The sequence below is a fragment of the Bradyrhizobium uaiense genome (assembly GCF_010811875.1).
Lineage (GTDB): Bacteria > Pseudomonadota > Alphaproteobacteria > Rhizobiales > Xanthobacteraceae > Bradyrhizobium > Bradyrhizobium uaiense.
Window position 1 is genome coordinate 1 of sequence record NZ_VKHP01000053.1, and the last position, 42,058, is coordinate 42,058.

Sequence of the window (42,058 nt, forward strand, 5' to 3'; positions counted from 1 at the left end):
TCGTCCAAGCGCCGCGCGTTGGGCCGGCGAGGTGAGCGGCAGGAACTCGTCGTCGATCAGCGCCACATCCGGCCGGCAGTCGATATTGGCGCCACCATCCCATGTGACGATGTCGATCCCGAGACGCCGAGCCGCCTGAAGCTGGTGCTCGACCTCGATCCGGCCTCGTTCCTGGTCAAGCCGCTGCGCTCGGCCGGTATCTATGCTGCGCTCGTGCTGGCCTTCGAACGAAGCGAACGCACCAGCGAGCTGAAGCAGCAGGTGGTGAAGCTCGAACAGCGGCTTCGATCCCGTCGCGTCGTGCTCGCCGCGGTGCTTCAGGTCATGCATACCCATGCACTGGCCGAGCGCAGCGGCTTGACCAGGAACGAGGCCGGATCGAGGTCGAGCACCAGCTTCAGGCGGCTCGGCGTCTCGGTGCCGAGCAGGGCGATGACCGGGCTTCGTCCAAGCGCCGCGCGTTGGGCCGGCGAGGTGAGCGGCAGGAACTCGTCGTCGATCAGCGCCACATCCGGCCGGCAGTCGATATTGGCGCCACCATCCCATGTGACGATGTCGATCCCGAGACGCTCGAACTGCCGCCTGACGATCGTGGCGTCGCGCTCGTCCTTGATGGCAATGAGCGCCTTGCGCCCGCGCAACGAGAATGAAGACGGTTTGCTCATTTCACAACCCGCAAGTGCGGCGCATTCGGCAACGTTCCATCCCTTGCGGGGCCGGCGGCGATGTCGAGCTGCGTCAGATAGGGATCCGGCTTAACAGGAGCTTCAGCTTCCCAGAAGATGTCGAACTGTCCTTCGGCGTTGGAGACCGCGAGCCGCGGCGTCAGGACGCAGTGATTGTTGCTGCCGTCGATCCAGACCGGACCTTGCGGCGAATTGTAGCGATGGCCGGCCGCAGCGCGCCGCACCTCGCCGATGTCGGATGTGCCGGCGCGCTGTAGCGCGCGGGCCAGCAGATAGACCGCGACATAGGCGGATTGCCCGTCCACGGATGGGCTGCTGTGTTCGCCGTAACGCGCCTTCCAGCGCGCGACGAAGGCCCGGTTTTCGGGCAGGCGAATGCTTTCGAAATAGGCCGACGAGGTGATGCAGCCGGCCGATGCCGGGCCTGCGATCTTGAGCTCGGGCTCGCACAGGCTGCAGCTCAGCATCGGGATGTCGAGGCTTGCCGCAGCGGTTGCGGCATGAAAGGCGCGGATGAAGTCATAGCTCGAACTGCCGACCAGCGTGTTGAACACGACCGGCGGCCGGCGCCGCACGATCTCGTCGACGATGTGCGTGACTGCGCTTTCGCCGAGTTCGAGCAGGCGCTCGGCGAGAATACGTCCCCGCGCCGCCGTCACCAGCTCGCGGGTGACGCGATTGGTTTCCCAGGTCCAGACATAGTTTGAGCCGACGCAGAAGATCTCGCGCGACAGATTGTCGAGCACGTAGCGCACCAGCGGCAGCACGTTGTGATTGGGCGAGGCACCGACATAGATGACGTTGTCGGAGCATTCGAAGCCCTCGTAGCGCGCCGGATACCAGAGCAGGCGATCGGTGCGTTCGACGATCGGAAGCACCTGCTTGCGCGAGGCCGAGGTGTAACAGCCGATGATGTGCTCGACCCCGACATTGCGAATGAGGTCGTCGCAGACCGTATGGTATTCCGAAATAATTCCGCGGGGATCGCGGACATGCGCAGATATCGCGAAGTCGAACTCGTCCTGGCCGTTGATTTCGTCGACCGCCATCATGGCGCTCTTGAGGATCTCGCGCCCCATGGCCTGATAAGGCCCGTGCTGCGAGCAGATGATGCCAACGGGAATGGACGGCTTTGTCATCGACGACTTTCAGTGCAACTCTCGAAGGAAACCATCTTCGCAGAGGTCGGTGCAAGAGGTCATGCCGTTTTGCTGCGCATACACGTTGCGAAATTTGTGCAGCCGGCCTCGTTGACAACGCGCTGCACACCTCCTTAGAATTTTCTCCTACAGGGCTTCCTGTCGAACCTTGCGTGCGTCGATTTGGCCGATGACGTCCCGATCGCCGCGCAGAGTGCTCCGTTCGATCCTGGACCCTAGCGATAGATCATAGCCGCGGCATTTGGGCCATTCGTCACCTTCGTTTTGGAGGGGCGGGTGGCTTTTTGCTTTTGCCGCCAAATCAATTGGCGACACACCCGTGTCGCCAAGCCGGAGGCGCATGCGCGGTGGTGGGCAGTGCCTGCGCTTGCGTCGTGCCAAGTGCGGGGATGAGAAACGATGTCGACGACGGATCTTCACTATCTCGGGCTCATCGAGGTCGGGCAGCAAATTCAGGCCAGGAAGCTCTCGCCGGTCGAGGTGACCAAGGCGATGCTCGGGCGGATCGAGCAGCTCGACAGCCGGCTCAAGAGCTACGCTTATGTGATGGGTGATGCAGCGCTTTCCGAAGCCGCCGCAGCCGAGAAGGAGATCGCATCCGGCAAGATCAAGGGGCCGCTGCACGGCGTGCCGATCGCCGTCAAGGATTTGTGCTGGGCCAAGGGCGCGCCGGCCGCTCACGGCATGACCATTCACCAGGACTTCCGTCCGAGCGAGGACGCTACGGTGGTCGCGCGGCTGAAGGAGGCCGGTGCTGTTATCCTCGGCAAGCTGCAGCAGACCGAAGGTGCCTATGCGGATCATCACCCGAAGATCGATCCGCCAAAGAATCCGTGGAATGCCGATCTGTGGTCCGGCGCGTCTTCGAGCGGTTCCGGCGTCGCCACCGCGGCGGGGCTCTGCTTCGGTTCACTGGGAACCGACACGGGCGGTTCGATCCGGTTTCCCTCGGCCGCCAATGGCATCACCGGGCTGAAGCCGACCTGGGGCCGCGTCAGCCGTTACGGCGCTTTTGAACTCGCGGCGACGCTCGATCACATCGGCCCGATGGCGCGCAGTGCCGCCGATTGCGGCGCGATCCTCGCCGTGATCGCGGGCCAGGATCCGAAGGACACCACGTCCGTGCCGTTGCCCGTGCCCGACTATCTTGCTGGTCTAACCGGAGATTTGCGCGGCGTGACGATCGGGGTGGATCGGCGCTGGACCAGCGAGGGCACCGATGAGCCTGCCGGCAAGGTGCTCAGCGAAGGCCTGCGTGTCGCGGCCGATCTCGGCGCGAAGATCAAGGACATCACATTCCCCGATCCGAAGGCCGTGATCGAGGACTGGTTCCCACTGTGCGGCATCGAAGTGGCGGTTGCGCACGAAGCGACCTATCCCGCACGCAAGGACGAATACGGTCCGGCGCTCGCAGGCTTGCTCGATCTCGGTCGGGCGCAGTCCGGCATGGACTATCAGAAGATCGTGCTGCGGCGCGAAGCGTTTCGCGGCGCGGTGCGGCTGCTGTTCGAGACGGTCGATCTGATCGCGGTTCCGGCCCAAGCCTTCGCTGCGCCGACATTGGCCAAGATGGCGGCACTGGGTGAGGACCCGTCCCTGATCACCGGGCTGCTGCGCTTCACCTGTCCGTTCGACATGACGGGGAGCCCGACCGTGACGCTTCCCGGCGGCTTCGCGCCGAACGGCGGTCCCGTCGCCTTCCAGTTCGTCGGACGGCACTTCGACGAAGCAAGCCTCGTCCGCGCGGGCGATGCCTTCCAGCACGTCACCAACTGGCACAAGCGCCATCCCGCGATCTGAGTTGAGGAGCCATTCGCATGACCGAAGATTGGTTGAAGAGTTCCATCATGGCCAAGCGCGCCGTCGCCAAGGGGGCGACCGGCACGACCCACAGTTTGACGATCGAGCAACAGGGCGGTTTCCATTACGTCTATGGACCCTATGCCAAGCCGACCCTGGCGATCGATCCGGGCGGCGTGGTCGTCGTCGAGACCGAAGACGCCTTCGGCGGCGTGCTCACCAGCGAAAGTGACAGCCCCACCGCGAAGCTCAATTTCCCTTACCTGAACCCGCAATGCGGGCCGATCGCAGTGAAGGGCGCCAGGAAGGGCGATTGTCTCGCCGTCTACATCCGCGACGTCGAGACCCGTGGCGCGCAGCCCGCCGGGACCACCTGCATCATTCCGGAGTTCGGCGGCCTGGTCGGGACCGCGTCGACGGCGCTGCTCAATCCGCCGTTGCCCGAACGCGTCAAGAAGCTGCATGTCGACCGCAACGGCGTGCGCTGGAACGACAAGATCACGCTGCCCTATGAACCGTTCATCGGCACTATAGGCGTGTCGCCCGAGATCGAGGCGATCTCCTCGCTGCAGCCCGACTATCACGGCGGCAACATGGATCTGCCTGACGTCGCACCCGGCGCGATCATCTACTTTCCGGTGCACACCGAAGGCGGGCTGCTCTATGTCGGCGACTGCCACGCCACCCAGGGTGATGGCGAACTCTCGGGCGTTGCGCTCGAGCAGCGCGCGACCGTGACGCTGCAGATCGATCTGATCAAGAACTGGAGCTTCGCCTGGCCGCGGCTCGAAACGCGCGACTTCATCATGACGATCGGCAGCGCGCGGCCGCTCGAAGACGCGGCGCGGATCGCCTATCGCGAGCTGGTGCGGTGGATGAGTGCCGATTACGGCTTCGATGAGATCGATGCCTACATGCTGCTCAGTCAGGCCGGCCGCATGCGGCTCGGCAACATGGTCGACCCCAAATACACGATGGGTGCGTCGATCCTGAAGAATTACCTCAAGGCGTGACTTCCAACATCCTCAACGACAGGGAACATTGCGATGAATTCGGGGCGTATATTTGGAATGGCTTTGCTTGCTGCCGTGCTCGGAACGGCGGCAATAGGTAGCGCGCAGGCGGCAGAACCGCCGCTCAAGGTCGGCTTGCTGGAGGACGTCTCCGGCGACCTCGCGTTCATGGGCATGCCGAAGCTGCACGGCTCGCAGCTGGCGGTTGAGGAGATCAACAAGAGCGGCGGCATTCTCGGCCGGCAGATCGAGCTGATCCATCTCGATCCACAAGGCGATAACGCTCGTTATCAGGAATTCGGCCGGCGGTTGCTCAATCGCGACAAGGTCGACGTTCTGATCGGCGGCATCACGTCGGCCTCGCGCGAGGCGTTGCGTCCGATCGTCGATCGCACCACCACGCCGTACTTCTATACGAACCAGTATGAAGGCGGTGTCTGCGACGCCAGCATGATCAGCATGGGCGCGGTGCCGGAGCAGCAGTTCTCGACCCTGATCCCCTGGATGGTCGAGAAGTTCGGCAAGAAAGTCTATGTGATCGCCGCCGATTATAATTTCGGCCAGATCTCCGCAGAGTGGAATCGGAAGATCATGAAGGACCTCGGCGGTGAGGTGGTGGGCGAGGAATTCATCCCGCTCGGTGTGTCGCAGTTCGCGCAGACCATCCAGAACATCCAGAAGGCGAAGCCGGACTGGTTGCTGACGATCAATGTCGGCGCCGCGCAGGATTCGTTCTTCGAGCAGGCGGCAGCCGCCAATCTCAACCTGCCGATGGGGTCGTCGATCAAGGTCATGCTCGGCTTCGAGCACAAGCGGTTCAGGCCGCCGGCACTCAACAACATGCATGCGACTGCGAACTGGTTCGAGGAGATCGACACCCCCGAAGCCAACGACTTCAAGAAGCGCTGGCACGCCAAGTTCCCCGACGAGCTCTACATCAACGATATGGGCTACAACGCCTATAACGCGCTCTACATGTACAAGGCGCTGGTCGAGAAGGCGAAGTCGACCAAGCTCGATGAAATGCGCAAGGTGATCGCGTCAGGCGATGCCTGTATCGACGCTCCCGAAGGCAAGGTCTGCATCGATCCGAAGAGCCAGCATACGTCTCACCGCATGCGCCTGATCTCGGTCGGGCCCAAGCATGAGGTGACCGTCGAGAAGGACTACGGGACGATCCAGCCGTATTGGTTGGGCGAGATCGGCTGCGACCTCACCAAGAAGAACGACAAGGATCAGTACACGCCGAGTCATCTTCCCAGCAAATCGTGACGCACGCGGGCACGAATCTTGCTCGTGTCGTGCGTCATGACTTCCAGGCGAACCGGCGCCGCAATGATGCGGCGCCGTGATCACGGAGAGCGGAATGTCGGCTGAACTCTTCTCGGTATTCTATCAGTTCGCCGACGTGTTCGCGTTCCTGATCCTGTCCGCGGCGGGCCTTGCCATCGTGTTCGGCATGATGGGCGTCATCAACATGGCGCATGGCGAGTTCATCATGTGCGGGGCCTATGTCACCGTGGGCCTCGTCAATCTCGGCGTGCCGCTCCCGATCGCCCAGATCCTGGCCGCAGTGACGGCAGGGATCATCGGCATGATCGTCGAGTTCCTGATCGTGCGGCGGTTCTACAAGCGTCCGCTCGACTCGCTGCTCGCCACCTGGGGCCTCAGCCTGATCGTGACGCAGTCGATGCTGCTGATCGTCGGCTCCGCGGTGCGCGGCATCGGTACGCCGGAAGGAAGTTTTGCGATCGGGGGCTACACGTTCTCGACCTACCGCCTGGTGCTGTTCGGCGCTGCGGTGGCGGTGCTGGCCGGGCTCTACATCATCTTCATGAAGACGCGCTTCGGCGTGGTTGCGCGCGCGACGATGCAGAACGCGGCGATGGCCAAGGCGCTGGGAGCGCGCACCGGGCGGATCTATTCCATCAGCTTCGGGATCGGCACCGCACTGGCGGGCCTCTGCGGCGCGCTCTATGCGCCGACCATGACGCTGATCCCGACCATGGGCGCAACCTTCGTGGTCGAGAGCTTTGTCACCGTGGTGATCGGCGGCGCCAATGTCTTGCTCGGAACCGCGCCGGCTGCCGTGTTCCTGGCGATGATCAGGATGGCGCTGAATGCGAGCTACGGACAGATCATCGGTCAGATCGGCATGCTGTTTGCCGTCATCCTGATCATTCGTGTGCTGCCTGAAGGGCTATCCAGCGTGCTGGTTCGTCGTGGGCGCTAGACGGGAATTTCTGATGTTGAAGCTGCTCGACGGCCCGCAGACGCTCGGACGGGGCAAGATATTCTGGTCGTGCTTCCTGGCCGTGCTGGCGGGCGCGCTGATCTACCCCCTGTTCGCCGATTCCTATGATGTCGGCAATTTCGCTTACTTCCTGATCTGGATCTTCATGGCGCTCGGGCTGTGCCTGATGTGGGGCTACGGCGGCATGCTGTCGTTCGGCCAGACCTTCTTCTTCGGCATCGCCGGCTACGGATATGGCGTGCTTGCGATCAACATGGGCGGGGGAACAGCCACGGTCGCCGCCCTGGTGCTCTCCGTGGTCATTGCGATGATCGCGGCGGGAATCCTCGGCTATTTCATGATCTGGGGCGGCATCAGCGGCATCTTCTTCGGCATCGTGACGCTGTCGGCGACGCTGGTGCTTGCGTTCTTCCTCGGGCAGACCGCCGGACCCGAATGGCATATCGGTCCGGCGCGGCTGAATGGCTTCAACGGCATGAAGGGAATGGACCCGCTCACCGTCGGCAGCTTCGATATCGAGGGATCGGCGCTCTACTATCTCATGATCGCGCTGATCGTGATCGTTTACATCGCGCTGCGCATGCTGGTGAACTCGAGCGTCGGCAACGTGATCGTGGCGACGCGTGAAAATCCGCAACGCGCCGAAATGCTCGGCTATGACGTCCGAAAGTATCAGCTCCTGACATTCGTGATCGGCAGCGGCCTCGCCGGCCTCAGCGGTGCGCTGTACACGTCCTGGGGGCAGTTCATCACGCCGTCGAGCATCGGCCTGCCGGCGGCGGCGATGCCGATCGTGTGGGTCGCGTTCTCCGGACGCAACGACCTGACCGCGACGTTGGTCGGCTCTTTCCTGCTGCTGTTCGGTTTCCAGACCATCACGGTCTACAGCCAGCAGGCGGCGCTGGTGCTGATGGGTGTGCTTCTGCTCGCCACCGTGATGTTGGCGCCGCAAGGGTTTGTGCTCGGAATCGGCAAGCTCGTGGTCGATTGGTGGACCAGGCGCCGGCGGCGCGACGAGGGCCCCGCGCTCGCCGATACCGGCCGTCTGCAATCGGATGAGACCTGATCCATGGCACTGGTCGATGTAAGGGGCGTATCGAAGCGTTTCGGTGGTTTGACCGCGGTCTCCGATGTCGACCTGACGGTGAATGCCGGCGAGGTCCATTGCCTGATCGGGCCCAACGGGGCCGGGAAGAGCACGCTGTTCAAGCTGATCGTCGGCCTCTATCCGCCGACCTCGGGCAGCATCTTGTTCGATTCCACCGATATCACCACGGAGCGGCCGTTTGCGCGGGTCCAGCGGGGCATGAGCATCAAGATGCAGGCGCCGAGCGTGTTCAAGGAACTGCCGGTGCGGCAGAACATCCAGATCGCGTTGCAGGAACGTCTTTCGGGCGCGGAATGCGCTGCCGAAGAAGAACGGCTGCTGACGCTGCTTAATCTGGCGGAGGACAGCGGCAAGCTCGCCGGCGCGCTGTCGCACGGCCAGCAGCAATGGCTGGAGATCGGGATGGCGCTGGCCTTGCAGCCGCAGCTTCTGCTGCTCGACGAGCCGACCGCGGGCATGTCGCCGGAAGAGACCTACAAGACCGGCGAGTTGATCAAGTCGTTCAACGCCGAGGGCATGACGGTGCTGGTCGTCGAGCACGACATGGCGTTCGTCCGTCAGGTCGCGCAGCGCGTCACCGTTCTGCATCTCGGCAAGATCTTTGCGCGCGGCAGCCTCGAGGCGATTCTGGAAGACGAGAAGGTCGCCGAAATCTATCTGGGTAAGACCCATGCCCACTGAGCGCATTCTGGATGTATCGGGACTTTGGGCGGGTTACGGCGCGACGCCGATCCTGCAGGGCGTCAGCATGCAGGTCGCGCGCGGCGAGATCGTCGGCGTAATCGGCCGCAACGGTGTCGGCAAGTCGACCCTGATGCGCTGCCTGATCGGGCTGCTGCAAACCTGGCGTGGCACCATCAGCTTCATGGATCAGGACGTCACCCAGCTCGAGGCCGATGCGCGGGCACGTGCCGGCTTCGGCTACATCCCGCAGGGCCGCGACGTGTTCCCGCAAATGACCGTCGAGGAGAATTTGCAGGTCGGCGAGTTGATCGGCGGGCCCGACGGCAAGAAGCTGCCGGAGCTGGTCTACGCGTATTTTCCGCGCCTGAAGGAGCGCCGGCGGCAGATCGCGGGCACCATGTCGGGCGGCGAGCAGCAGCAGCTGGCGATCGGCCGGGCGCTGATCGGCAATCCGGCGCTGATGATCCTCGACGAGCCGTCCGAAGGCATTCAGCCGTCGATCGTGCAGCACATTTGCGAAGCGCTGAAATCGTTCCGCACCGAGCTCGGGACCACGATCGTGTTCGTCGAGCAGAACCTCGACACCATCCTGGAGATCGCCCAGCGCTGCTACATCATGGAAAAGGGCAAGATCACGCGATCGCTGGCCGGCGAGGAGGTCAACGCCGACAATGTGCGCGCGCAGCTGTTGCTGTGATCGGCCGGCCGCGCGGCAAGGAATTGCGTTCGACAATCGACAATAACGGAGGGAATGAACATGGATCTGGGACTCAAGGGAGCAAAGGTTCTCGTCACCGGTAGCACCAAGGGCATCGGCAGGGCGATCGCCGACACGTTTGCGGCCGAGGGCGCCAATGTCGGCATCTGCGCGCGTAACCAGGGTGACGTCGACGCTGCGGTCACCGCGATCAAGACCAAGGGCGTTGCCGCGTTCGGTAGCGCCGTCGACGTCTCGAACGGACCGGCGCTGAAGGCCTGGGTCGCCGACATGGCGTCGAAGCTCGGCGGCATTGATGTCGTGGTCGCCAATGTCAGCGCGCTCTCGATCGGGCAGGACGAGGAGAGCTGGGAGAAGGAATTCTCCACCGACATGATGGGGACGGTACGGCTCGTCAACGCCGCGATGCCGTATCTGGAGAAGAGCACGGCGGCGGCGATCGTCACCATCTCCAGCGTGTCGGGGCGCGAGGTCGATTTCGCCAGCGGTCCCTACGGGACCTTCAAGGCCGCGATCATCCACTACACTCAGGGCCTTGCCTATCAGCTCGCGGCCAAGGGTATCCGCGCCAACTCGGTGTCGCCGGGCAACACCTATTTCGAGGGCGGCGTCTGGAACATGATCAAGGACGGCAATCCCGAACTGTACAAGACCGCGCTGGCGCTCAACCCGACCGGCCGGATGGGCACGCCGCAGGAGATGGCGAACGCAGCGGTGTTCCTGGCGAGCAAGGCGGCGAGCTTCATCACGGGGACCAACCTCGTCGTCGACGGCGCCTTGACGCGCGGCGTGCAGTTCTAGGCGGGGCCACATCGACATGTCAGCGGATCCATTGCACTACAAGTCGATCACCGAGATCTCCGGGCTCATTCGCCGCGGCGAGGCGAAATCCTCGGAGATCACGGAGGCAATCCTCGGCCGGATCGCGAAGCTGGACGGACAGTTTCACGGCTACGCGCACGTGCTTGCAGAGCGGGCCATGGCCCAGGCGAGGCAGCACGACGCGGAGATCGCCAGGGGCATCTGGCGCGGCCCGCTGCATGGTGTTCCGATCGGGCTGAAGGACCTCTGCTACACCACGTTCGCGCCGACCGCGGGCGGCACCGCGATCCACGCCAGGTTCGTGCCGTCCTTCAACGCCACGATCGTGGACCGGCTCGAACTCGCCGGCGCGGTGACGCTCGGCAAGCTCAAGATGACGGAGGGGGCCTATACCAGCCACCATCCGTCAGTTCAGGCGCCGCTCAATCCGTGGAATGTGAACTATTGGGTCGGCTCGTCGTCGAGCGGGTCGGGCGTCGCGACATCGGCCGGGCTTTGCTACGGGTCGATCGGCAGCGATACCGGCGGCTCGATCCGGTTTCCGTCGGCGACCTGCGGCTTGACCGGCATCAAGCCGACCTGGGGCCGCGTCAGCCGGCACGGCGTCTTCCCATTGGCGGACTCGCTCGATCACGTCGGACCGATGTGCCGCAGTGCTGCGGATGCCGGAGCAATGCTCGGCGTCATCGCGGGCGCCGACGTCAACGATCCGACCGCGTTGCGGGCGCCGGTGCCGAACTATCTGGCCGGCGTGGGTGAGAGCATCCGGGGTTTGAGGATCGGCGTAGATCGCAGATACACCCAGGAGGGTATAGACCGGCAGGTTGTGACCGCCCTGGTGCAAGCCGAGCGCACGCTCGCCGGCCTCGGTGCCGACATCCGCGAGGTGCATTTCCCGCCCTACCAGAAGCTCGTCAGCCAATGGATTGCGATGTGCTCGGTGGAGACGGCGGAGGCGCATCTGGACACTTACCCGTCGCGGAAGTCGGAATACGGACCTGATCTCGCACAGTTGATCGAGCAGGGCAGGGTGACGAGCGGCGTCGACATTGCTGCGATCCATCACGAGCGGCTGAAGTTCAGCGGCAGCCTGGCTGCAATGTTCGAGGATATCGATTTGCTGCTGATTCCGACGATGCCGGTGCCGATCCCAACGCTGACGAAGATGAGCGAATACGGCGCCGACCCCAACGTGCTCTTGAACATCCTGCGCTTCACGGCGGTGTTCGACTTCTCGGGCAGCCCGACCATCACCTTGCCGATGGGCATGGCGCCGGACCAGATGCCGCTCAGCATGCAGCTGGTCGGCCCGCATCTCTCGGAGGACGTGCTGGTCCGTGCCGGGGCCGCGTTCCAGTCGGTGACGGATTGGCACACGCGGCGGCCGCCGATCGAGTGATGCGTCGTCGCTGATGCCCCCGTCGCAAGCCGTCAGGCATTGCCGCTGAGCCTCGCCGCGATCGCGCGGTAGCCGCGCATCCACATGTGATCGAGATCGAGATCCATCGGCAGCGGCTGCGAGGAGACGCGCGCGATCACGGTCTCGCTGGACGGATCGACGTAGATCCACTGGCCATGGATACCGACGGCCGCAAACGGCGTTTCGCGCCGGTCGAGCGTGTACCATTTGTTTCGGTAATTGCCGTTCGGGAACACCTTGGTGAGATCGCCGCGCGACCACGCCTCGGCATTGCCGTTCTGCCTGATGTCGTCGACCCACCAGCTGGGCACGACCTGTCGTCCGTTGCTGATGCCGTGATTGCGCATCATCTCGCCGAACCGGGCGAGATCGCGCAGCGTCGCGCAGATGCCGCCGGCGACGCGGGCCGCGCCGCGCGAGTCGACGGTGATGTAGGCGTCGCGTTCGGCGCCCATCGGCTGCCACAGATAGTGCGAGAGGATCTTCGCATAGGACATGCCGCAGGCGCGCTCGTAGACCCAGCCGAGCACGTCGGTGTTGGTCGAGACGTAGTGGAAAGTCTCGCCGTGCGGCGCGCCGTTTGGCCGCAGCGTCCGCAGATAGTCGCGCAGATTGCTCGGCGGGATGGCCGGATCCGGTAGCTCCCAGCCGGTCGAGCGCCGGTAGTTCATGACGTCGCCGTCGCGCGCCATGTAGTCCTCGTCGAAGCGGATGCCGACACTCATGTCGAGCAGATGCCGCACCGTGCAGCTGCCGCCATAGACCGATCCTTCCATCTCCGGGATATAGCGCGTCACCGGCGCGTCGGGTTCGAGCTTGCCGTGATCGGCAAGGATGCCGCCGAGCGTGCCGGCGACCGATTTGCTGACCGAGAAGATCAGATGCGGCGTGTCCGGGGTCAGGCCGTGGGCATACCATTCGAACGCGACCTCGCCGCGATGCGACACGACGATGCCATCGGTGTGGCTCGTGCGCAGCGCCTCGGCGACATCAACCGTCTCGCCGCGCGGGTCGGCGAAGCTGACGTCGTCGAGATAGCGCGGTGCGAACGACAGCGGCGCAGGTGCGGCCGCGCGTGCGATGTTCGCAGTGGGCAGCAGTTCGCGGACATTGCGGAATGCCCATTCGTTGAAGGGATGCTGACGCCAGTTGGCGAGCGTGACCTGTTCGTCGGCCGCTGACGGGAAGGCGGCCATGATGCGACGCGAATTCATTCTTGTTCCAGCGATGCCATTGGGGGACGTGCAAAAGTTCCGCATGCGCCGTGTCACTCGCAATCAACCGGATGGTGGAGGGGGCCCCCGGGTTACTTCGGCGTAACCGTTTCAGGATGTGCGCTTGGCCCGCAATTTGCTTGACTATGGCCTGCGGCTGCCCCAGCGTGACGGGCATGCGACGCGCAGACGTTCGCCATCGGGAAACATCGGGAGGTAGGTCATGATCGCGCTTCTGGGCCGACCGGATCCGGCAACCACGCAAGCCATTCAGTTCGCGCGAGGAATTCTCGAGGGATCCGCGACCGCGTTCTACGAGGTCGACGGTAATCTGACCCTCAACCGGTTCGTGCTCAGCAGCAACGTCCCACCGAGCTTCCACGACCAGTATCTCGCCGGCATGAACCGGCTCGATCCGCTGCATCCGCGCTCCGCGAGCAACCGGCCGATTGCCCGGCTCAGCATCGCGCTCAATCAATGCGCGACCCAGGAGGCGGCAACCTACCGCGCCTTTGCCGGCCAATGCGGCGTCGCCGACATAATCGAGTTCTTCTTCCGCCGCAATGACCGGATCGTGGCCGGAATGAGCGTGCTGTGGGCGCCGGGCTGCGCGATTCCCGACGGCAGCATGCATATCGCCGAGAAGATCCACGATTATCTCGAATTCAATCTGACCAGCCGCCTCTCCCCGAGCGCCGACGAGCCGGCGCGCTATGGACTGACCTCGCGCGAGATGGAGGTCGTCGAGCTGTTGTGCTGCGGCCGGACCAACCGCGAGATCGGCGAGTGCCTGAGCATCGGTCTCGCGACGGTGAAGACGCATCTGATTCACATCTTCGAGAAGCTCGGCGTCGAGACCCGCTCCGCCGTCGTGGCGCTGATGTCGCGGCCGCATTGAGAGGGGCTCGCGAGGATCGCCGTCTGCGAGCGATAACGGCGCGAGCCACATTCTCGGTGTCATCACCCGCGAAAGCGGGTGATCCAGTATTCCAGAGACAGCAGTGCTTGAGCCGAGGGGCCGCGGCGTACTGGCTCGCCCGGTCGAGCCGGGCGATGACAGATGTGGGTGAGGCCACAGCCTCGCATTCTCGCGACATGACCCGAGCTTTGCTCTTCTCCGTCTCGTCTTGACGGCTTTTTGCTGAGTCGCCCGTCAGGCTGATTTGCAGCAACCGCTCATGGGCGGGACCGTCGCTTCGTGGGCCGAAGCGGCGATCCCTGATCGCGCGATGTGCATGGTCGGGGTTTGGGGTTGACGTCGGCCAATCCGCACGACTGCGGACATCGTAGATCGACAATTGCGCGCGACAATTGCCATTCTGAACTAGCCCCCGAGTGATAGACTTGCTGCCGTACAGACCCGACGACGCAAAAGTAGTAGCGCGGCGCACCAATTGCGTTTCCTGGTGGATGAAGCTCAGGAAAGAGACGTAACGTCATGGGTGGAGGCCGGCCGCTACGGCCTCCCAAGCCGCCGTTAGCCCCAGCTCACCCCCTGAGCTGGGGCGCGCTGCAACGCACATTCGAAGCGCAGGCGAGGGGCCTATCAGAGGCGCGAGCTGACTTTCGTTGTCGCCGGCTTCGCCGCTGCCTTGGACTTTGCGCGCGTCGTCACGCCATGTCTGGAGGAGGCTGCAACCCGGGTGTGTCGCTTGCCGGCCAACTTGGCGTGCATTGATACCGTACGATGAGCCGCGTATTCCTGACCATCGATCGGTGCGAGATGCGCCGGGTCTCCGCCTAAATATGGTCGTCCGACTCCGAACTGCTTTTCATGCTCGTCGATCCACTTCCATAGCTTCCTGGTCTCGGTCGCACGCTCGTCCTTGCTCGTGCCATTCATGCTGACGACGTCCACGGCGAGCCCGTGACCATAGCCTCCACGCGAACTGCCACCGTGATAAGACTTGTCGTTCGCGGCCTTCAGCCCGCTTGCAATGGATTGGCGATAGTCATCCCGGAATCCGCTTGTGATCCCAGGCGCCAGTCCGGCCTGTTCTGCTGCATGGAGCATATAGAACAGCTTTTGCCTGAAGGCTCGATCCATCCCTCCGATCACGTAATCCAGCAAGGGCATGCCGGCCTTGTCTGCTGCTTTGGGGTCCTTCCATCCAAAGTCGTCTTCGACCCGTTTCGCGATGCTGCGGGTGACGGTGACCAGTTTGCGCTTCCGTTTGATCGTCACGTCCTTTTTCTCGTACACGACGATCCAGTCGGTCTTCGGCGCTCGCGTGTAAAGCGCTCCGAGGAACCGGTCGATGCACGCCTCGGCAACAAAGCATTCGTCCAGGATCAGGACTGAATCCATGTTGTCCGGACCGGTCCTGGGCGATTCGACAATGCTCGCCGTATGAGACGACTGTTCGGATTGCTGCGCGCTTGGCAAAGCTTCGGGCGACGCCCGGTCCACGCCTGGCAGCACACTCCCGTTGGCGTCGGCCTGAGCCGACGGTTCGGATGCGGTCACCTGTCGGCTCGGCACCTCCGCGGGCGACGCTGCATGCACATCGTGAACGACGACGCCGTATGACAGCGAGACCAGAGACGCGGCAATGCGTGACCATCCAGCCCCGCAACCGGAACGACTTCGCCTGGCGCCATGAAGCTCTTTGCGAGAGGACAACGGCATTGGAATTCACCGTGAGCCAAATCGATCATGACAGCGTGCCATCGCGCCCCGAGCCTGGCAACCAGTTACCCACCGGGGAAATACGGACGAGCGCGCAACTATCCAGTTAGGCCGCAGCATGCTTCGCGCGGAGGTTTGAGGGGCTTTGTCGGGTTGTCCTTCGGGTTGTTTGCCGCGTCCGGGAAGCACCTCGCGGGACAAGTCTCGATGCCGTTTGGCCGATCCACCGTTAGGTGGATTGCCGCGCAACGCGCCGCCAACCGAGAGTCCGTCAAGGACCGGTGTCGTATTCGACAATGTTGGCGAGCGGCCGCCGCGCGCAATATCAGAGGATTCGACATGCGTGATTTCATGGCCATCGGCCGCTCGGTGGCGGTTGCCGAGCGTGGTATGGCCGCAACCTCGCACCCGCAGGCGACGCTCGCCGCGGTCGAGATGCTGAAGGCCGGTGGCAATGCCGTCGACGCCGCGGTGGCGGCGGTCGCGGTGCAGGGCGTGGTCGAGCCGCAGATGACCGGGATCGGCGGCGACTGCTTTGCGCTGTATTCGCCTCACGCCGGTGAGCCGATCGCGCTGAACGGCTCGGGCCGTACGCCGGCCGCGACCGATACCGAGAAATTTTCAGCCGGCGGCGCGCGCGACATTCCGCCGACCGCGCCGGAGGCGGTGACTGTGCCCGGAGCGATCGACGCGTGGTGCCGGCTGGTCGCCGATCACGGCAGCAGGTCGCTGGAGGAGATTTTCCGACCGGCGATCGCGGCAGCCGAGCAGGGCTTTTGCGTAACGCCGCGCGTCGCCGAGGACTGGCGCCGCTTCCGGGCCCGGATCGAGATCGATCCCAATGCGGCGGCGCAGTTCCTTCCAGGCGGCAAGGCGCCCGACGTCGGCGACATCCGGACCCAACCTGCGCTTGGCCGCACCCTTCGCCGGATCGCGCAGCACGGACGCGAGGCGTTTTATGCGGGCGAGGCCGCCGATGAGATGGTGGACGTCCTGCGCGCCCTGGGCGGAGCCCACAGCACCGACGATTTCGCGGCGCAGAGCTCGGATTACGTGCGGCCGATCTCGGCGCGTTACCATGATCACGACGTGGTCGAGTGTCCGCCGAACGGGCAGGGTCTGGCCGCGCTGATGATCCTGCGGACGCTGGCAGGCTTCGATGTCGCAGCACTCGCGCAGGCCGATCGGATCCATCTGCTGGCCGAAGCGACCAAGGCCGCTTACCGCGCGCGCGACGCCTTCTTCTGCGATCCAACGACCAGCAAGGTCGATCCGGCTGCATTTCTGGCCGAAGACTATATCGGCAGGATCCGCAGCAAGATCGACATGGGCCGCGCCTCCGCACCCGCGGCCTGGGACGATATCGAGCACCGCGACACCGTCTATGTCACGGTGGTCGACCGTGACCTCAACGCCGTCTCGCTGATCAACTCGTTGTTCTATCCGTTCGGTAGCGGCATCTATGCGCCGAAGTCGGGCATCCTGTTGCACAACCGCGGCTGGAGCTTCCGTGCCAGGCCCGGACATCCGAATTCGCTCGGGCCGCGCAAGCGCCCGATGCACACGATCATTCCGGGCCTGCTGCGCAAGGACGGCAGGACCGTGATGTCGTTCGGCGTGATGGGCGGACATTACCAGGCCGCGGGCCATGCCAATCTGATCTCGAACATCTTCGATTTGAAGATGGACATCCAGGCCGCGGCGGAGGCGCCGCGCTCCTTTGCCTTCGATAGCGCGCTGTCGCTGGAGACGACGATATCGCCTGATATCCGCGACGAGCTGCGCGCCCGCGGTCACGAGGCCCGCTTCTCCGAAGAGCCGATCGGCGGCTGCCAGGCGATCCGCATCGACCATGCGCGCGGCGTCCTGTTCGGTGCCTCCGACCACCGCAAGGACGGGTTGGCATTGGGTTTTTGAAGCGCCTCGCGAAACTTCGGATTAATAGAATTAAATCGCTGATTTGCCCGACTTGTCAAGTCGCCATGTCGAATGCCGGCACGCCGCCGGCTACTTTGCATGGGGTTGTTTTCGATATTTTGCAGTGCGCCCTGCGGAGGCAGGCAATGCGCAAAAGCCCTGCGCTTGCGGGGAGGCGGCGAAGCATCCACCGGACGGTGGATTGTTCCAAAAGCCGACATGCCGAACGTTTGGCGTCACGCTGGTGTCGTGCGCGGTTCGGCCGCCGTGCACCGCACAGTGATCGCTCCGGACTTTCCCAATCGAGAAGTTGACCCGTATGAACAGGACATTCGCCGACACGGTCTTCCGGAACGGTCGGATCTACACGTCGAACCGGGCGCAGCCCTGGGCGGCGTGCGCGGCGGTCAAAGCCGGCCGGTTCATCGCTGTCGGCGAGGAGCACGACGTCGCGTCGCTCATCGGCGAGGAGACTGCGACCGTCGACCTCGGTGGACGAATGGCGATGCCGGGGATCGTCGACATCCACAATCACATCATGATGGGCGGGCAGGCCGATCTCTACGAGCTGCGCTTCTCCAACACCGACAGCGTGCCGAGGATCGCCGAGACCCTGCACAAGGCCGCATCTGCGGCTAAGCCCGGCGCCTGGATCGTCGGCGGGCAGTTCGGCAACAATCTGCTGAACGAGATGAACACCGCAGAGTCCTGCGCGCTGCTGGATGCGGCGTGCCTTGGACATCCCGTCGTGCTGCGCGACGACAGCTATCATAATCGCTGGGCGAGCTCGGCGGCGCTGCGGCTGGCCGGCGTGCAGGCCGACACTCCGGACCCGACCGACGGCGAGATCGGCCGCGACCTCAAGACCGGGACGCTGACCGGGATCATGATCGAGGCCGCCTCGGGCCTGGTGGAGCGGGCGCTCGCGGCCTCCGGTCACTACACGGCCGAGATGGACCGCGCCGCGGTGGCCCGCTCGATCTCGGTGCTGAATGCCTATGGCGTCACCGCCTTCATCGACGCCGCCAGCATGCAGCCGATCATGGCGGCGCTGAAGGGGCTCGACGACCGCGGCGAGCTGACCGCCTGGGCGGTCTGTGCGATGCCGGTGGTCGAGCCGGGCTTCATGTTCGGCAAGGCCGGCGAGGAGCTGTTTGCGCTGCGCGAAGACTATCGCGGGGCTCATGTGAAGCCGGACTATGTGAAGGTGTTCCTCGACGGTGTGCCGGGCGCCAAGACCGCGGCCTTCCACGAGCCGTATGTCGCCGATCCCGTGCGCGGCTGCTGCTTCCGCGGCGCGACCATGCTGACGGTGCCGGACCTGATCCGCTGGCTCGGGCGCTGCGAGAAGCTTGGCTTGGCCGCGAAGATCCATTGCGCGGGAGATGCCGCGGTCAGCCAGGCGCTCGACGCCATCGACGTCGTGCGCAGCTTCAACGGCCCGACGCATCTGGTGCACCAGATCGCGCATGCGAGCTACATCGCGCCCGACGACATCAAGCGCTTCGCCGAACTCGGCGTCGCGGCCGATCTGTCACCGATCATCTGGTATCCGACCGTCTTCCTCGAGGCGCACAAGGCGGCGATGGGCGAGGAGCGCGCGCAGCGCTTCTGGCCGAACAAGGATTTGAAGCAGGCCGGCGCGCTGATGGCCGGCGGCTCGGACTGGCCGGTGATTCCGATCCCCGATCCCTGGCAGGGCATCGAGGGCATGGTGACCAGGCAAAATCCCACCGGCGATTTTCCCGGCAAATCGCTGTGGGCCGAGCAGGCGCTCGATCTCGCCACCGTAATCGACATCTACACCATCGACGCCGCGCGTGCGGCGGGGCTCGGCCAATCCATCGGCTCGATCGAGGTCGGCAAATCGGCCGATCTGATCGTGCTCGACCAGATGATCTTCGACATCCCGCAGGATCAGCTTGCCGATACGCGGGTCGAGATGACCTTCTTCGAGGGCCGCAAGGTCTACGAGCGGGGCGCGTGATGGCAGCGGTGGACCAGATCCCGGTCACGGTGCTCACCGGCTTTCTCGGCAGCGGCAAGACCACGGTGCTGAACCATTTGCTGCGCCAGCCGGAGCTTAACGGCGTCGTCGCCATCATCAACGAGTTCGGCGAGGTGGCGCTCGATCATCTCCTGGTCGAGAGCAGCGAGGATCGCCTGGCGCTGCTCGACAATGGCTGCATCTGCTGCTCGGTGCGCGAAGACCTGATCGAGACGCTGGCTGACCTTGCGTCACGCCGTGCGGCAGGGACGATCCCGCCGTTCCACCGCGTGCTGGTCGAGACCACCGGGCTCGCCGATCCCGTGCCGGTGCTGCACACGCTGATGACGGCGCCCGATGTCGCCGGCCGTTACCGGATCGACGGTGTGGTCGCGACCGTCGATGCCGTCAACGGCGCGCGTACCCTCGAGGCCCACGTTGAGGCGGTCAGGCAGGTCGCGGTCGCTGACCGGCTGCTCGTGACCAAGACCGATCTTGCCGCCGATGATGAACTGTCACGGCTCGATGCCCAGCTTGCGGCGATCAATCCGGTCGCGGCTCGCCATCACGTCCGGGATGGGATCGTCGATCCGGCCAGAGTCCTTGATGCCGGGCTGTTTGATCCGTCGGCGCGGTCAGCCGATGTCGTGCGCTGGTTCGATCTGGCAGCGCAGGCCGCGAATGCGCCGCACCATCATGTGGAGCACCATTGCGACGACGAGAATTGCGGCCATCACGGCCACCACGCGCACAACACGGACGTGTCGTCCTACAGCCTGATCATCGACGAGCCGATCCAGCGTGACGCGTTCGCGCGCTGGCTCGACTATGTCGCAGCGCTCAAAGGTGAAGACCTGCTGCGCTTCAAGGCGATCGTGCATGTCGCCGAGCAACCCGATGCGCCCATGGTGGTGCATGGCGTGCAGCACGTGTTCCATCCGCCGATCACGCTTGCCGGCTGGCCGTCGGCGGACCGGCGCTCGCGTCTGGTCTTCATCGTGCGCGGCATCCCGCGCCAGATCATCGAGAACACCTTGTGCAAATTTGCCGCGGTGAGCCGTGACGCGATTCAACGATCCGCGGCTTAGGCGGGATTCACTTCAGATAATTGTTTCAGGGAGAGGGACATGACTGAGAATTCCAAGACGAACCTTTCGTCCGGCCGGCTCGACCGGCGCACGCTGCTGAAGGCGGCCGGTGCTACCGGCCTCGCTTCGGCGATCAATGTGCCGCTGGTCAACGTCGCACGGGCCGCGGGCAACACCATCAAGATCGGTTGGGTCGGTTGTCTCTCCGGCGTCCGCGCGCCGTTTGCCGAGCCCGACACCTGGATCCATGAACGCATCAAGGCCCGGCTCAAGGATGGCCTGAAGATCGGCGGCAAGACCTGGCAGGTCGAGTTCGTCTTCAAGGACAATCAGTCCGATCCGAACCGCTCGTCGGTGGTGGCGAGCGAGCTGGTGCTGCGGGAGAAATGCGACCTGATCCTGATCGAGGACGGTGACGCGCAGGCCCCGGTGCAGGAGCTCGCCGATGCCCGCGGCATCCCGTCGATCTCGACCATGGTGCCGTGGCAAGGCTGGATGTTCCCGCGCAAGTCGACGCCCGACAAGGGGTTCCCCTACAGCTATCACTTCTTCTGGGGCGCCGACGACGTCGTGAAGAATTTCATGGGCATGTGGCAGTCGGTCGAGACCAACAAGAAGGTCGGCACGCTCTACATCGACAATCCCGCCGGCCAGGCGTTCTCCGATCCGAAGGTCGGTCTACCCGGCGGCATTGCGGGGGCCGGCTATCAGGAATTCTCCGCCGGAAAATTCCAGATCGCAACCGACGACTTCACCAACCAGGTTTCGTCGTTCAAGAGCAACGGCGTCGACATCGTCTCCGGCTTCACCTACGGCAATCATTGGGTGACGCTGTGGAACCAGGCGGCGCAGGCCGGCTTCAAGCCGCAGATCTGCACCGTTGCGGCGGCCTTCCTGTTCCCGAGCGCGGTGAACGCGCTCGGCGATCGCGGCGACGGCATGTCGACCGAGGTGTGGTGGACGCCGGCCTATCCGTTCAAGTCGTCGCTGACCGGACAGAGCGCTGCAGAGCTCGCCGCGGAATGGGAGAAGACCACCGGCAAGCAATGGACCCAGCCGATCGGCTACGCGCATGCCTTGTGGGAGGTTGCGCTCGCCGCGTTGCAGAACAGCGACCCGAAGGACAAGAACTCGCTGCGCGATGCGATCGCCGGCCTCGACATGGAGACCGTGGTCGGACCGGTCAAGTTCAAGGGAACGCCGATCAAGAACGTCGCGGTGACCTCGTTGTCGGGCGGGCAATGGCGCAAGACCAAGGGTGGCAAGTCGAAGTACGAGCTGCTGATCGTGCACAACGGCACCGCGCCGTTCATCCCGAAGCAGGCCGATCTCCAGCTGCTCTCCAAGCTGGCCTGAGATGGCACCGCTTCTGCGCGTCAGCGGGCTCTCGAAGCGTTTCGGCGAGATCGTGGTCGCCGACAACGTCAGCTTCGAGCTGGCGCGCGGCGAATGCCTCGGCGTGATCGGCCCGAACGGCGCCGGCAAGAGCTCGCTGTTGAACCTGATCGTCGGCCTGCTCACGGCCCACGGCGGTTCGATCATGCTCGACGACAAGGAGATATCAGGGCTGCCGCCGCATCGCCGGGCGCGGATGGGGCTCGGGCGGGCGTTCCAGATCCCGCAGCCGTTTCCGCATCTCTCGGTCTATGAGAACGCGCTGGTCGCGGCGTCCTACGGCGCAGGCCTCTATGGCGAAGCGGCGTCGAGCTGGACCATGGAGGTGCTGCAGCGGACCGGGCTCGACGGCAAGGCGGACAAGCTCGCGGGCGCCCTGCCGCTGATCGACCGCAAGCGGCTGGAATTCGCCAAGGCGCTGGCCTCGAAGCCCGAGCTGATCCTGCTCGACGAGATCGCGGCCGGTCTGACCGAGCCCGAGGTCGAGCGCCTCGTTGCGATCATCAAGTCGGTGAAAACGGACCACGCCATGATCTGGATCGAGCACATTCCGCACGCGCTGCGCGCGGTCTCGGATCGCATCCTGGTGCTCGATTTCGGCCGCAAGGTGTTGGAGGGACCGCCGGCTGAGGTGATGGACAGCGCGGTGGTGCGCGAAATCTATATGGGATTGAAGGCCGATGGCGTTGCTTGATGTGAACGGCCTGCAGATCTTCTACGGCGATCTCCAGGCCGTGTTCGACATGAACTTCACCGTCGCGGACGGCGAGGCGGTGGCGCTGGTCGGTGCCAACGGGGCCGGCAAGTCGACCTTCCTGAAGGCGCTGGTCGGGCTCAACGAGGAGCGGCGTGGGGCGGTGCATTTCGACGGCGTGGACATCTCGCAGATGCCGGCGGAGGACGTCTCGCGGCTCGGGCTCATCATGGTGCCCGAGGGGCGGTTGCTGTTCGACTCACTGTCCATCGAGGAGAACCTGCTGATGGGCAGCGTCAACCGGCGCAAGGGCAGCTGGACCTTGCGGCGGGTGTTCGACCTGTTCCCGATCCTGGAAGAGCGGCGGCGGATGTTTCCCGGGCAGCTCTCCGGCGGCCAGCAGCAGATGGCGGCGATCGGCCGCGCGCTGATGTCGAACCCGCGGTTGCTGCTGTGCGACGAGATCTCGCTCGGCCTCGCGCCGGTCGTCGTCGAGCAGATCTATCGCTCCTTTGCCGACATCCGCCGCGAGGGCACCGCCGTCGTGCTGGTCGAGCAGGACGTCAAGCGGGCGCTCGCGACGTCGGAGCGGATCTATTGCCTGTTGAAGGGGCGGGTGTCGCTGACCGGCCCGGCGCAAGGCTTGCAGCCGGAACAGCTGACGCACGCTTATTTCGGAAACTAGCCAGGATTGGCATGACATGATCTGGGTTGAGACATTGATCAACGGAGCCCTGCTGGGTGGGCTCTACGGCCTGCTCGGCATCGGGCTCGCTCTGGTGTTCGGCGTGATGCGCGTCGTCAACATCGCCCATGGCGAGTTCATGGTGCTGAGCGCGTTCTGCGCCGTGCTGCTTTCCAATATGTTTCCGCAGGTCTCGCCGCTGTTGATGCTGGTCCCGGTGATCGCGCTGTCGTTCGCGGTCGGCTGGCTGTACCAAGCGCTTATCGTCAACCGCGTGGTGACGTCGCCCGATCCGCTGTCGCCGTTGCTTTTGACCTTCGGCGTCTCGGTGATCCTGCGCAACGTCATGGTCGAGATCTTCGGCGCTGACGTGCGCAGCCTCCAGGTCGGCGAGCTGTCGCGCGCCAGCCTCGAGGTTGCCGGCCTCAATATCGGCATTATGCCGTTGCTCACGCTGGTGCTGGCGGCACTGCTGTTCATGGCGCTGCAGCTCGTGCTGCGCCGCACCGAATTCGGGCGGATCGTGCGCGCCACTGCCGACCGCCGCGACATCGTCCGGCTGTCCGGGGTCAAGCCGGACCGCGTCTATAATTACGTCATGGGCCTGTCGCTCGCACTCGGCGCGATCGGCGGCGTGCTGCTTGCGGTGCGGTCGAGCTTCACGCCGTTCTCGGGTGCCGAGCGGCTGTTGATCGCCTTCGAGGTCGTCGTGCTCGGCGGGCTCGGCTCGTTCTGGGGCGCGCTGCTCGGCGGCATCGCGCTCGGCATGGCGCAGCTGATCGGGCTGAAGATCGACCCGAATGCAGGGCTGCTCTATGCGCATCTCTTGTTCTTCATCATGCTGCTGATCCGCCCGTCGGGTCTCGTGTCGAGCAGGGTGTGACGCCGATGCCGACTCGGACAATTCTCATGGCCTGCGTCATCGTGCTCGTCGCCGTCATCGCCGGCGCGCCCTTCGTGCTCAACGAGGGCTTCCTGCGGCTTGCGACCGAGTGCCTATTGCTGCTGACGATGGCGCAGATGTGGAACCTGCTGGCGGGCTATGCCGGACTGGTCTCGCTCGGCCATCAGGTCTTCATCGCCTTCGGCGCCTACGCGCTGTTCTTGGCTTCCGGCTGGCTCGAGGTCACCCCGATCTGGGTCTTGCCGGTCGCGCCGCTGATGGCGGCGGCGATCGCTGCGATCATCGCCTTTCCGCTGTTTCGTTTGCGCGACGCCTATTTCTCGATCGCGATGTGGGTGTTCGCCGAGATCATCGGCGCCTTCACGATGAAATCGCAGGCCGTCGGCGGCACCTCGGGCATGCCGCTCGCCACCAGCAAGCTGATCGATTTCGACTGGTTCGAGCCGACCATGTTCTGGCTCGCCGGCGGCCTGACTCTCGTCACCATCGCGGCATTGTACAAGATGATGACCTCGAGCTTCGGCCTCGGGCTGATGAGCGTGCGCGACAATGATCTCGCCGCGATGAGCGTCGGCGTCGACGTCCGCCATAACCGCTTGATCGCCTTCGTGCTCTCGGCGGCGGGATGTGGGCTTGCGGGTGCGCTGAGCTTCATGGGCAATCTGTTCATCGCGCCGCTGGCGGCGTTCGACGTCAACTGGTCGGTCTACATGATGTTCATCGTGATCATCGGCGGCATCGGAACGCTGGAAGGCCCGATCCTCGGCGTCATCATCTTCTTCGGCCTGCGCGAATTGATGACCGGGCCGCTCGGCCTGTCCGGCGGCTGGTATCTCGTCGGGCTCGGAATCATCGCTGTCGTCGTGATGATCGTAGCGCCGCGCGGCATCTGGCCGGCCTTGCGCGATCGTCTCGGTGTACGGCTGCTCGACGTCCACCGCGCCGCGCCACGGCCGGCCGCGGGCACGATCCTGCCGAGCACGTCGGAACGGGTTACCGGATGAGGCAGGCCTTCACGCCGTCACCATTGCTTGTATTCTGAGCGTTCTGGCTTTGAGTGGAGGGCGTGATGGCTCTGATTTTGCGGCGTGGTGAATGGGCATTGGTGGGCCTGGTTGCGGTGACGATGGCGGCGCCGCTGCCGGCGCAGGCTGAGCGCAGGATGTGGCCGCAGGCGGCCGCAACGCACCCGATGGACGGGCTGACCACGGACGAAATCCGTTCGGTCTCCGAGATACTCCGCGGCGCCGGCAAGCTCGACGATGCGGCGCGAGTCGTCTCCATGACGGTCGACGAAGACCCCAAGGACGAGGTGCGGGCATGGAAGCCCGGCCAGCCCTTCGCGCGCCGTGCCAACGTGACGCTATTGAGCGGAGGCCATCTCTACGAGGCGCATATCGATCTCGCCGCGCGCAGCCTCGCCGGCTGGGATGAGATCAGCGATCATGAGGCCGCGCTGACCATCGACGAGCTGATGTCGGCCGGCGATCTGCCGAAGCAGGACCCGCGCTGGATCGCTGCGATGGCCAAGCGTGGCATCACCGATTTCCATAATGTGCTATGCCTGCCGCTGACGGTCGGGCCGGTGACCGATCCGGCCCTGAAAGGCCGTCGCCTGCTCAACGTGCCCTGCGTCGACACCACGGGCGCCGCCAACAATCTCTGGGGCAAGCCGATCGAGAACCTGGTCGCCCAGATCGATCTCAAGAGCAAAACGGTGCTGTCGGTGACCGATCTCGGCGTGGTACCGCCGCCGGCGCAGACGCCGTCACACGCCTATGTCGACTCCGGAAAATACCGCAGGCCGCCGAAGCCGATCGAGATCGCCGCACCCGAGGGAAGCAATGTGAAGGTGGAGGGCGGCCAGGTCCGCTGGGACAATTGGTCGTTCCATGTCCGCCTCGAGCCGCGCGTCGGCGCCGTGCTGTCGCTGATCCGCTACGACGACCACGGCACGCTCCGCGACATCGCCTATCAGATGTCCGCAAGCGAGATGTTCGTGCCCTATATGGATCCGGCGCCGACCTGGTCGTTCCGCGCCTATATGGATATCGGCGAGTACGGCTTTGGCGTGCTGTCGAGCGAATTGCAGCGCGGCGTGGATTGTCCCGAAGGCGCGCATTATCTCGATCTGACGATCTCGGACACCAAGGGCAATCCGGTCGTCTCCAAGGGCGCGGTCTGCATCTTCGAGCGCCCGACCGGCGATCCGATCTGGCGCCATAGCGAATTGCTCAACAACACCGCCGAGGTCCGGCCGAATAACGAGCTGGTGGTTCGGATGGCCCCGGTGGTCGGCAATTACGACTACCTGGTCGACTATGTGTTCGACCGCGCCGGCAACATCGATGTCCGGCTCGGCGCCTACGGCATCGATGCCACCAAGGGCGTTGCAAGCCGGACACTGAGCGACCCGACGGCCGCGCAGGATACTGCCTACGGTACGCTGGTCGACGAGCGGCTGCTTGCGGTCAATCACGATCACTACATGACGTTCCGGATCGACATGGACGTCGACGGCGCCTCGAACCGGCTGGTCGAGGATCGCTTCAGCGTCCGCCGGCTGGAGCAGGGCCAGCGCAAGAGCCTGTGGCAGGTCGACACCAGGCCGGTCGCGACCGAGGGGCCGGTCACGACGCCGCTGAGCGCGGCGCAATTCAGGATCGAGAGCACGGGCAAGACCAACAAGCGGGGCTACCGCACGAGCTATCAGATTATGCCCGGCCACTCCGACGTCTCGCTGCTCGCCAAGGACGATCCGATCCAGCTGCGCGCCGGCTTCAGCGCCTACACGCTGTGGACCTCGGCCTATGCCAGGGACGAGCGTTACGCCGCGGGCATGTATCCGAATGAGAACCCTGAGGTCGATGGCCTGCCGAAATGGACCGCGGCGAAGCGGCCGATCGAGGATCGCGACTTGGTGCTCTGGTACACGGTCGGTTTCCGCCACGTGCCGCGCGCTGAGGATTGGCCTGTGATGCCCGGCCTGTGGCACGGCTTTCGGCTGCGTCCGTTCAACTTCTTCGACCGCAATCCCGCGCTCGACGTGCCGCCGATGGTGAATGCCAGGGACACCAAATGAGGGCCCGCGCGCATCGCGTTGGAGCGGTGGCCGGCGCGCTGCTGACGTTGCTGGCGACAGGGCCGGCCGCGCCTGGCGCAGCCGCCGAAAGCGCTGACAATGCGTCCTTGCTCTATTTGAGCAGTAGCGACTGGGATCGACAACCCGCGCCGCGCAAGGTCGCGCTTGCGGCCGACTTCATGCGGATCTTTTGCACTGTTCAGACGATGTCGGCCGCATCGCTGGCCGACTGCCTCGACCGCAACGCGGCGGATGCCGCGCCGTTCGAGCGCGCCATGGCCTGCGTCAGCGCGCTGTCAGCCGGCCGCTGAGAGGCCGGCGTCGATCCCTTCGGCGATCCGCTTCACGTCGGCTGACGTGAGGATCAAGGGCGGTGACAGGATCAGGTTGTTGCCGGAGACGCGCAGCATCACGCCGGCCTCGTAGGCGACATCTGCGACCTTTGTCATCGTCTTCTTGTCGGCGGGCTTCTTGGTGTCGCGATCGGCCACGAGCTCAAGCGCGGCCATCAAGCCCTTGCCCCTGACGTCGCCGACCAGCGGATGCTTGGCCTTGAGCGCGGCCAGCGCCTGCGCGAGGTCCTCGCCGCGCGCGGCGGCATTCTCGTCGAGCTTGAGGCGGCGGGTCTCGGCGAGCGCCGCAAGGCCCGCGGCGCAGCCGACCGGGTGGCCCGAATAGGTATAGCCATGGCCGATCGAGCCAAACGTCGTGGTATCGGCCTCGAAGGCTTCCGCGACCTGCTCGCCGATCAGCGTCGCACCGAGCGGGAAATAGCCGGAGGTGATCGCCTTGGCCATCGTCATCATGTCGGGCTTCACGCCCCAGAGCCGCGAGCCCGACCATGCGCCGGTGCGTCCGAAGCCGGTGACGACCTCGTCCGCGATCATCAGGATGCCGTGACGGTCGCAGATCTCGCGCACGAGCTTCATGAAGCTGTCCGGCGGCACGATCACGCCACCGGCGCCTAACACCGGCTCCATGATGAAGGCCGCGATGGTGTCGGCGCCCTGAAATGTGATCTCCTCTTCCATCGCTGCCGCACAGAGCTGTGCGAGCTTGGCTGGATCGGTCTCGTTGAACGGGTTGCGATAGGTCGACGGCGCCGGGATATGGAAGACGCCCGGCAGCATCGGCTCGTAGTTGCGACGGAAATTGGCGTTGCCGTTGACGGAAGCGCCGCCGAAATGGGTGCCGTGATAGCCCTTCTTCAGCGCCAGGAACTTGGTGCGGTCGGCCTGACCCTTGATCTTCCAGTATTGCCGGGCCAGCCGCAGCGCAGTCTCGACCGAGTCCGATCCGCCCGAGGTGAAGAAGGCCCGAACCATGCCTTCGGGCTTGAACCATTCGGTGAGCTCATAGGCGAGCTCGATCGAGGGACCGTTCGAGGTGCCGCGGAAGCCCGAATAATAGGGCAACGCGCTGAGCTGGTCTGCGATCGCCTGCTTGATCGGATCGCAGCTGTAGCCGAGATTGACGTTCCAGAGGCCGCCGACCGCATCGATCACGGTCTTGCCGTCGATGTCGGTGACCTCGACGCCTTCGCCCTTCATCACGATCCGCGGCGGCTGCGTCCGCATCTCGGCGGGATGGGCCATCGGGTGCCAGATCGGCTTGGCGTTGTTCTCAACCAGGAAGTTTCTGTCGCGCATGATGGTTCTCTGTCACTCGAGTTGCAGCCCGAAATGCCGCAGCGCCTCGCTGTAGGATGCCGCCGGGTTTCGCACGTCGAACAGCACCGTGCGCATGTTGCACGCAGCGGCGCCCGTGATGTTGCGGCGCTGGTCGTCGACGAAGACGCAATCTTCTGCCCCCAGCGCCAGTTCGTCCAGCACGCTTTGATAGGCGCGCCGATCGGGTTTCAGGATCCCGGTATGGGTCGCGTCGACGATGGTCTCGAAGCGCTTGAGGATGGGCAGACGAGTGCGGAAGTCGGCGCCGTAGAACAGGTCGAGCTCGTTCGAGAGGATGGCGAGCCGGAACCCGGCGTCGGCGGCGAGGGTGATCGCACGCGCCGCTTCGGGGCGGATCACGGTTTCGGGGTCGGCACCGCGCGCGCGTTTCACAAAAGTCTCCATGTCGCGCCAGTCTTCACCGAGCATGCGACCGACCTCGCGGCTGCGGGTCAGCCAGTAGTCGCGTTCCGAAATCTCGCCACGCTGCATCGCCGTCCAGAGCGGATCACTGTCGGGGGCGAACGGTCCGAGCCATTTCAGCGTGCACGGTGCGAGCCCGAGCGTGCGCTCGGTCAGGTCATGGGTCTCGAACAGCGTCTTCGAGATCACGCCACCGAAGTCGAGCACCAGCGCCTGGGCGAGCGGACGGGTCATGCGGCCGCCGTGCTGCGGCCGGGGCGGACGATGCCGGCTGCGACCCATCGGTCGAAGATGCCGAGCACCGTTTCATTGAATGCCGCGCTATTGATGTGATCCTCGATCTCGTGCAGCTCGACCGGTGCCTGGACCGCCGAGCGCATCGCGTCGACAAAGGCGGCGAGGGCGCCGGGATCGTGCAGAGCCTCGCCCTCGCGGTCCCATTGCTGGATGCCACCGGTGGGCAGCACGAAGGCAACCGGCGCGCTGGCTTGGGCCAGCTTCTCGGCAATCGCGCGCGCGATCCGCTGGCGATCGGCGGCGCCTGAAGTGGCCGACGCAAGCAGCCGGTTGTGCGCATGGAACGGACGATCCGACAGCTCCTTTGGAACGCCAAGCCATGCCGGGAAGTCGACCATATCGATCGCGCCGGGAGCGATGATCTGTGGAATCCCCGCTCTGCCGGCATTCTCCAGCCGGTCGGCGCCGGAATTGACCACCGAGCCGGTGAGCTGATTGGCGACCTCCTGCAGGCTGAGGTCCAGCACCGCGGCAAAGCCGCCTTGGGCCGCGATCGACTCCATCGCGCGTCCGCCCATGCCGGTGGTGTGGAAGACGACCACCTCATAGCCGCGGCGCTCGAGCTGCGGCTTGAGCTCGACCATGTAGTGCAGGCAGCTCTTGCCAAGCGACGTGATCGCAACGACCGGCCGGTCCCGGTTGGGCTTGATCGCGCTCCTGGCTGCGCCGACGATCGCGCCGCAGGCTTGCGACAGCACGGCCATGCAGGTGCCGTTGAGGCCATAGAGGCCGCCGGCCCACAGGATCATCATCAAATCGGCCGCGACGCGCTCCGGCGGGATCAGATGCGAGAATGCGACGGTCGAGACGATCAGCTTCGGCAGGCCGAGCGGCAGCGCCTGCGCGACGTCCAGCGCAAGGTCGGTTCCCATCGTGCCGCCGATGGCGATCACGCCGTCGATGGCATCGCTGTCAGCGAGCTCGCGGGCCAGGCTTGCGGCGCCGATCGCCATCAGCGACATCGCGGAGTTCTCGTCGCCGCTTGATGCAATCGCCTCGATCGTGGTCTGCGCGGCGGCGGCCACCGCGTGCTTGTCATGCGCCGGCTGGTACGGCGGATCGCCGAGCACGCTGATGTCCATCATGATCGTCCTGCCGCCGGCACGGGCGATGCACTCGCCCATGAACAGCAGTTCGTCGGCCTTGGTGTCTCCCGTTCCGATCAGGAGAATGCGGGGCTGCGTAATCTCAGGCATGACCTTGTCAGTGTTCGCCCGCAGGCGTGAATGATGGTGGGCGACGGGTTTTGCACCGAGCGTGCTGGACGTTCGGCCATCGTGCAATCACGCTATGAGCGCGCCGGCTGCGGTGACATCCACCTATCGGTTGATTGCTGTCAAAGCCTTGATTTGGCGAGGATTGCACCATGCCCGCGGTCCCGGTCGGGAGCCGCATTTTGTCATCGTCACAATGATCTCGCATGCAGCAAGCCCAGATCGATCGATATCGCTCGGCCGTCATTCCGGCCCAACAGCTCTTCATCGGCGGCCGCACCGCGCAGGCGGTCAGCGAGGCACGGCTCGATGTCGTGTCGCCGATCGACGGCAAGCTGTTGACGAGCATTGCCGACGGCGATGCGGCCGACGTCGACCTTGCGGTGAGGCAAGCGCGGCGGGTCTTCGAGCAGCGAAGCTGGTCGCGCGCGGCGCCGGCGCAGCGCAAGAACGTGCTGCTGCGGTTAGCCGATCTCATCGAGCAGCACGCGCTCGAGATCGCGGTGCTCGGTGTGCGGGACAACGGCACCGAGATCAGCATGGCCTACAAGGCCGAGCCGCTGTCGGCGGCGGGCACGATCCGCTACTACGCCGAAGCGATCGACAAGATATATGGCGAGATCGCACCGACCTCAGGCGACGTGCTCGGGCTCGTGCATCGCGAACCGCTCGGCGTCGTCGGCGTGATCGTGCCGTGGAACTTCCCGCTGATGATCGGTGCGTGGAAGATCGGTCCTGCGCTGGCCGCCGGAAATTCGGTCGTGGTCAAGCCGCCGGAGCTCGCGTCGCTCACGCTGCTGCGGCTTGCCGAACTCGCGACGGAGGCGGGTTTGCCGGACGGTGTGCTCAACGTCGTCACCGGCCGCGGCGCATCGGCCGGCGAGGCGCTGGCGCTGCATATGGATGTCGACGTGCTTGCCTTCACCGGCTCGGGTGCAGTGGGCCGGCGCCTCTTGGAATGCTCGGCGCGATCGAACCTGAAGCGCGTCCATCTCGAGCTTGGTGGCAAGTCGCCCAACATCGTGTTCGCCGATGTACCCGACATCAAGCATGCGGCCAAGGTCTCGGCCAACGGCATCTTCCGCAACTCCGGCCAGGTCTGCGTCGCCGGCTCGCGGCTGCTGGTGCAGTCCGCGATCTATGATCGTTTCATGGATGAACTGCTCGATGACACCGCGAAGCTCAGGGTCGGCGATCCCCTCGAATTGACCTCGGACATCGGCGCTATTTCGAGTAAGGTGCAGTTGCGCAAGAATCTGGACGCCGTTGCCCGCGCTGAAGCGCAGGGCGCGAAGCGGATGACGGGCGGCGAGCAGATCCGCGTCGAGAGCGGCGGCAACTTCATGGCGCCGGCGATCCTCACCGAGGTGACGCCGGCGATGGAGGTCTGGCGCGAGGAGGTGTTCGGCCCGGTGCTGTCGGTCACGCGGTTCGACGGCGAGGACGATGCCACAGCGCTTGCCAATGCGACGCCCTATGGACTTGCATCGGCGGTGTGGACCGGAAGCCTCTCGACCGCGCATCGCATGGTGCGCGCCATCAGGGCCGGTGTCGTGCATGTCAACGCCTATGGCGGCGCCGACATCACGGTACCGCTCGGTGGCTTCAAGCAATCCGGCTTCGGACGCGACAAGTCCCTCCACGCCCTCGACGCCTATACCGACCTCAAGACCGCCTGGATCGCGCTATGACATCTGCAACTGCTGAACGCACCGGCATTTTGAATCGATTGCTCGACGCCGAGCAGGAGCGCTTTCGGGCGCTGCATCCGCGATCGGCGGCGGCGTGGCAGGAAGGCAGACAGCACTACCTTTATGGCGGCCCGTCGCACTGGATGCGGCGCTGGGCCGGTGGCTTTCCGGTCTATGCCGAGCAAGCGAATGGCGCGCATATCAGGGACATCGACGGACGCGACTATGTTGATTTCTGTCTCGGCGACACCGGCGGCATGTGCGGGCACGCGCCCGAGGCGGTGACGGAGGCTGCGCTCGCTCAGCTCAAGCGTGGTGCGACCATGATGCTGCCGACGGAGGACAGTATCTGGGTCGGTGCCGAGCTATCGCGCCGTTTCGGTCCGAAATACTGGACGCTGACGACGTCGGCGACCGACGCCAACCGCGCTGCGATCCGTATCTCGCGCATGATCACCGGCCGGCGCAAGGTGCTGGTGTTCTCCGGCTGCTATCATGGCGGCGTCGAGGAAGCGCATGTCGAGATCCGCGACGGCCGGGTCGGCCTGCGCAACATGATCCACCCCAACGGCATCGACCATGATGCCGTGAGCCGGGTCGTCGAGTTCAATGATGTTGCCGCGCTCGAGGCGGCGCTTGCGCATGGCGACGTCGCCTGCGTGCTGACCGAGCCGCTGATGACGAATTTCGGCATGATCCCGGTCGATCCTGGTTTTCACCGGGCGTTGCGCGACTTGACCCGCCGCGCCGGCACTGTCCTCATCATCGACGAGACCCATACGCTGTCCTGCGGACCGGGCGGCTACACGCAGAGCCACGGGCTCGAGCCCGACATCTTCGTCGCGGGCAAGGCGATCGCGGGCGGCATCCCGGCCGGCATCTTCGGCCTCAGCGAGGAGATCGCCGAGCGGCTCTGGGAGCTCGTTCCCCATGTCAATCCGCGCCAGCGGCAGTCCGCGCATCTCGGATTCGGCGGCACGCTCGCCGGCAACGCGTTGACGGTTGCCACCATGCGCGCGGTGCTGGAGAAGGTGCTGACCTCTGCGAACTACGAGCGGATGATCGGAACCGCAACGTGGCTCGCGCAGGAAGCGCGCCGGTTGATCGAAGCGGCCGGTCTGCCCTGGCACGTCACCCAGATCGGCGCGCGCGCCGAGATCATGTTCATGCCGAAGCCGCCGCGCAGCGGCGCCGACGTCATTGCCGGGAGACAACCCGATCTCGAGACCTTGCTGCATGCGTTCTACATGAACGAAGGCATTCTGGTGACGCCGTTTCATACCATGCTGCTGATGTGTCCGGCGACGTCGGCCCGGGACGTGGACAAGCACACGGCGGTGTTCGCGCAGTTCAACGATCTCGTGAAAGGGGCGGGAGCAATCTGATGCAGGCGCCTCCGTTCAATCTTGACGGTCGGGTCGCCATCGTCACCGGCGGCGGCAGGGGGATCGGCGCAGCCATCGTGACGAGGCTTGCGCAGGCCGGCGCGACCGTGGTGATCGCCAACCGGACGCTCGATGTGGCAGAGGCGCTGGCGCGTGAACTGGCGGCCGATGGACGGTCGGTGCATTGCATCCCGTTCGACCGGCTCGACCGGAGTAGCTTGCGTGCGATGGTTGACGGTGTCGCAGCCAAATACGACCGGCTCGACATCGTCGTGCACAATGCCGGCGGTTGCCCGTGGGCTTCGCTCGAGGAGCTTGATGAAGCCAAGCTCGATGAGACGCTGGCGCTGAACCTGAACGCCAGCATCTGGCTCGCGCAGGCCGCAGCTCCGCATATGCGCGCCGCCAGGTTCGGGCGCATTCTCATAACGTCCTCGGTATCCGCGCGTGTCGCAATGGGCGGCGGCGCGCATTACTCGGCGGCGAAGGCCGGGGTGAACGCGTTCATTCGCGGCGCTGCGTTCGAGCTCGCGCGCGCCGGCATCACGGTCAACGGTGTCGAGGCCGGCTTCATCGAGAAGCCCGGCCGCGGCACCATGAGCGCGCCGGAGAACAAGGCCAAACTCGAACGCTTCATTCCGATGGGACGCATGGGGAGTGCCGACGACATCGCCTGCGCGATGCTCTATCTCGCGTCCACCGAAGCCAGATACGTCACCGGGCAGACCATTGTCGTCGACGGCGGCTCGACGCTGCCGGAAACCGGATTTGCCGTTGAACGGCAGTGGAGGCTCTAAATGCCGCGGCTGGACGGAAAGACGGCGCTGGTGACCGGCGCGGCCACCGGGATCGGCCGGGCCACGGCGGTGCTGCTGGCGTTGAGCGGCGCGCGCGTCGTGCTGTTCGGCCTCGGCGACGCCGAGCTTCAGGCCGCTGCGGCCGAGTGCGGCGGGCAGGCGATCCATGGTGACGTCACCCGGCCGGACGACGTTGCGAGGGCCGTCACCGCCTGCGGCGCGTGGCTCGATATCGTCGTCAACGCCGCCGGACTGATCGTGCCGGATCAGCCTGCAAGCGTGTCTGACGAGGTCTGGGCCAGGACGCTTGATGTCAACCTCACCGGGACCATGCGGATCTGTCGCGCATCCTTGCCGCTGTTGCGGCAGCGCGGGGGAGCGATCGTGAACGTCGCCTCCGTTGCCGCGTTCAATGCCAGCCCGGATAGCGCAAGTTACGCTGCCAGCAAGGCGGCCGTCGTCGCCTATACGCGTTCGCTGGCCTACGCACACGGCGCCGACGGCATCCGCGCCAACGCGGTCGCGCCCGGCTGGGTGCGGACGCCGATGAGCGCCTATGAAATGCAATTGCTCGCAGACCAGAACGGCACCACACCCGATGCCGAGTTTCGCGGCGTCGAACGGCGGATCGCCTTGGGACGGATGGCCGAGCCCGCCGAGATCGCGGCGTGCTGCCTGTTCCTGGCCTCCGACGAGGCGTCCTTCGTGACTGGTGCGGTGCTGGTCGCCGATGGCGGCGGCCGCTCGCCGACACAGAATCGCGCCGTCTAGAGCCTCGTTCCGATTAAATCGGAACGAGGCTCCAGATTTTTGTTTTGACGCGTTTTCTTCACGCGAACCGGGATCCACTTCGCTCGAAAACGCTCTGGAACAGTCGATCGGCGCCGGAGTGCAGCGGCCGATACCTTGATAAGGACCGGTGGATTTGGCACTCTCGTGCCGTCACGTCATTTCGATCGAGGGACGTTATGAACAAGTCATTTTCTGTGATCATTGCCGCGGCAGCTTCAATCTTCGTGCTGTCGTCGACGGCGGCGAAATGCGGCGACTATCCGTTTGGCGATCCGCCGTACCGGCTGGACTATGTGCAGGAGCCGCAGATTGAATCTGGCTGTTGGAAATGGAATTGGCAGCTGTACCAGTGGCAGGACCACTGCCCGGTCTACGTCTATCCGAAGGCCTATATGTTTTCGCGCTCGTCGCGCGTCGTGCTCCACACCAAAGGGTGAGGAACTGCCCGGCGGTCTAGAGTGCGCCGCGTCACATCAGGCGACGCGGAGCGCGCACTGAAGCGCGATCGCGCTTCAGCTTTCTTGTTTGAGCATGATCTCCGCGCAAACGCTTAGCGATTGTCGCGAGGGAAAACCGCTTCGCACTTTTCCGGATCATGCTTCACGAGTGCGCGATGCTGCACGCCACCTGGTGGTGCTTGCCGAAGTTGAGCAGCGCATTTTCCCGGAAGCCATCCAGCCAGACGCCACGGCCGGCATAGCGATAGCCGACGCCCATCGGCACGTGCCGCACATGGATGCCGCCACGGCTGGTGAGCAGGGAGGCCGTGACCACTTCGCCCTCGACCGACACAGCGCGCGGGCACAGCGGATACTGATGGCCGTTCTCGCAGGTGAACACGATCTCGGTGCAGGTGCCGACTGGTGCCTTCGTGACCAGGCCGAGATCCGCGGCAGTCGCTTGCCGGGAAGTGCCCGACAGCGCTGCGCCCAAAGCCAAAATGCCCGCGACCATGTAGCCAATTCGAATACGCATCTGCGCCCCCTCGTCCAGCGATAGGCAAAGCAATTGAGAAAAAGTATCTCGCGCAAAATGAGCAAAAAAGTCTCCTAGGTCAAACCTGTGGCAGAGGCAGGCACAGGGTTCGAGCGCCGAGTGTTGCAAGTTTGCTGCAGTGGAACGGAATTAGGTTGAAGGCAGCCGTGCTGCGACAACGCGCCTTTGCTGGCCACAATTGGCCTGCAAGTGGTGGAGCGGTTGAGTTGTTTCGTGGGACTGCTTCAAGAGCCTGACCGGATCGCATCGCGAACGGGTTTCGGACGAACATCGGGGGTTGGGAATGAACTTCCGTGGTGCCATTGCAGGTTCGCTGCTCACCTTGATGGTTATCCCGGCGTCGTCGCTGATGGCGCATGCGCAGGCACCATCCCCTCAACCGGCGAGCGGCCGGGACGCTGCGGCTCAGCCCGCTCAACCCTTCTCCGGCCCCAGCTTCCGCAAGGGCTTGTGGCGCTTTATCCGAACGCTCGACGTCGTCAGGACCGCCAACAAGAACTTCAAGTATCGGGTGGTCAACGCAGAGACGACGCGCTGTGTCGATCCGACCTTCGCGATGAAGGCGACCTTTGCGCCGGATCCGGTCGGAAACTGCGTCTCGGACAAGCCCGAAAAAGTCGGCAATCAGTACACCTTAGGGCACCGATGCGATTACATGGGCGCGGTCAGCACCGTCATCACCGTGCGGAGCGACGAGGCATATACCGAGCTGAACGAGGTCAGCACCGGAGAGCATCCCAAGACCGACATGGTCGTCGCGACGAGGATCGGCGACTGCGATGACGGAGGTGCAGCCAACTCCGAAAAGTCGACTCCGGCGCGTTTGCAGCACTAGGTTGGCGATCAGCCAGGGAAGCTGGCAGGCAAGCTTGCCGGCATCAGCCCGCGGGCGGCTGAGGTGCTAGCTTGATTTGCGACCGGTCTGGACTGGGCCGGCACATAGCGGCGTGCATCCGACAGCGAAGATCCTCAACCAAAAGGGCGAGCATTTACTCGACCTTAACGCGAAGTGTTCTGGAATGAAGTGAGGTTGGGCGTGCTTCAAGTGATAGTCACGCGATGCGCATCATGCGGCCGATGAGGATTCAACAAATGACGTCGCGTGAGGGCTTCGGGCAGTCGAAGGTCTTCGCATGCATGCTTGGCGTAGTGATCGCGCTTTCCGTGTCCATGCTTGCCTCCCATGGCGCGGTGGCCGACGACGGCTTCAACGGACCGACTTTCCGGAAAGGCATGTGGCGTTTCGTGCGGACGATGGAGCTCGTGTCGCCGTCGAACGTGCGGCAAAAGCTGCTCGAGCGCGAAATGACCCGCTGTGTCGACCCGACTCAGGCGATGAAGGCAACGTTCTCGTCCCCATCGATCGGAAATTGCCGTTCTTCGAGGCCGGAGAAGATCAGCAACAAGTACGTGTTTTCCAACCGGTGCGACTATATGGGGCCGGTCAGCACCGTCATCACGGTTCTGAGCGACGAGGCCTACATCGAGGTCAATGAAGTTCACGGCCAGGCGCCGAGGATGGATCGGGTGGTCGCCCGTCGGATCAGCGATTGCCACGAGGACAAGGCTTCGCTTGGCCAGCCAGCAGCAGCACCGAGCGAGGTCTCGCGCGAGCTGGGGCAGGAGACGGCTGAAGGCGATCCGCTCTGAGGCGGAGTTTCAGGCCCGGAGCGGCTGGACGTCGATGGGGCGAGGTCGTCGGTCGCGTTAGATCTTTTGCTGGCCGCCAGGCCCGCTCACCTTGACTGTGATCTTCTGAATTTCGGTGCGGCCGCCCTGGTACTTGACCTCGATGGTCATGGCGTCATCGCCGAGAAATTCGGGTGGCGCCTTGTAGAAGGCGACATAGGCGGGCACCTCGAGCGCCAGGCAGGCCTTGTAATTGGTCGCCTTGGCCTTCGCCGTCTTCACCACGACCTTTCCGGCGGCCGGTGGCGTGACCAGACGGATGGTCGGCAGCGGCCCCGACGTGCAATCAGGTAACACGTTGAGATAGATGCCGATTTGAGTGTCTCGGTTGGCCAGAGCCTGAACCTGGCGCTCGACGGTGGTCTCCCGCGGGACTGGTTGTTGTGGGGCTTGCGCGGCCGCCGCGCCGAAAGAACCGTAAATCAAAATAGCGGCACACGCCTGAAGAATCACCCGCATCGACCGCTCCAAATCGCCGGCAAGGGCGAACAGGGCCGGGCAAATACTGCCTTTCGACCAAGTCAGGCGGGCTAAACCATTGTTCTCGCAGCCCCGGCCTGTTCGATCTTTACCACACTCCCAGGGAAAGCATTGATTAACCAAATACATTTCTTGACCAGGGGGGAGGGTTAACAATAGCCTAAAACTAAATTTTTCTACAATTTTTCCTCTAATCGCATTTTGCGGAGCTGATAATGCAGGGTTCGTTTCAGGTCGCTCAGGCTACCGGCACCGGCAATTCCACCAATTCGGCTCCCGTAAGAATTTACACGCTGACGAAGCCGCTGACCGATCAGGCGGTCGTCGTCAATCTTGGATACGACCAGAAAGCGAAGATCGACTTCTCGGCGATCGCCAAGGAGAAGATCACGCTGGTTCATATCGGCGAAAAGCTGATCATCCTGTTCGACAACCAGTCGACCGTCACGGTTGAGCCGTTCTTCGACTCCCGCGCGGATGGTCAGAGCAACGTCACGATCGAGATGGCGCCCGGTCGCGACGTCTCCGTCCAGGAATTCGCAAGCCTGTTCCCGATCAGCACGGACTCATCGGTGTTGCCGGCAGCCGACAATGGCGGCGCGACCGGCAACGCGCAGGCGAGCGGTGCGAACTTCAGTCCGTTCGTGGTTGATGCGCTTGGTCCTGTCGGCACCAACGTCTTGGCTGGGCCGGAAACGCTGCCCAATTTCACCGACACGCCGCCGACCGGTACCGCCCTCCCGCAGTCGTCTACTCCTGCTGCCCCCACTATTTCCTTGGGCGCCGCGCCGGATCTGGCGGTGGACGAGAGCTTCCTGACCATTGCGACCAACGGGATCGCCGGCTCCGGACTGGGACCCGCAGGATCGACCGTGGCGACGGGGCTGATCCCGTTCTCGATCACTGTGCCCGGAGGCGAGAAGTCGCTGACCTTCGCGCTGTCGATCAGCGCGCCAGGCGTCGATACCGGTTTGATCGATTCGCAGACCGGCAACCACGTGTTCCTATTCGTCGAGAACGGACAGGTCGTTGGCAGGGAAGGAGGTCAGAACGGCCTCGCTGACTTCACGATCTCCGTGGATGCGACTGGCCACATCACGCTCACCGATCTGCGCGCGATGCACCAAGGGACCGGCGAGGTCGGAGGTGACATCAGCGAAGGCGTGCATTTGCCTGCCGGGATGGTCACGCTGACGGCGACGGTGACGGACAACAGCAACCAGACCGGTACCGCGACCGCCGATGTCGGTCCGCATCTGACGTTCCTGGACGATGGTCCGGCGATCTCGCTGAGCGGAACGACGAGCTCGTTGAACACGTTCGAAGCCTATCTGTCGGCCGCGACCAACGCGGGCATCAACGGCTCGACGCCGGATGCGTCGCCGACGCAGGGTCATACGCTGGACAAGGAGAACTTCGCCAACGCGCTCACAGTCGTGACCGGCGCCGACGGCGGAACCACCGCCTATGCGCTGAGCATTGCCGGTAACGGCACGGCGACCAACCTGATCGACAGCAACTCCGGTCTCGGCGTCGTGCTGGACCAGAGCGGCAACACCATCTCCGGCTATGTGGCCGGCCACGAGGGCCAGGTCGCCTGGCTGGTGTTCACACTGACGATCAACCCGGCAACGGGCGACGTGACGTTGACGCAGGACCGTGCGGTGCACGAGAACACCGCGTCGAGCCCGGACACCCATGAGGGCATCAGCCTGACCAATGGCCTGGTGACGCTGACGGCGACCGTGACCGACAAGGACGGCGATACGGCGAGCCAGAAGCTCGACCTCAGCTCGCATGTGACGTTCCACGACGACGGTCCGTCGATCTCGCTGAACGAGACGGTGGCTTCGCTGAACACGTTCGAAGCCTATCTATCGGCTTCAACCAATGCCGGCGTCAACGGCTCGACGCCGGATCTGGTGCCGACCCAGGGCCATACGCTCGATAACGAGAGCTTCGCCGGTTCGTTCACGGTGAAGGCAGGCGCGGACGGCGGCACCACGGCCTATGCGCTGAGCATCGCGGGCAACGGCACCGCGAGCAACCTGATCGATAGTGCTTCCGGTCTTGGCGTCGTGCTCGACCAGAGCGGCAGCACCATCTCGGGCTATGTGACCGGCCATGAGGGCCAGGCAGCCTGGCTGGTGTTCACGCTGACGGTCGACCCGGCGACGGGCAATGTGACGCTGACGCAGGATCGCGCGGTGCACGAGAACACCGCGTCGAGCCCGGACACCCATGAGGGCATCAGCCTGACCAATGGCCTGGTGACGCTGACGGCGACGGTGACCGACAAGGACGGCGACAGCGCCAGCCAGCACATCGATCTCAGCTCGCATGTGACGTTCCACGACGACGGTCCGTCGATCTCGCTGAGCGGGACGGTGGCTTCGCTGAACACCTATGAGGCCTATCTGTCGGCCTCGACCAATGCCGGCATCAACGGCTCGACGCCGGACCTGGTGCCGACCCAGGGTCATGCGCTGGACCAGGAGAGCTTCGCCGGCGCGTTCAATGTGGTGACCGGCGCCGACGGCGGAACCACCGCCTATGCGCTGAGCATTGCAGCCAACGGCACCACGAGCAACCTGATCGATAGTGCTTCCGGTCTCGGCGTCGTGCTCGACCAGAGCGGCAACACGATCTCGGGCTATGTGACCGGCCACGAGGGCCAGGCAGCTTGGTTGGTGTTCACGCTGACGGTCGACCCGGCGACGGGCAATGTGACGCTGACGCAGGATCGCGCGGTGCACGAGCTCACCGCGTCGAGCCCGGACACTCATGAGGGCATCAGCCTGACCGGCGGCCTGGTGACGCTGACGGCGACGGCGACCGACAAGGACGGCGATACGGCGAGCCAGAAGCTCGACCTCAGCTCGCACGTCACGTTCCACGACGACGGTCCGTCGATCTCGCTGAGCGGGACGGTGGCTTCGCTGAACACCTATGAGGCCTATCTGTCGGCTTCGACCAACGCCGGCATCAACGGCTCGACGCCGGATCTGGTGCCGACCCAGGGTCATGCGCTGGACCAGGAGAGCTTCGCCGGTGCGTTCAATGTGGTGACCGGTGCCGACGGCGGAACGACCGCCTATGCGCTGAGCATTGCCGCCAACGGCACGACGTCCAATCTGATCGACAGCGCCTCCGGTCTTGCGGTGGTGCTGGACCAGACCGGCAACACGGTGTCCGGCTATGTGACCGGCCATGACAATGATGCGGCGTGGCTGGTGTTCACGCTGACGGTCGATCCGGCAACGGGCAATGTGACGCTGACGCAGGACCGCGCGGTGCACGAGAACACCGCGTCGAGCCCGGACACCCATGAGGGCATCAGCCTGACCGGCGGCCTGGTGACGCT

General features: G+C 64.5%; 37 protein-coding genes and 1 pseudogene. 28 read left to right on the forward strand and 10 right to left on the reverse strand.

Annotated features, from left to right (window positions below; all coding sequences use genetic code 11):
• From FNJ47_RS50195 to FNJ47_RS15375, 3 genes and pseudogenes are all read right to left on the reverse strand, one after another.
• Positions 1 to 336: pseudogene (locus FNJ47_RS50195) on the reverse strand (hypothetical protein); the annotation flags it as partial.
• A complete protein-coding gene (locus tag FNJ47_RS15370) occupies positions 318 to 665 on the reverse strand; it encodes an ANTAR domain-containing protein (protein WP_235999898.1) in 348 nt (115 codons plus the stop codon). The pseudogene FNJ47_RS50195 and the gene FNJ47_RS15370, both read right to left, overlap by 19 nt.
• A complete protein-coding gene (locus tag FNJ47_RS15375) occupies positions 662 to 1,825 on the reverse strand; it encodes a transporter substrate-binding domain-containing protein (protein ID WP_163154435.1) in 1,164 nt (387 codons plus the stop codon). The genes FNJ47_RS15370 and FNJ47_RS15375 overlap by 4 nt, the downstream gene beginning before the upstream one ends.
• A gap of 420 nt (positions 1,826 to 2,245) precedes the next feature.
• On the opposite strand from FNJ47_RS15375, the gene FNJ47_RS15380 reads away from it, so the two are divergent.
• From FNJ47_RS15380 to FNJ47_RS15420, 9 genes are all read left to right on the forward strand, one after another.
• Positions 2,246 to 3,646, forward strand: a complete 1,401-nt coding sequence (locus FNJ47_RS15380; protein ID WP_163154437.1) for an amidase — start codon at positions 2,246 to 2,248, stop codon at positions 3,644 to 3,646.
• A gap of 17 nt (positions 3,647 to 3,663) precedes the next feature.
• Complete coding sequence (locus FNJ47_RS15385) at positions 3,664 to 4,659, forward strand: acetamidase/formamidase family protein (protein WP_163154440.1); 996 nt, start codon at positions 3,664 to 3,666, stop codon at positions 4,657 to 4,659.
• A gap of 57 nt (positions 4,660 to 4,716) precedes the next feature.
• Complete coding sequence (locus tag FNJ47_RS15390) at positions 4,717 to 5,931, forward strand: urea ABC transporter substrate-binding protein (protein ID WP_175068381.1); 1,215 nt, start codon at positions 4,717 to 4,719, stop codon at positions 5,929 to 5,931.
• A gap of 94 nt (positions 5,932 to 6,025) precedes the next feature.
• Positions 6,026 to 6,892: an ABC transporter permease subunit gene (locus FNJ47_RS15395; protein WP_163154443.1), complete on the forward strand. Its 867-nt coding sequence runs from the start codon at positions 6,026 to 6,028 to the stop codon at positions 6,890 to 6,892.
• Between the two features lie 13 nt (positions 6,893 to 6,905).
• Positions 6,906 to 7,979, forward strand: a complete 1,074-nt coding sequence (locus FNJ47_RS15400) for a branched-chain amino acid ABC transporter permease (protein ID WP_163154445.1) — start codon at positions 6,906 to 6,908, stop codon at positions 7,977 to 7,979.
• Between the two features lie 3 nt (positions 7,980 to 7,982).
• A complete protein-coding gene (locus tag FNJ47_RS15405) occupies positions 7,983 to 8,702 on the forward strand; it encodes an ABC transporter ATP-binding protein (RefSeq protein WP_163154447.1) in 720 nt (239 codons plus the stop codon).
• Positions 8,692 to 9,402 carry an ABC transporter ATP-binding protein gene (locus FNJ47_RS15410; RefSeq protein WP_163154449.1) on the forward strand — a complete coding sequence of 237 codons (711 nt, stop codon included), beginning with the start codon at positions 8,692 to 8,694 and terminating at the stop codon, positions 9,400 to 9,402. The genes FNJ47_RS15405 and FNJ47_RS15410 overlap by 11 nt, the downstream gene beginning before the upstream one ends.
• A gap of 60 nt (positions 9,403 to 9,462) precedes the next feature.
• Positions 9,463 to 10,224, forward strand: a complete 762-nt coding sequence (locus tag FNJ47_RS15415) for an SDR family NAD(P)-dependent oxidoreductase (protein WP_163154451.1) — start codon at positions 9,463 to 9,465, stop codon at positions 10,222 to 10,224.
• A 16-nt stretch (positions 10,225 to 10,240) separates the two neighbouring features.
• Positions 10,241 to 11,644 (forward strand): amidase, encoded by a 1,404-nt coding sequence (locus FNJ47_RS15420; protein ID WP_163154454.1) that lies wholly within the window; start codon positions 10,241 to 10,243, stop codon positions 11,642 to 11,644.
• Positions 11,645 to 11,676: 32 nt separating this feature from the next.
• On the opposite strand, the gene FNJ47_RS15425 is transcribed toward FNJ47_RS15420, so the two are convergent.
• Positions 11,677 to 12,879, reverse strand: a complete 1,203-nt coding sequence (locus FNJ47_RS15425; protein WP_163154456.1) for a serine hydrolase domain-containing protein — start codon at positions 12,877 to 12,879, stop codon at positions 11,677 to 11,679.
• A 223-nt stretch (positions 12,880 to 13,102) separates the two neighbouring features.
• Here FNJ47_RS15425 and FNJ47_RS15430 point away from each other — a divergent pair, with 223 nt between their 5' ends.
• Positions 13,103 to 13,777, forward strand: a complete 675-nt coding sequence (locus FNJ47_RS15430; RefSeq protein ID WP_163154458.1) for a helix-turn-helix transcriptional regulator — start codon at positions 13,103 to 13,105, stop codon at positions 13,775 to 13,777.
• A gap of 648 nt (positions 13,778 to 14,425) precedes the next feature.
• Here the strand turns inward: FNJ47_RS15430 and FNJ47_RS15435 are convergent.
• Entirely contained in the window at positions 14,426 to 15,346 is a 921-nt protein-coding gene (locus tag FNJ47_RS15435; RefSeq protein WP_347341671.1) for a D-alanyl-D-alanine carboxypeptidase family protein, read from the reverse strand.
• A gap of 501 nt (positions 15,347 to 15,847) precedes the next feature.
• Between FNJ47_RS15435 and FNJ47_RS15440 the strand changes: the two genes are divergently transcribed.
• The 10 genes from FNJ47_RS15440 to FNJ47_RS15485 all read left to right on the forward strand — a co-directional run bounded on the left by FNJ47_RS15440 (position 15,848) and on the right by FNJ47_RS15485 (position 27,571).
• Complete coding sequence (locus FNJ47_RS15440) at positions 15,848 to 17,425, forward strand: gamma-glutamyltransferase family protein (protein ID WP_163154462.1); 1,578 nt, start codon at positions 15,848 to 15,850, stop codon at positions 17,423 to 17,425.
• A 319-nt stretch (positions 17,426 to 17,744) separates the two neighbouring features.
• Positions 17,745 to 19,412: an amidohydrolase gene (locus FNJ47_RS15445; RefSeq protein WP_163154464.1), complete on the forward strand. Its 1,668-nt coding sequence runs from the start codon at positions 17,745 to 17,747 to the stop codon at positions 19,410 to 19,412.
• A complete protein-coding gene (locus FNJ47_RS15450) occupies positions 19,412 to 20,500 on the forward strand; it encodes a CobW family GTP-binding protein (RefSeq protein ID WP_163154466.1) in 1,089 nt (362 codons plus the stop codon). The genes FNJ47_RS15445 and FNJ47_RS15450 overlap by 1 nt, the downstream gene beginning before the upstream one ends.
• A 39-nt stretch (positions 20,501 to 20,539) precedes the next feature.
• Positions 20,540 to 21,856 (forward strand): ABC transporter substrate-binding protein, encoded by a 1,317-nt coding sequence (locus FNJ47_RS15455; RefSeq protein ID WP_235999899.1) that lies wholly within the window; start codon positions 20,540 to 20,542, stop codon positions 21,854 to 21,856.
• A gap of 1 nt (position 21,857) precedes the next feature.
• Entirely contained in the window at positions 21,858 to 22,589 is a 732-nt protein-coding gene (locus tag FNJ47_RS15460; protein ID WP_163154468.1) for an ABC transporter ATP-binding protein, read from the forward strand.
• Positions 22,576 to 23,274, forward strand: coding sequence for an ABC transporter ATP-binding protein (locus tag FNJ47_RS15465; RefSeq protein WP_163154470.1), 699 nt, complete (start codon positions 22,576 to 22,578; stop codon positions 23,272 to 23,274). The genes FNJ47_RS15460 and FNJ47_RS15465 overlap by 14 nt, the downstream gene beginning before the upstream one ends.
• A 16-nt stretch (positions 23,275 to 23,290) precedes the next feature.
• Positions 23,291 to 24,157 carry a branched-chain amino acid ABC transporter permease gene (locus FNJ47_RS15470; protein WP_163154472.1) on the forward strand — a complete coding sequence of 289 codons (867 nt, stop codon included), beginning with the start codon at positions 23,291 to 23,293 and terminating at the stop codon, positions 24,155 to 24,157.
• A 26-nt stretch (positions 24,158 to 24,183) separates the two neighbouring features.
• Complete coding sequence (locus FNJ47_RS15475; protein ID WP_235999900.1) at positions 24,184 to 25,182, forward strand: branched-chain amino acid ABC transporter permease; 999 nt, start codon at positions 24,184 to 24,186, stop codon at positions 25,180 to 25,182.
• Positions 25,183 to 25,247: 65 nt separating this feature from the next.
• Complete coding sequence (locus FNJ47_RS15480) at positions 25,248 to 27,260, forward strand: copper amine oxidase (protein ID WP_163154477.1); 2,013 nt, start codon at positions 25,248 to 25,250, stop codon at positions 27,258 to 27,260.
• Positions 27,257 to 27,571: a hypothetical protein gene (locus FNJ47_RS15485; protein WP_163154479.1), complete on the forward strand. Its 315-nt coding sequence runs from the start codon at positions 27,257 to 27,259 to the stop codon at positions 27,569 to 27,571. Before FNJ47_RS15480 ends, FNJ47_RS15485 begins: the two co-directional genes overlap by 4 nt.
• Here FNJ47_RS15485 and FNJ47_RS15490 read toward each other — a convergent pair.
• Genes FNJ47_RS15490 through FNJ47_RS15500 form a run of 3 tightly spaced genes read right to left on the reverse strand, consistent with a single transcriptional unit; the run spans position 27,557 to position 30,846 of the window.
• A complete protein-coding gene (locus FNJ47_RS15490) occupies positions 27,557 to 28,909 on the reverse strand; it encodes an aminotransferase class III-fold pyridoxal phosphate-dependent enzyme (protein ID WP_163154481.1) in 1,353 nt (450 codons plus the stop codon). The genes FNJ47_RS15485 and FNJ47_RS15490 overlap by 15 nt on opposite strands.
• Before the next feature lie 12 nt (positions 28,910 to 28,921).
• On the reverse strand, positions 28,922 to 29,587 hold the full coding sequence (locus FNJ47_RS15495) for an HAD family hydrolase (RefSeq protein ID WP_163154483.1): 666 nt from the start codon (positions 29,585 to 29,587) through the stop codon (positions 28,922 to 28,924).
• On the reverse strand, positions 29,584 to 30,846 hold the full coding sequence (locus FNJ47_RS15500; protein ID WP_163154485.1) for a Tm-1-like ATP-binding domain-containing protein: 1,263 nt from the start codon (positions 30,844 to 30,846) through the stop codon (positions 29,584 to 29,586). Before FNJ47_RS15500 ends, FNJ47_RS15495 begins: the two co-directional genes overlap by 4 nt.
• A 224-nt stretch (positions 30,847 to 31,070) precedes the next feature.
• On the opposite strand from FNJ47_RS15500, the gene FNJ47_RS15505 reads away from it, so the two are divergent.
• From FNJ47_RS15505 to FNJ47_RS15525, 5 genes are all read left to right on the forward strand, one after another.
• Positions 31,071 to 32,555, forward strand: coding sequence for an aldehyde dehydrogenase (locus FNJ47_RS15505; protein WP_163154487.1), 1,485 nt, complete (start codon positions 31,071 to 31,073; stop codon positions 32,553 to 32,555).
• A complete protein-coding gene (locus FNJ47_RS15510) occupies positions 32,552 to 33,940 on the forward strand; it encodes a transaminase (RefSeq protein ID WP_163154489.1) in 1,389 nt (462 codons plus the stop codon). The genes FNJ47_RS15505 and FNJ47_RS15510 overlap by 4 nt, the downstream gene beginning before the upstream one ends.
• On the forward strand, positions 33,940 to 34,737 hold the full coding sequence (locus FNJ47_RS15515; protein ID WP_163154491.1) for an SDR family oxidoreductase: 798 nt from the start codon (positions 33,940 to 33,942) through the stop codon (positions 34,735 to 34,737). The genes FNJ47_RS15510 and FNJ47_RS15515 overlap by 1 nt, the downstream gene beginning before the upstream one ends.
• Positions 34,738 to 35,508, forward strand: coding sequence for an SDR family NAD(P)-dependent oxidoreductase (locus FNJ47_RS15520; protein ID WP_163154493.1), 771 nt, complete (start codon positions 34,738 to 34,740; stop codon positions 35,506 to 35,508).
• A gap of 197 nt (positions 35,509 to 35,705) precedes the next feature.
• Positions 35,706 to 35,966, forward strand: a complete 261-nt coding sequence (locus FNJ47_RS15525) for a hypothetical protein (RefSeq protein WP_163154495.1) — start codon at positions 35,706 to 35,708, stop codon at positions 35,964 to 35,966.
• A gap of 163 nt (positions 35,967 to 36,129) precedes the next feature.
• On the opposite strand, the gene FNJ47_RS15530 is transcribed toward FNJ47_RS15525, so the two are convergent.
• Positions 36,130 to 36,504, reverse strand: coding sequence for a hypothetical protein (locus FNJ47_RS15530; protein ID WP_163154497.1), 375 nt, complete (start codon positions 36,502 to 36,504; stop codon positions 36,130 to 36,132).
• Between the two features lie 304 nt (positions 36,505 to 36,808).
• On the opposite strand from FNJ47_RS15530, the gene FNJ47_RS15535 reads away from it, so the two are divergent.
• Complete coding sequence (locus tag FNJ47_RS15535) at positions 36,809 to 37,360, forward strand: DUF3617 domain-containing protein (protein ID WP_163154499.1); 552 nt, start codon at positions 36,809 to 36,811, stop codon at positions 37,358 to 37,360.
• A gap of 257 nt (positions 37,361 to 37,617) precedes the next feature.
• Positions 37,618 to 38,175, forward strand: coding sequence for a DUF3617 domain-containing protein (locus FNJ47_RS15540; RefSeq protein ID WP_163154501.1), 558 nt, complete (start codon positions 37,618 to 37,620; stop codon positions 38,173 to 38,175).
• Between the two features lie 57 nt (positions 38,176 to 38,232).
• Here FNJ47_RS15540 and FNJ47_RS51240 read toward each other — a convergent pair whose 3' ends face one another.
• A complete protein-coding gene (locus FNJ47_RS51240) occupies positions 38,233 to 38,673 on the reverse strand; it encodes a hypothetical protein (RefSeq protein WP_235999901.1) in 441 nt (146 codons plus the stop codon).
• A 236-nt stretch (positions 38,674 to 38,909) separates the two neighbouring features.
• On the opposite strand from FNJ47_RS51240, the gene FNJ47_RS15550 reads away from it, so the two are divergent.
• Positions 38,910 to 42,058 (forward strand): DUF5801 repeats-in-toxin domain-containing protein (locus FNJ47_RS15550; RefSeq protein WP_163154503.1); only part of this gene is annotated, 3,149 nt, incomplete at its 3' end.

Bases quoted from the DNA above. Each gene is read 5' to 3' on its own strand.
- FNJ47_RS15505 (WP_163154487.1), top strand. From the start codon at position 31,071: ATGCAGCAAGCCCAGATCGATCGATATCGCTCGGCCGTCATTCCGGCC.
- FNJ47_RS15480 (WP_163154477.1), top strand. From the start codon at position 25,248: ATGGCTCTGATTTTGCGGCGTGGTGAATGGGCATTGGTGGGCCTGGTT.
- FNJ47_RS15540 (WP_163154501.1), top strand. From the start codon at position 37,618: ATGACGTCGCGTGAGGGCTTCGGGCAGTCGAAGGTCTTCGCATGCATG.
- FNJ47_RS15500 (WP_163154485.1), bottom strand. From the start codon at position 30,846: ATGCCTGAGATTACGCAGCCCCGCATTCTCCTGATCGGAACGGGAGAC.
- FNJ47_RS15395 (WP_163154443.1), top strand. From the start codon at position 6,026: ATGTCGGCTGAACTCTTCTCGGTATTCTATCAGTTCGCCGACGTGTTC.
- FNJ47_RS15450 (WP_163154466.1), top strand. From the start codon at position 19,412: ATGGCAGCGGTGGACCAGATCCCGGTCACGGTGCTCACCGGCTTTCTC.
- FNJ47_RS15520 (WP_163154493.1), top strand. From the start codon at position 34,738: ATGCCGCGGCTGGACGGAAAGACGGCGCTGGTGACCGGCGCGGCCACC.
- FNJ47_RS15370 (WP_235999898.1), bottom strand. From the start codon at position 665: ATGAGCAAACCGTCTTCATTCTCGTTGCGCGGGCGCAAGGCGCTCATT.
- FNJ47_RS15405 (WP_163154447.1), top strand. From the start codon at position 7,983: ATGGCACTGGTCGATGTAAGGGGCGTATCGAAGCGTTTCGGTGGTTTG.
- FNJ47_RS15530 (WP_163154497.1), bottom strand. From the start codon at position 36,504: ATGCGTATTCGAATTGGCTACATGGTCGCGGGCATTTTGGCTTTGGGC.
- FNJ47_RS15455 (WP_235999899.1), top strand. From the start codon at position 20,540: ATGACTGAGAATTCCAAGACGAACCTTTCGTCCGGCCGGCTCGACCGG.
- FNJ47_RS15470 (WP_163154472.1), top strand. From the start codon at position 23,291: ATGATCTGGGTTGAGACATTGATCAACGGAGCCCTGCTGGGTGGGCTC.
- FNJ47_RS15485 (WP_163154479.1), top strand. From the start codon at position 27,257: ATGAGGGCCCGCGCGCATCGCGTTGGAGCGGTGGCCGGCGCGCTGCTG.
- FNJ47_RS15385 (WP_163154440.1), top strand. From the start codon at position 3,664: ATGACCGAAGATTGGTTGAAGAGTTCCATCATGGCCAAGCGCGCCGTC.
- FNJ47_RS15510 (WP_163154489.1), top strand. From the start codon at position 32,552: ATGACATCTGCAACTGCTGAACGCACCGGCATTTTGAATCGATTGCTC.
- FNJ47_RS15495 (WP_163154483.1), bottom strand. From the start codon at position 29,587: ATGACCCGTCCGCTCGCCCAGGCGCTGGTGCTCGACTTCGGTGGCGTG.
- FNJ47_RS15430 (WP_163154458.1), top strand. From the start codon at position 13,103: ATGATCGCGCTTCTGGGCCGACCGGATCCGGCAACCACGCAAGCCATT.
- FNJ47_RS15440 (WP_163154462.1), top strand. From the start codon at position 15,848: ATGCGTGATTTCATGGCCATCGGCCGCTCGGTGGCGGTTGCCGAGCGT.
- FNJ47_RS15525 (WP_163154495.1), top strand. From the start codon at position 35,706: ATGAACAAGTCATTTTCTGTGATCATTGCCGCGGCAGCTTCAATCTTC.
- FNJ47_RS51240 (WP_235999901.1), bottom strand. From the start codon at position 38,673: ATGCGGGTGATTCTTCAGGCGTGTGCCGCTATTTTGATTTACGGTTCT.
- FNJ47_RS15380 (WP_163154437.1), top strand. From the start codon at position 2,246: ATGTCGACGACGGATCTTCACTATCTCGGGCTCATCGAGGTCGGGCAG.
- FNJ47_RS15420 (WP_163154454.1), top strand. From the start codon at position 10,241: ATGTCAGCGGATCCATTGCACTACAAGTCGATCACCGAGATCTCCGGG.
- FNJ47_RS15475 (WP_235999900.1), top strand. From the start codon at position 24,184: ATGGCCTGCGTCATCGTGCTCGTCGCCGTCATCGCCGGCGCGCCCTTC.
- FNJ47_RS15400 (WP_163154445.1), top strand. From the start codon at position 6,906: ATGTTGAAGCTGCTCGACGGCCCGCAGACGCTCGGACGGGGCAAGATA.
- FNJ47_RS15425 (WP_163154456.1), bottom strand. From the start codon at position 12,879: ATGAATTCGCGTCGCATCATGGCCGCCTTCCCGTCAGCGGCCGACGAA.
- FNJ47_RS15375 (WP_163154435.1), bottom strand. From the start codon at position 1,825: ATGACAAAGCCGTCCATTCCCGTTGGCATCATCTGCTCGCAGCACGGG.
- FNJ47_RS15465 (WP_163154470.1), top strand. From the start codon at position 22,576: ATGGCGTTGCTTGATGTGAACGGCCTGCAGATCTTCTACGGCGATCTC.
- FNJ47_RS15410 (WP_163154449.1), top strand. From the start codon at position 8,692: ATGCCCACTGAGCGCATTCTGGATGTATCGGGACTTTGGGCGGGTTAC.
- FNJ47_RS15390 (WP_175068381.1), top strand. From the start codon at position 4,717: ATGGCTTTGCTTGCTGCCGTGCTCGGAACGGCGGCAATAGGTAGCGCG.
- FNJ47_RS15460 (WP_163154468.1), top strand. From the start codon at position 21,858: ATGGCACCGCTTCTGCGCGTCAGCGGGCTCTCGAAGCGTTTCGGCGAG.
- FNJ47_RS15490 (WP_163154481.1), bottom strand. From the start codon at position 28,909: ATGCGCGACAGAAACTTCCTGGTTGAGAACAACGCCAAGCCGATCTGG.
- FNJ47_RS15445 (WP_163154464.1), top strand. From the start codon at position 17,745: ATGAACAGGACATTCGCCGACACGGTCTTCCGGAACGGTCGGATCTAC.
- FNJ47_RS15415 (WP_163154451.1), top strand. From the start codon at position 9,463: ATGGATCTGGGACTCAAGGGAGCAAAGGTTCTCGTCACCGGTAGCACC.
- FNJ47_RS15535 (WP_163154499.1), top strand. From the start codon at position 36,809: ATGAACTTCCGTGGTGCCATTGCAGGTTCGCTGCTCACCTTGATGGTT.
- FNJ47_RS15515 (WP_163154491.1), top strand. From the start codon at position 33,940: ATGCAGGCGCCTCCGTTCAATCTTGACGGTCGGGTCGCCATCGTCACC.